Annotated in this window: 47 protein-coding genes (1 of these 47 running past the window's edge); 31 read left to right on the top strand and 16 right to left on the bottom strand. The window is 67.4% G+C overall.

The window, feature by feature from the left end; genetic code table 11:
* Together IE191_RS07390 and bchF are read right to left on the bottom strand one after the other, a co-directional pair.
* Nucleotides 1-341, bottom strand: partial view of a ferredoxin:protochlorophyllide reductase (ATP-dependent) subunit N gene (locus IE191_RS07390; RefSeq protein WP_191323725.1) — the 5' portion only. The gene continues 946 nt to the left of window position 1, outside the view; only the first 341 of its 1287 coding nucleotides appear in the window; its start codon is at nucleotides 339-341; the stop codon falls past the left edge of the window.
* Entirely contained in the window at nucleotides 338-898 is a 561-nt protein-coding gene (gene bchF / locus IE191_RS07385; protein WP_191323724.1) for a 2-vinyl bacteriochlorophyllide hydratase, read from the bottom strand. The genes IE191_RS07390 and bchF overlap by 4 nt, the downstream gene beginning before the upstream one ends.
* Nucleotides 899-1109: 211 nt before the next feature.
* Here bchF and IE191_RS07380 point away from each other — a divergent pair, with 211 nt between their 5' ends.
* The 7 genes from IE191_RS07380 (at nucleotide 1110) to IE191_RS21020 (ending at nucleotide 7813) form a co-directional block, all read left to right on the top strand.
* Nucleotides 1110-2039 carry a cobalamin B12-binding domain-containing protein gene (locus IE191_RS07380; protein WP_191323723.1) on the top strand — a complete coding sequence of 310 codons (930 nt, stop codon included), beginning with the start codon at nucleotides 1110-1112 and terminating at the stop codon, nucleotides 2037-2039.
* A gap of 12 nt (nucleotides 2040-2051) precedes the next feature.
* The gene (ppsR, locus tag IE191_RS07375; RefSeq protein ID WP_191323722.1) at nucleotides 2052-3467 is read left to right on the top strand and encodes a transcriptional regulator PpsR; all 1416 of its coding nucleotides are present in this window, start codon (nucleotides 2052-2054) and stop codon (nucleotides 3465-3467) included.
* An 85-nt stretch (nucleotides 3468-3552) separates the two neighbouring features.
* Nucleotides 3553-4428 carry a chlorophyll synthase ChlG gene (gene chlG / locus IE191_RS07370; RefSeq protein ID WP_229815171.1) on the top strand — a complete coding sequence of 292 codons (876 nt, stop codon included), beginning with the start codon at nucleotides 3553-3555 and terminating at the stop codon, nucleotides 4426-4428.
* Complete coding sequence (locus IE191_RS07365; RefSeq protein WP_308432886.1) at nucleotides 4425-5744, top strand: BCD family MFS transporter; 1320 nt, start codon at nucleotides 4425-4427, stop codon at nucleotides 5742-5744. The genes chlG and IE191_RS07365 overlap by 4 nt, the downstream gene beginning before the upstream one ends.
* Nucleotides 5741-6967, top strand: coding sequence for a geranylgeranyl diphosphate reductase (locus IE191_RS07360; protein WP_191323720.1), 1227 nt, complete (start codon nucleotides 5741-5743; stop codon nucleotides 6965-6967). Before IE191_RS07365 ends, IE191_RS07360 begins: the two co-directional genes overlap by 4 nt.
* Nucleotides 6964-7458, top strand: coding sequence for a TspO/MBR family protein (locus IE191_RS07355; RefSeq protein ID WP_191323719.1), 495 nt, complete (start codon nucleotides 6964-6966; stop codon nucleotides 7456-7458). Before IE191_RS07360 ends, IE191_RS07355 begins: the two co-directional genes overlap by 4 nt.
* A gap of 4 nt (nucleotides 7459-7462) precedes the next feature.
* Nucleotides 7463-7813: a hypothetical protein gene (locus IE191_RS21020; protein WP_229815170.1), complete on the top strand. Its 351-nt coding sequence runs from the start codon at nucleotides 7463-7465 to the stop codon at nucleotides 7811-7813.
* On the opposite strand, the gene IE191_RS07345 is transcribed toward IE191_RS21020, so the two are convergent.
* Nucleotides 7770-10769, bottom strand: a complete 3000-nt coding sequence (locus IE191_RS07345) for a TonB-dependent receptor plug domain-containing protein (protein WP_229815169.1) — start codon at nucleotides 10767-10769, stop codon at nucleotides 7770-7772. The genes IE191_RS21020 and IE191_RS07345 overlap by 44 nt on opposite strands.
* Nucleotides 10770-11088: 319 nt before the next feature.
* Between IE191_RS07345 and IE191_RS07340 the strand changes: the two genes are divergently transcribed.
* Nucleotides 11089-11583: a gluconokinase gene (locus tag IE191_RS07340; protein ID WP_191323804.1), complete on the top strand. Its 495-nt coding sequence runs from the start codon at nucleotides 11089-11091 to the stop codon at nucleotides 11581-11583.
* 209 nt (nucleotides 11584-11792) lie between these two features.
* Here the strand turns inward: IE191_RS07340 and IE191_RS07335 are convergent, their stop codons facing one another.
* The 3 genes from IE191_RS07335 to IE191_RS07325 all read right to left on the bottom strand — a co-directional run bounded on the left by IE191_RS07335 (nucleotide 11793) and on the right by IE191_RS07325 (nucleotide 16968).
* On the bottom strand, nucleotides 11793-14819 hold the full coding sequence (locus tag IE191_RS07335; RefSeq protein WP_191323803.1) for a glycosyl hydrolase family 28-related protein: 3027 nt from the start codon (nucleotides 14817-14819) through the stop codon (nucleotides 11793-11795).
* A 113-nt stretch (nucleotides 14820-14932) separates the two neighbouring features.
* Nucleotides 14933-15610 (bottom strand): FadR/GntR family transcriptional regulator, encoded by a 678-nt coding sequence (locus IE191_RS07330; protein WP_191323717.1) that lies wholly within the window; start codon nucleotides 15608-15610, stop codon nucleotides 14933-14935.
* Between the two features lie 14 nt (nucleotides 15611-15624).
* Nucleotides 15625-16968 (bottom strand): GntP family permease, encoded by a 1344-nt coding sequence (locus IE191_RS07325; RefSeq protein WP_191323716.1) that lies wholly within the window; start codon nucleotides 16966-16968, stop codon nucleotides 15625-15627.
* A gap of 373 nt (nucleotides 16969-17341) precedes the next feature.
* Between IE191_RS07325 and IE191_RS07320 the strand changes: the two genes are divergently transcribed.
* Complete coding sequence (locus IE191_RS07320) at nucleotides 17342-17527, top strand: response regulator transcription factor (protein ID WP_229815180.1); 186 nt, start codon at nucleotides 17342-17344, stop codon at nucleotides 17525-17527.
* Nucleotides 17528-17543: 16 nt separating this feature from the next.
* On the opposite strand, the gene IE191_RS07315 is transcribed toward IE191_RS07320, so the two are convergent.
* Nucleotides 17544-18161, bottom strand: coding sequence for a TetR/AcrR family transcriptional regulator (locus IE191_RS07315; protein WP_229815168.1), 618 nt, complete (start codon nucleotides 18159-18161; stop codon nucleotides 17544-17546).
* Between the two features lie 91 nt (nucleotides 18162-18252).
* On the opposite strand from IE191_RS07315, the gene IE191_RS07310 reads away from it, so the two are divergent.
* The 6 genes from IE191_RS07310 (at nucleotide 18253) to IE191_RS07285 (ending at nucleotide 24399) form a co-directional block, all read left to right on the top strand.
* The gene (locus IE191_RS07310) at nucleotides 18253-19386 is read left to right on the top strand and encodes an acyl-CoA dehydrogenase family protein (protein ID WP_191323714.1); all 1134 of its coding nucleotides are present in this window, start codon (nucleotides 18253-18255) and stop codon (nucleotides 19384-19386) included.
* A gap of 108 nt (nucleotides 19387-19494) precedes the next feature.
* Entirely contained in the window at nucleotides 19495-20262 is a 768-nt protein-coding gene (locus IE191_RS07305; RefSeq protein ID WP_191323713.1) for an SDR family NAD(P)-dependent oxidoreductase, read from the top strand.
* A 39-nt stretch (nucleotides 20263-20301) separates the two neighbouring features.
* The gene (locus IE191_RS07300) at nucleotides 20302-21492 is read left to right on the top strand and encodes an acyl-CoA dehydrogenase family protein (protein WP_373299261.1); all 1191 of its coding nucleotides are present in this window, start codon (nucleotides 20302-20304) and stop codon (nucleotides 21490-21492) included.
* A complete protein-coding gene (locus tag IE191_RS07295) occupies nucleotides 21482-22561 on the top strand; it encodes a phosphotransferase (protein WP_191323711.1) in 1080 nt (359 codons plus the stop codon). The genes IE191_RS07300 and IE191_RS07295 overlap by 11 nt, the downstream gene beginning before the upstream one ends.
* Nucleotides 22558-23340, top strand: coding sequence for an enoyl-CoA hydratase/isomerase family protein (locus IE191_RS07290; RefSeq protein ID WP_191323710.1), 783 nt, complete (start codon nucleotides 22558-22560; stop codon nucleotides 23338-23340). Before IE191_RS07295 ends, IE191_RS07290 begins: the two co-directional genes overlap by 4 nt.
* Before the next feature lie 81 nt (nucleotides 23341-23421).
* On the top strand, nucleotides 23422-24399 hold the full coding sequence (locus IE191_RS07285; protein WP_191323709.1) for an NAD(P)H-dependent flavin oxidoreductase: 978 nt from the start codon (nucleotides 23422-23424) through the stop codon (nucleotides 24397-24399).
* Here the strand turns inward: IE191_RS07285 and IE191_RS07280 are convergent.
* Nucleotides 24396-24950 (bottom strand): DUF3237 domain-containing protein, encoded by a 555-nt coding sequence (locus IE191_RS07280; RefSeq protein WP_229815167.1) that lies wholly within the window; start codon nucleotides 24948-24950, stop codon nucleotides 24396-24398. The genes IE191_RS07285 and IE191_RS07280 overlap by 4 nt on opposite strands.
* A gap of 179 nt (nucleotides 24951-25129) precedes the next feature.
* Between IE191_RS07280 and IE191_RS07275 the strand changes: the two genes are divergently transcribed.
* From IE191_RS07275 to IE191_RS07225, 11 genes are all read left to right on the top strand, one after another.
* A complete protein-coding gene (locus IE191_RS07275; RefSeq protein WP_191323708.1) occupies nucleotides 25130-26059 on the top strand; it encodes a helix-turn-helix domain-containing protein in 930 nt (309 codons plus the stop codon).
* A gap of 113 nt (nucleotides 26060-26172) precedes the next feature.
* Nucleotides 26173-26805 (top strand): SatD family protein, encoded by a 633-nt coding sequence (locus IE191_RS07270; protein ID WP_191323707.1) that lies wholly within the window; start codon nucleotides 26173-26175, stop codon nucleotides 26803-26805.
* The gene (locus IE191_RS07265) at nucleotides 26802-27296 is read left to right on the top strand and encodes a hypothetical protein (protein ID WP_191323706.1); all 495 of its coding nucleotides are present in this window, start codon (nucleotides 26802-26804) and stop codon (nucleotides 27294-27296) included. Before IE191_RS07270 ends, IE191_RS07265 begins: the two co-directional genes overlap by 4 nt.
* 125 nt (nucleotides 27297-27421) lie before the next feature.
* On the top strand, nucleotides 27422-30040 hold the full coding sequence (locus IE191_RS07260) for a TonB-dependent receptor (RefSeq protein ID WP_191323705.1): 2619 nt from the start codon (nucleotides 27422-27424) through the stop codon (nucleotides 30038-30040).
* A 104-nt stretch (nucleotides 30041-30144) separates the two neighbouring features.
* Nucleotides 30145-31254: an NAD(P)-dependent alcohol dehydrogenase gene (locus tag IE191_RS07255; protein ID WP_191323704.1), complete on the top strand. Its 1110-nt coding sequence runs from the start codon at nucleotides 30145-30147 to the stop codon at nucleotides 31252-31254.
* A gap of 59 nt (nucleotides 31255-31313) precedes the next feature.
* Nucleotides 31314-32729, top strand: coding sequence for an aldehyde dehydrogenase family protein (locus IE191_RS07250; RefSeq protein ID WP_191323703.1), 1416 nt, complete (start codon nucleotides 31314-31316; stop codon nucleotides 32727-32729).
* A gap of 359 nt (nucleotides 32730-33088) precedes the next feature.
* Nucleotides 33089-34414 (top strand): arylsulfotransferase family protein, encoded by a 1326-nt coding sequence (locus IE191_RS07245; RefSeq protein WP_191323702.1) that lies wholly within the window; start codon nucleotides 33089-33091, stop codon nucleotides 34412-34414.
* The gene (locus tag IE191_RS07240) at nucleotides 34411-34632 is read left to right on the top strand and encodes a hypothetical protein (RefSeq protein ID WP_229815166.1); all 222 of its coding nucleotides are present in this window, start codon (nucleotides 34411-34413) and stop codon (nucleotides 34630-34632) included. Before IE191_RS07245 ends, IE191_RS07240 begins: the two co-directional genes overlap by 4 nt.
* Nucleotides 34629-35042 (top strand): hypothetical protein, encoded by a 414-nt coding sequence (locus tag IE191_RS07235; protein WP_191323700.1) that lies wholly within the window; start codon nucleotides 34629-34631, stop codon nucleotides 35040-35042. Before IE191_RS07240 ends, IE191_RS07235 begins: the two co-directional genes overlap by 4 nt.
* Nucleotides 34990-36057, top strand: a complete 1068-nt coding sequence (locus IE191_RS07230; RefSeq protein WP_191323699.1) for a sulfotransferase — start codon at nucleotides 34990-34992, stop codon at nucleotides 36055-36057. The genes IE191_RS07235 and IE191_RS07230 overlap by 53 nt, the downstream gene beginning before the upstream one ends.
* Before the next feature lie 117 nt (nucleotides 36058-36174).
* The gene (locus IE191_RS07225; RefSeq protein ID WP_191323698.1) at nucleotides 36175-38622 is read left to right on the top strand and encodes an MHYT domain-containing protein; all 2448 of its coding nucleotides are present in this window, start codon (nucleotides 36175-36177) and stop codon (nucleotides 38620-38622) included.
* A gap of 17 nt (nucleotides 38623-38639) precedes the next feature.
* Here the strand turns inward: IE191_RS07225 and IE191_RS07220 are convergent, their stop codons facing one another.
* The 4 genes from IE191_RS07220 to IE191_RS07205 all read right to left on the bottom strand — a co-directional run bounded on the left by IE191_RS07220 (nucleotide 38640) and on the right by IE191_RS07205 (nucleotide 44549).
* A complete protein-coding gene (locus tag IE191_RS07220) occupies nucleotides 38640-39467 on the bottom strand; it encodes a shikimate dehydrogenase (protein ID WP_191323697.1) in 828 nt (275 codons plus the stop codon).
* 72 nt (nucleotides 39468-39539) lie between these two features.
* Nucleotides 39540-42488: a TonB-dependent receptor domain-containing protein gene (locus IE191_RS07215; protein ID WP_229815165.1), complete on the bottom strand. Its 2949-nt coding sequence runs from the start codon at nucleotides 42486-42488 to the stop codon at nucleotides 39540-39542.
* 76 nt (nucleotides 42489-42564) lie between these two features.
* Nucleotides 42565-43791, bottom strand: coding sequence for an MFS transporter (locus IE191_RS07210; protein WP_191323695.1), 1227 nt, complete (start codon nucleotides 43789-43791; stop codon nucleotides 42565-42567).
* 74 nt (nucleotides 43792-43865) lie between these two features.
* On the bottom strand, nucleotides 43866-44549 hold the full coding sequence (locus IE191_RS07205; protein ID WP_229815164.1) for a TetR/AcrR family transcriptional regulator: 684 nt from the start codon (nucleotides 44547-44549) through the stop codon (nucleotides 43866-43868).
* 281 nt (nucleotides 44550-44830) lie between these two features.
* Here IE191_RS07205 and IE191_RS07200 point away from each other — a divergent pair, with 281 nt between their 5' ends.
* From IE191_RS07200 to IE191_RS07180, 5 genes are all read left to right on the top strand, one after another.
* On the top strand, nucleotides 44831-46714 hold the full coding sequence (locus tag IE191_RS07200; protein WP_191323693.1) for a bifunctional sugar phosphate isomerase/epimerase/4-hydroxyphenylpyruvate dioxygenase family protein: 1884 nt from the start codon (nucleotides 44831-44833) through the stop codon (nucleotides 46712-46714).
* 55 nt (nucleotides 46715-46769) lie between these two features.
* Complete coding sequence (locus IE191_RS07195; RefSeq protein ID WP_191323692.1) at nucleotides 46770-47750, top strand: alpha/beta hydrolase; 981 nt, start codon at nucleotides 46770-46772, stop codon at nucleotides 47748-47750.
* Nucleotides 47747-49321: a carboxylesterase/lipase family protein gene (locus IE191_RS07190; RefSeq protein WP_191323691.1), complete on the top strand. Its 1575-nt coding sequence runs from the start codon at nucleotides 47747-47749 to the stop codon at nucleotides 49319-49321. The genes IE191_RS07195 and IE191_RS07190 overlap by 4 nt, the downstream gene beginning before the upstream one ends.
* Nucleotides 49321-50406, top strand: coding sequence for an SMP-30/gluconolactonase/LRE family protein (locus tag IE191_RS07185; protein WP_229815163.1), 1086 nt, complete (start codon nucleotides 49321-49323; stop codon nucleotides 50404-50406). Before IE191_RS07190 ends, IE191_RS07185 begins: the two co-directional genes overlap by 1 nt.
* Nucleotides 50407-50654: 248 nt before the next feature.
* Nucleotides 50655-51914, top strand: a complete 1260-nt coding sequence (locus IE191_RS07180; RefSeq protein WP_191323690.1) for an alginate export family protein — start codon at nucleotides 50655-50657, stop codon at nucleotides 51912-51914.
* Here IE191_RS07180 and IE191_RS07175 read toward each other — a convergent pair.
* The 4 genes from IE191_RS07175 to nirB are packed head-to-tail and all read right to left on the bottom strand — an operon-like array spanning nucleotide 51902 to nucleotide 57378.
* The gene (locus IE191_RS07175; protein WP_229815162.1) at nucleotides 51902-53692 is read right to left on the bottom strand and encodes a bifunctional diguanylate cyclase/phosphodiesterase; all 1791 of its coding nucleotides are present in this window, start codon (nucleotides 53690-53692) and stop codon (nucleotides 51902-51904) included. The genes IE191_RS07180 and IE191_RS07175 overlap by 13 nt on opposite strands.
* A gap of 1 nt (nucleotide 53693) precedes the next feature.
* Complete coding sequence (gene cobA, locus IE191_RS07170; RefSeq protein ID WP_191323688.1) at nucleotides 53694-54551, bottom strand: uroporphyrinogen-III C-methyltransferase; 858 nt, start codon at nucleotides 54549-54551, stop codon at nucleotides 53694-53696.
* Nucleotides 54548-54901: a nitrite reductase small subunit NirD gene (nirD, locus tag IE191_RS07165; protein ID WP_191323687.1), complete on the bottom strand. Its 354-nt coding sequence runs from the start codon at nucleotides 54899-54901 to the stop codon at nucleotides 54548-54550. The genes cobA and nirD overlap by 4 nt, the downstream gene beginning before the upstream one ends.
* Nucleotides 54898-57378, bottom strand: a complete 2481-nt coding sequence (gene nirB / locus IE191_RS07160; RefSeq protein ID WP_191323686.1) for a nitrite reductase large subunit NirB — start codon at nucleotides 57376-57378, stop codon at nucleotides 54898-54900. The genes nirD and nirB overlap by 4 nt, the downstream gene beginning before the upstream one ends.
* Nucleotides 57379-57671: the final 293 nt, after the last annotated feature.

Here is a 57671-nt window from a genome sequence, read left to right as displayed (position 1 = left end):
CCGACCAGGAACAGCGTGCGGATTTCCGGGCGGCGTTCGAGCAGTTGCAGCGCAATGCGGTCCAGCTCGTCGTTGCAATCGGCCATGCCGGCCAGATCGCGTTCCTCGATGATGGCCGTGGCAAAGCGCGGCTCGGCAAAGATCATCACCCCGGCGGCCGATTGCAGCAGATGGGCACACGTGCGCGAGCCGACCACCAGGAAGAAGGCATCCTGCATCTTGCGGTGCAGCCAGACGATCCCGGTCAGCCCGCAGAACACCGTGCGCTGGCCGCGCTCGCGCAGCACGGCCGGAACGGCGGATCCGGTGGCTGACGGGGCGAGGCTCAGGTCGCCGCTCATGCCGCCACCGCCCATGACGGCGTGGGCAGGGCGTTGTCCGGATTCTGCGCTTCGAGCCGCGCGGCGCGCAGCTTGAGCAGGAATTGCCCGGCATTGATCACATAGGTGGCATAGCCGGCCAGCGCGATTGCCATGCGCTGCTCGAACGTGCCGATCCCGCCCAGCAGCATCGCCAGGTAGGCGGTGTGCAGCGCGATCACCAGCATCGAGACCACGTCTTCCCAGAAGAACGCGGGGGCAAACAGCCAGCGGCCGAACACCACCTTTTCCCAGATCGAGCCGGTGATCATGATGGCATAGAGCGTGAGTGTCTTGGCCACGACCGAAAGATCGGCCAGGCCTGTGCCGCGATGGGTCAGCAGGCTGTGGATCACCAGGGCCAGGCTGGTGAGGAACACGGCGAACTGGAACGGCGCGAGCAGGCCCTGAACCAGGGTCCACCGAGTCGAGTCGCGGCGGTGGCGTTCCTGCGCGGTGTAGAGCGGGCGCCGGGATGGCTTGCGCGCTCCAGCACTCTGGCGGCGCGTGGTGCCGGAACTGATCGCATCCCCTCTCATGTGTCGATGCTCACCGTTGTTGTTGCGGGGAGACTACGCCTCACTGCGCGCAAGTGTCAATCTAACTTGACGACAATAGATAGTGACACTTTGCCGTTTGTCAGATCGCGGAAAAGGGCGTAGGCTCATGGTCCCGGACACAAGCGCCCTGATCGGTGCGGCCGTGCGGGCAAGGCGCGATCGGCGCCGTCCCAGACCGGAGGGGTCTGCCATGGCAACTGTTTTTGGTGCAGGCGCGGCCAAGCGCGCCGGCCGGGGGGAAGGGACCACCCGGACCAAGGATGGACGTGGAGCCGCATCCGGAACGCCGGCCGCGGGGAAGCGGGATTCGATACGCGCCTGTCCTCCCACCGCTGTCGACGCGCTGATCAGCGAGCAGATCATTCCCCGGCTGCTGATGGCCCAGGCCCACGGCCTGATGCCGCGCGATATGGTCGCGGGAACGCAAGCGGTCGATCCGGCCGAAGCCGCGAAGTTTGCCTCGCTGCCGCTGGAACTGGAAGCGGACGAACTGCTGGTCCTGGTGGAAGGCATTCTGGCCCGGGGCGTCAGCGTCGAATCCGTGTTCATCGATCTCTTGGCGCCATCGGCCCGCCGCCTGGGCCAGCATTGGGAAGACGACGACTGCGATTTCGTGGACGTGACGATGGGCCTGTGGCGCTTGCAGGAAGTGATGCGCGAAGTGACCTTGCGCTTCCCGCCGCCGCGCGCCGCCCCGGCCCGCCCACGGGCCGCGCTGTTTGCCCCGCTGCCCGGCGACGCGCACAGTTTCGGCGCGCTGATGGTGGAGGAAGTGTTTGCCCGCGCCGGGTGGCAAACCGAGGTGATGATCGAGCCGGAACGCAAGGAATTGCTGCAACATATTGCCGATCACAGCCTCGATCTGGTCGGCTTGACCATCAGTTGCGATTGTCCTAACGCAAAGCTTGCGAGCCTGATTTCCGCCATGCGCAGTGTATCGCGATCGCCCGATCTGAAGATTCTCATTGGTGGAAGAATGGTGAACGCCAATCCCGCACTCGTGGCCAGCCTCGTGGCGGAGGTCGGCGCCGATGGCAGCGCGCCCGACGCTTGCGGCGCGCTCGATCTGGCCGAGCGCCTGGTGCCGGTCCAGGCGCTGGTCGCCCGGTTCGGCGCGTAGTTTGGCGCGGCCATGCCTACCCGACGCAACAGCATAGAAGGCAAGCTGCCTTTCACCACCGCGTCTGCACATCTGGCCGGGCTGGGCGGGGATGACGCGGCGCGTCTCGCCATGGTTGCAGGCGATATCACGCTGGTGCTCGATGCGGCTGGCCGCATTGTCGACGTGGCGGCCAATCCGCGCGAATTTCCCGAAGCCGGTGGCTGGACCGGGCGCGAATGGCTCGACACCGTGACGGTCGAAAGCCGGCCCAAGGTGATGGAAATGCTCAGCGCGATGCGCAAGGGCGTGACGCAGCACTGGCGCCAGGTGAACCTGATATCGGGCGAAGGCGATATTCCGGTGCGCTTCGTCACGGTCAGCCTAGGCGCGACCGGATGCCTCGCCATCGGCCGCGACATGCGTGACGAGGCCGCGCTGCAACAGCGCATGCTTCAGGCGCAGCAGTCGCTGGAGCGCGATTATATCCGCCTGCGCCAATTGGAAGCGCGCTATCGCCTGCTGTTCGAGCAGACGGTGGAGCCGGTGCTGATCGTCGATGCCGACAGCTTCCGCATTCGCGAGGCCAACCAGGCCGCGCACCAGGTGTTCCGCAGCCGCGCCGGTGCGCTGCTGGGCGGCAAGCTGACGGCGTTGTTTGCCAATCCCGTGCGCGAGCAGGTGATTGCGTTCCTGGGATCGGCGATGGTTTCGCAAGGTCTTGCCCCGCTTGACGTTGCACTGGCGCAAGGTGGCGAGACGGTCCGCCTTTCCGCCAATGGCTTTCGCGAGCGGGGCGGGCAATTTCTGCTGGTGCGCCTGTTGCAGACGGCAGATGCCGGACGGCCCGATGCCGGGGTGACCGCCCGCGTGATCGAGTCGATGCCCGATGCTTTCGTGCTGACCGATGCGGCGATGATCATTCGCGAGGCCAATGCCGCCTTTGTCGAACTGGTCGGCGCGGCCAGTGCCGAGCAGTTGCGCGGCCAGTCGCTGGGCGACCATGTCGGCCGGCCGGGCATCGACCTGGACTTGATCGAGAGCCAACTGGCCAAGCACGACAGCGCGCGCAACGTGATGACCGTGGTCGGCGCGCGCGATGGTTTCGAGGGCGAGCCGGTGGAGCTTTCCGCCGTGCGCGCCTCGGGCGATCCGGTATGCTTTGGCTTCGTCATCCGCCCGGTCGGCCGCCGCCTGCGCGATCTGCCGCCCACCAGCGACTCGCCGCGATCGGTGGAGCAGTTGACCGAACTGGTCGGCCGCATGTCGCTGCGCGACATCGTGCGCGAGAGCACCGACCTGATCGAGCGCCTGTGCATCGAGGCGGCGCTGGAATACACCGCCAACAACCGCGCCTCGGCCGCCGAAATCCTCGGCTTGAGCCGCCAGAGCCTCTATTCCAAGCTGCATCGCTATGGCTTGGGCAACATGGCTGACGCAGAAGATTGACACTTGAATCTGTCAATTTGATTTGACGCTTGGCCGGGCTTGGGCGTAGTCTCGCACCATGGCTCGCTCGGTTGCCTTTCCTGCGATGGCGCCTTTTCCGGCGCTGCTGGACGTTGTCACCCTGCTCAAGCCGATCACCTGGTTTCCGCCGATGTGGGCGATGCTCTGTGGGGTCGTATCCTCGGGCGTGGCGGTCTCTTCGCGCTGGTCGTTCCTGATCGCCGGGATAGCGCTGGCCGGGCCGCTGGTCTGCGGCACGAGCCAGGCGGTCAATGACTGGTTCGATCGCCATGTCGATGCCATCAACGAGCCGCACCGCCCGATCCCGTCTGGCCGCATTGCCGGGCGCTGGGGCCTGGCCATCGCGATTGGCTGGAGCGTTGTGTCGCTCGCCGTTGCCGCGCTGACCGGGCCATGGGTGCTGGCGGCAACGGCGCTGGGCCTCGCCGGGGCCTGGGCCTATAGCGCGCCGCCGTTCCGCTTCAAGACGAGCGGCTGGGTCGGCCCGGCGGTGGTCGGCTTCAGTTATGAAGGGTTGAGCTGGTTCACCGGAGCGGCGGTCATGGCCGGGGCGCTGCCCTCCGGGCGCGTGCTGGCGCTGCTGTGTCTTTATAGCCTGGGCGCGCATGGCATCATGACGCTCAACGATTTCAAGGCGGTGACCGGCGACCGGGTGATGGGCCTGCGTTCCTTGCCGGTCGTGCTGGGAGAGCGCCGGGCGGCGCTGCTGGCCAGCGTGGTCATGGCCGTGCCGCAGATGGTCGTCGTCGTGCTGCTGTCGCGCTGGGGGATGGTGCTGCCGGCGGTGGCAGTCGCCGTGATGCTCGCCGCGCAGCTTGCCCTGATGCCGCGCCTGGTCGCCGATCCGGCGCGCCGGGCGCCCTGGTACAACGCCACCGGCGTCTCGCTTTACGTGCTTGGCATGATGGCCGCCGCGCTCGGCCTGGGAGGATACTTGTGAGACAGCACGCCTTTGGCTGGTGGTCGATCCTGCGGCTGGGCATGGTCCAGGCGGCGATCGGGGCGATCACGATGCTCGCCACGTCCCTGCTCAACCGCCTGATGGTGCTGGAATATGGCCTGGCCGCCGGGATTCCCGCCGGCCTGGTCGCCTGGCACTATGGCGTGCAGCTCTCGCGCCCGCTGTGGGGCCATGGGTCAGACATCGGGCGGCGGCGCAGCCCATGGATCCTGGCGGGCATGGCCACGCTGGGGCTGGGGGCGTTGCTGGCGGTGCATGGCGTGACCATGCTGGGCCATGCGCGGGTCCAGGGGCTGGCGCTGTGTGTCTTTGCCTTTACCCTGATCGGTGCCGGCGTGGGCGCGGCAGGCACCTCGGTTCTGGCCTTGCTGGCCACCGGCGTGGCGCCGCAAAGGCGCGCGGCAGCGGCGGCGACGACGTGGATCATGATGGTTTTCGGCATCGTGGTGGCGGCCGGCACGGCAGGCGCGTTGCTCGATCCTTATTCCGAAGCGCGCTTGCAGACCGTGGCGATGGGCATGGTCGGCGCGGCCTGTGCGGTCACCTTGCTGGCCACGTTCCGTCTGGAAGGGCGCGGGCCATTGCTGGCGCAGGCCCCGGTGGCGGTGGTGCCGGCACTGTCCTTGCGCGAGGCGCTGGGCGAGATCTTTGCCGATGACGAGGCGCGGCGCTTCACCCTGTTCGTGTTCGTCTCAATGCTGTCCTACAGCATGCAGGACCTGATCCTGGAGCCGTTCACCGGCCTGGTCTTTGCGATGACGCCGGGGCAATCGACGAGTTTGTCGGGCCTTCAGAACGGGGGCGTGCTGGTCGGGATGATTGCCTGCGGCGTGGGCGGCAGTGCGTTTCGCGGGCGCCTGCCGATCGAATTGCGCACCTGGACGATGATCGGCTGCCTGGGTTCCGCCGTGGCGCTGGCGGGATTGGCGATGGCCGCCTGTGTCGGGCCGGGCTGGCCGATTGCCGCCAATATCGCGCTGCTGGGCCTGTGCAACGGCGCCTTTGCGGTGTCGGCGATCGGATCGATGATGGGCCTGGCGGGCGCAGGGCGCGCCAATGGCGAAGGCGTGCGCATGGGCGTGTGGGGCACGGCGCAGGCCATCGCCTTTGGCCTGGGCGGGCTGATCGGTGCGCTGGGCGTGGACGTGGCGCGTGGCGCCTTCGGCCAGCCGGGCATGGCCTTTGGCCTGATCTTTGCCGCCGAAGCCGCGCTGTTCCTCTATTCCGCGCTGCTCGCGTTGCGCACGCGCCGGCCCTCGCTGGCCGGCACTCCTCTGACGGCGGTAAAGCTATGAGCGGAAACGCTGCCTATGATGTCGTGGTGATCGGCGGCGGTCCTTGCGGAGCCACCGCCGCGTGGGATCTGGCGCGGGCGGGATGCTCCGTGCTGCTGCTCGATCGCGGCGGGCGGATCAAGCCCTGTGGCGGCGCGGTGCCGCCGCGCCTGCTCGAAGAGTTCGACGTGCCGCAGACCTTGCTGGTGGCGCGGGCGCGCGCGGCGCGCATGGTCGCGCCCTCGCGCCGGGCGGTGGACATGCCGGTGGGCGATATCGGCTATGTCGGCATGGTCGATCGCGAAGTGTTCGACGAATGGCTGCGCGTCCGCGCCGAGGCGGCAGGGGCAGAGCGCCGCACCGGCACGTATGACAGCATCGTGCGCGACGCGGCCGGCACCGCGATCGTGCGCTATCGCGCCGAACGTGGCGGTGACCTGCGCGAGGTGCGCGCTCGGCTGGTGGTCGGCGCGGATGGCGCGCGGTCTGCCGTGGCGCGCGCGCATGTGCCGGGGGGCGAGCGCAACCCTTGCGTCTTTGCCTATCACGAAGTGATCCGCGCCCCGGCCACCACGGCGCAAGGGTTCGACGGCGCGCGCTGCGACGTGCTCTACCAGGGCCGCGTCTCGCCCGATTTCTATGGCTGGGTCTTTCCCCATGGCGAGACGGCCAGCGTCGGCGTCGGTTCGGCGCAGAAGGGCTTTTCCCTGCGCGGGGCGGTGCAGATGATGCGCGAGGATCTGGGCCTGACGCGGTGCGAGACGATCCGCTGCGAAGGCGCGCCGATCCCGCTCAAGCCCTTGAAGCGCTGGGACAATGGCCGTGACGTCTTGCTGGCGGGCGACGCCGCCGGGGTGGTGGCGCCGGCTTCGGGCGAAGGCATCTATTACGCCATGGCCGGTGGGCGGATTGCGGCGCAGACGGCGCAGGCGTTCCTGGCCAGCGGCAATCCTGCGGTGCTGCGCCAGGCGCGGCGCGATTTCCTGCGCGCGCATGGCCGCGTGTTTTGGATCCTGGGGATGATGCAGTATTTCTGGTATTCCAGCGACAAGCGCCGCGAACGCTTCGTGGCGATGTGCGCGGATCGCGATGTCCAGCAACTGACGTGGCAGGCCTATATGAACAAGCGGCTGGTGCGGCGCCAGCCGATGGCCCACTTGCGCATTTTCCTCAAGGATTGCGCCCACCTGCTTGGGCTATCGCGTCCTGCGCCGCAGGGCGATCTGGAAAGGGCCGTGCCATGAACCGCAAGTGGACCATGCCGGTGGGCGCCATGCCGGTGGGCATCGCCGTGATCGCGGCGCTGGTCGTTGCGCTGCTGGGCGGCACGATCACCGATCTGGGGCCATGGTATCAATCGCTGCACAAGCCGGCGATGACGCCGCCGCGCCCGGTGTTCCCGATTGCCTGGACGGTGATCTTCGCGCTGGCGGCCACGGCTGGAGTCACCGCCTGGCGCAACGCGCGCGACGTGCGCACCTCGGACACGGTGATCGGCCTGTTCGCGCTCAACGGCTTTCTCAACATTCTGTGGAGCCTGCTGTTCTTCCGGCTGCAACGGCCGGACTGGGCGCTGATCGAACTGATCCTGCTGTGGTGCTCGATCGCGCTGCTGATCGGCTATTGCGCGCGCATCTCGCGCCTCGCGGCGGCCTTGCTGCTGCCCTATATCGCCTGGGTGAGCGTGGCGGGGCTGCTCAACTGGCAGGTCGTGCAGCTCAACGGGCCGTTCTGACGCGATGGACGCCTATTTCGCCAGCGGCCATGCGGCAGACGGGATGCTGGTCGCGCTGCTGCTGGAAGCGGCATGGCTGCTGGCGCGTGGGCGCCCGCCGGGTCTGGTCTGCGTGATGCTGGGGCCGGGCGCGCTGATGGTGCTGGGCCTGCGCGGCGCGCTGACCGGGGCAGCTTGGCCATGGATCGCGCTGCCGCTGGCGCTGTCCCTGCCGTTGCATCTGGCCGATCCCCGCCTGTGGCAACGCGGCGAGCGGACAAAAAAGACCGCCGGCCCCCTGGGAGTGGGACCGGCGGCGAGGGAGGGTCTGGTCAAAAACTGGCGCGCACGCCGATGCGATACATCCGGCCGATGACGTCGTAGAGCAGCGGGTTCACGTCGATCCCGGTGTTGGTCTGCGGCGATGCGGCGGGATCGTGGTTGAACAGGTTGTCCACTTTGGCATAGGCGGTGATCGCCTTGGTCACGTTATAAGTGGCGCCCACATCGAAATAGAGCGCGCCGGGCATGCGGTTGTTGTCGATCGTGGGGTGGAGCGTCGCCTGCTGCGCGGTCTGCACCGGGCAATCGGTCTGGCATTCGATGTATTCGTTGCTGATCTTGCCCGCGCTGAACCAGCGCTGGGTGAACGTCAGGCTGAACGTATCGGTATCCCAGCTTTCGGTGGCGAGCACTTTCCACTTCGGCGTGGCCCCGGCATTGACCCCGGCGCCCTGGGTGGGGATCGTGTTGGGCAGGCCGATATCGGTGATGTAGTTGCGCACATTGGTGGCCAGCGCGCGCAAGGTCAGGTTGCCGGGCAGCTTGAGGCTGTCGAGCCGGAACTGGTAGCTCGCCTCGATATCGAAGCCATCGGTGAAGATCGAGGCGAGATTGAACGCCTGGACGTTGACATAGGGCGTGGCGGCATTGAGATCGAAGGCGCTGCACAGTTGCGTCACCCCGCCATAGCAGTAGTTCACTTCCTGCTGCGCGCTGAGCGAAGACACCACGCCTTTCACCTTGATGCGATAGTAATCGACCGAGAGGTTGAGGCCCGGCGCCCAGCCGGGGCGGGACAGCACGATGCCGGCCTCGGTATTGCGCGCGATTTCCGGCTTGAGCCCGGTGTTCCCGATCGTGTTCTGCTGCACGGTGACGGGCTGGTTGTTGTTGAACGGGTTGGTCAGCCCCGGCACGGTGACGGTGATCGGCGCGGCATAGAGCTCGCTCAGATTGGGCGCCCGCACATCGCGCGAGGTCACCGCGCGCAGGCGGATGCCGTCCACCGGCGTCTGCCAGGTGCCGCCGATCTTCCACGTATAGACCGTGCCCGAGGTGCTGTAGTGCGTGGCGCGGCCAGCCAGGTTCAGGTTGGCCTTGCCCGCGCCGGGCGTGTCGACCAGCGGCAGGTTCGCTTCGAGGAAACCTTCGTAGACCGAATACTTGCCGCTGCCGTCGTGATAGTTGCCCGCGTACCAGTTGTTGCCGGCGGTGTTGAGCAGCGGATCGGCCGGGTAATCGGCGGTGTTGGGATTGCTGGCGGTGACCCCGTTGCCATAGGGATCGCCCTTCACCCGGTAGAATTCGTGGCGCCATTCGCCGCCGAAGGCCAGCGATACCGGGCCGGCCCAGGTGGAAAACGGCTGGTTGTTGAAGGCGATGCTGGCCACGTCCTGGGTCTGGCGGGTGTGCTGGTGGGGCCCGTGGGCCGGGGTGATATAGGCCAGCGTCGCCGCGCTGGGCGTGGCGCCGCCGATGATGTTGAGCGGCACGCAGCCGCTGGCGCGCGCGGCCGGATCGGCGCAGGCGATGGTGCCATCGTCCAGGCGCACCGCCTGGATCGCCGCGTTGTAGCGGGCGTTGAGCGTGATGTTGCTCACCGTGATGTCGGTGATGTTCTCGCCATGCTCGACATAGGCGTCATAGTGCAGGTCGCTGCCTAGGAACGGGATCTTGCCCTTGGCCCCGGCGACAAAGCGATATTGCTCGCGCACCGGATTGACGTTGATGAACTTGGGCAGCACCGCGTTGCTCACGCCGTACTTGAAGCTGGTGATGCCGTTGGCCGCGCACAGATCCTGGATCGAGGTGGGCACGAACGGGTTGGAGCATTGCAGGGTGATCGAGTTGGCCTTGGCCGCGCCGGGATTGGGCGTGTTGTTCGACGTGACGCGCGCCACGTTGACCGTGGCATAGACTTCGTTGTCGGGATCGATATCGAAGCCGATGCGGCCATAGCCGTTGGTGCGGGTGATTTCCGATTGCAGGCTGGTGCCGTTGCCGACGTTGCCCGAAAGATCGCCACCCACGCAGAAGCCGTTGTTGCAGCCGGTGACGGTGCCGGCGGCGTTCTTGTCGGGCACGCCGTTGGAGCCATAGACGAAGTTGAACGGCTTGCCACTCTGGTCAAAGGCGATGCCCTGGAGCGGGCCGGCGGTGATCAGGCCATACTTGGTGTATTGATAGGCCTGCGCATGCTTGCTGTTGCGGTATTGCGGCGTGCCATCGGTGTGCAGCCCGGTGTTGATCAGGGTTTCGGTTTCGTACCAGTCGCGTCCGTTGGGGCCGGGGCCTTCGCCGAAACCATAGGCGGGGATGCCGTTCTCATGGCTGTATTCGCCGCTGACCACCACGTGCAGGCGGCCATCCATGAAGGATTTCCCGGCTGCGGCCTGGAACGTGTAGTTGTAATCGTCGCCATAAGTGGTGATGCCGTTCTGCGCGTTGGCCTTGAAGCCTTCAAAGTGGGTGTTGGTGACGAAATTGACCACGCCGCCCACCGCGTCCGAGCCATAGGACGCCGAGGCGCCGCCGGTGACCACGTCCACCCGATCGACCAGCAATTGCGGGAACAGGCTGATATCGGGCACGCCGGTGACATTGGCGCCGACCACGCGCTGCCCGTCGAGCAGGGTGAGCGTACGGATCGGCCCGAGGCCGCGCAGGCTGAACGAGCTGAGCCCTTGGGTGCCGCTGGAGGTGCTGTTGGTGCCATAGGTGGCGCCGGTGCTGCCCTGGAGCGAGGGCAACTGGGCGATCGTGGTAAAGATGTTGGGCTGCGCGCTCTTGGCGATCACGGCGGCGCTGAGCACCTGGGTGGGGGTGGGCGCGCTGAAGCCGCTGGAGGTGATGCGCGAACCGGTGACGACGATTTCGCCGGTGCTGGGCGTGGGCGCCGCGGCCGGGGCAGGGGTTTCGGGCAAGGCGGCCGGCGCGGCCTCTTGCGCCAGCACCGGGCAGGCCCAGGCCAGCGCCACGAGCGCGGTGCCTTTGGCCAGAGCCGTGCGCAGCGGCCTGCTGCTCGACGGGGCGGTTGGCGTGGTGGTCATCGAAATCTCCCCCATGGATGGTCGCGTGGCCGGTGATGTTGTCCCGGCCCGGTTTGGTATCGCTAACAATTCTGTGCGTGGTCCCGGCGTTGGCAGCCGGGTTTCCGCGTGGCTTGGGCATAGGGCCGTGCGGCGCCTGGCGCAGCCGCGACCATGGTCCTAATTGGGCGGCCGTAGGGGGCGCGGCTAAGGACGCTGTTGACATGGCTGTCATGCAACCCGCGCGGCGCGCGCCGTGCGGAGACGGCAAAGCAGGAAGGACAGGAACGTGTCGGGCAAGATTGCAGGCCGCAGCGTGGCGCCGCTGGCCATCGTGGTGATGGGCGTGAGCGGCAGCGGCAAATCGACACTGGGTGCGGCGCTGGCGGCGCGGCTGGGCTGCCCGTTCCTGGAAGGCGATGCATTCCATTCGGCAGCGAATGTCGCCAAGATGCGCCAGGGCGTGGCTCTGACCGATGCGGACCGCTGGCCCTGGCTCGATCACCTGGGCGCGGCGATGGGCCAGGCGGTGCGGCAGGGCGGCGTGGTGGTGGCGGCCTGTTCCGCGCTCAAGCGCGCCTATCGCGAGCGGCTGGCCGCCGCCACGGCCGAGCCGATCGCCTTTGCCCTGCTCGACGCGCCGCTGGCCGAACTGGCGCGGCGGATGGGCAATCGTCCGGGGCACTACATGCCGCCAAGCCTGCTCGACAGCCAGTTGGACACGCTGGAGCGACCGGGCGCGGACGAGCCGGCGGTTACGCTCGATTCCACGCAGGACCAGGATTGGCTGGCCGATGCGATCCTGGCCTGGATCGCCCAGCGCTTGGCGGCCTAAAGTGCGATGACAAAAAGTGGGAACCGGTTTTTGTCAAAAATCGCACGGCCACAAATACCTAGAGCGTGATGACGTTTCATTGAAACGCCATCACGCTCTAGGCTGGTCCCGGCGTTGCGGGGGGCCCCGGATCAAGTCCGGGGCGACGAAAAGGGAATGGATTGTATTCCCTTGAATTCACCCCGGACATGATCCGGGCTTCCGCTGCGTTACGGCCGCGCCGAATAGAGGGCGTGGTGGGTAAGGATGTAGAGCGTGCGCCTATCCTTGCCGCCGAACAGCAGTTGCAGGGGGCGTTCGGGCACGTCGATGCGGTCGATCGGGCGGCCCGCCGTGTCGTAGACGAAGACCTGGCCATTGGCGATGTAGACGCGCCCGTCCGGCCCTGCTGCCACGCTTTCCCCTCCGCGATCGGCAAAGGGTTGCAGGTCCGTCACCGCGCCACCGGCGGCGAGGCGGGCGGAGTAGGTCCTGTCTTCGGACTCGTTGCTCAGGAACACGCGCCCGCCGGCCTTGGCGGTGACCAGGCCATAGGCATCGAGCGTGTCGGAAAAGCGCCAGCCGAGATGATCGGCCGGGCCTTGCTGGAACACGCGATAGGCGGGAATGGCGAGGGTGCCGTCGGGCGAGACATATTCCTGCGCCTTGGGCAGCGCCACGTCGCGCGCGAACATCGCGGCCAGGGTGGTGAAGCGGTAGGTTGCCGGATCGAGCTGGCTGCGAAACTCGCCGTTGACCCAGAGGTTGCCGGGCAAGGCGGTGAGCCGGTCGGCCACCGGCGTGGTTGGCACGGCGGTCGGCGGGATCACTGTCAGCGTCTGTGCCGATGTGCCGGGCTTGAACGCATAGACCGTGCCGTTGCGCCCCAGCGAAGACAGCACGATCAGGTTGCCCGCGCGGTCCATCGCCAGGTTGACCGGATCGAGCGGCGCGTCGCGTTCGGTGGTCAGCCCTTCGGCCTCGCTCCAGCCGTGGATGCGCTGCCGGAAATGATCGATGAAATAGAGCTTGCCCTGCGCATCGACCACGCCGCCGCTGGCGGAAAAGAAGCCATCGGCGAGCTTGGCCACCGGTACTGTGGCCGCTGCCGGTGCAACGGGATTGGCGGGCACGTCGAGCACGGCGAATTCGCGCTCGCGCACTTCCAGGCCGTGCGTCACGTCGAGCAGCGCGTTTTCAAACGGAAACTTGCTGGCGCGCAGGAACGTGGCGCAGCCACCTTCATCGCAGGTGGCAAAGCCGCTTTCCGCGTTCACGTGAACATTGCGCAGGCGGATATCGCCCGAACGCTCGATCCGCACGGCGGCCCGCGCCGGCTGGCGCGAGCGGGTCACGCGATAGGCGTGGAGATTGGCGATCAGGATATTGCGGGATTCGCGGATATCGAACGAGACGGCGTCCGGGCTTTCGCCGGCTTCCTCCTCGGTCTGTGGCGCCAGGAATTCCCAGTTGGCCACGCGGGTGAGGCCGAATTCGGTGCGGACATGGTGCTCGGCCGAAATTTGGTAGACATGGCCGGGCGTCTGCGTGTCGGACACGACCATGCCGGCCTGGGCATAAGTATTGGGCGTCCAGATATTGGCGAAGGTGCCGCCGCCGCCCGCGTTGACCCACAGGCTGGGGTATTGGCCACCCCAGCGCCGACGCGGGTCTTTGTCGGCAGTGTGGGTGTCGTTGTAGGGATCGAAGCGGGTGCCATCGGCCGCCAGCGTGCCGTGGCCGCCCTGGAACTTCACGTCCTCGACCAGCGAATCCGCGCCCGATTGCCACGATAGCGCGGTGGCGCGTGGGTTGATGCCGCCAGTGAACAAGCCCAGACCGGTGACAATGGCGTCTCCCCCGGGTGGCGCCAGGACCAGCGCGCGCGGGGCGCCGACGCCCTGGAACGCGGGTGTGCCATCGGGCAGCACGATCTGGGTGAGATCGGGGTGCAGCCCGATCAGCACGCTGTCGGGCCGCAGCGTCAGCGTATCGCTGACGACATAGCGGCCGATCGGGAAATAGAGCACGCGGTGCGTGGCGATCGCGCGTTGCAGGGCGGCGGTATCGTCGGTGTGGCCATCGCCGCTGACGCCCAGGGCGCGCACGTTGGCCCATTGCGCCGGCGCGGGCAGGGGGCGGATCGCCGGGGCACCGGGCCGGGGCAGGGCGGCGAGCGCGGCCTGGTCCATGCGCATTTCATACGTGCCGGGCAGGCCCAGGCCGGGCAGGGTGAGGCCGTAGCTGAAGCTTTTCACCCGGTAGATCGGCGCGGCGCCGGCCACGGTCTTGCCGCTTTCGCGAAAGCGGGCGAAGACCGGGGTGCGGCTGGCCACGGCATTGTCGAAGCCGATCTGGGTATAGGTGTTGCCTGCGTTGGCGATGACCACGCCAGCCTGGCTGACGTTTTCAAAGCGCACGTCCTTGCCCCACAGCCAGTCGCCATAGCCCTCGTCGATGGTGATCCCTACCGGCACGTTGCGCAGCGCCACGTTGACCAGAGTTAGCCCGGCCTCATGCTCGCGAATGGCGGCTTCGCGCTGGCCATCGAACGTGGCGTCGAGCAGGGTGAACGGCCAGGCGGGAGAGGTCTTTTCGCTGAGGATGCCATAGCGGCCGCCGTGGAAATGCACGTCCTGCGCCATGTTGCCCACTTGATAGGCACCGGCGAGGCCCGAACCGACCTGAAAATCCATGTGCCGCAGATAGGCATGCTGCGCGGCGTGGAAGCGCACGCCCACTGCCGCCGGATTGCCCGCGCCGATGGCAATGTCGATATTGGCCATGGCCGAATAGAACGCGTCGGAATTGGCGTCGGCGATATCGGGATTGAACGGTACCGCGTCGGGCGGGGGGAACGGCACTTTGCCGTCTCCGGCCGTGGCGCTGCCCTTGGGGCCGCGCCCGGTGAAGATCACCATGGTCGCCACGCCCTGCTGGAAGCCCGGCGTGGCATCGCCCAGCACGAGCACCGGCCGCGTCTTGCCCGTGCCGATCAGGCGCAGGCCGGGCCAGAGGAACAGCGAGCGGCTGATGCGATAGCGCCCGCTGGGCAGGAACACCACGCCTTCGCCGCGCGCCCCGGCCTGGTCCAGCGCCTGCTGGATCGCGACGGTATCGTCGGCCTTGCCATCGCCCACCGCGCGCACGGTGACCGCCTGGGCATCGCCGGGCGCCTGGTCGAACACCGAGGGGCCGTTGGCCTGCGCCGCGGTTGGGGCGAGCGCGATGGCCGCCACAATACTTGATCCGATCATCCAGGCCTGCCGTGGCATTGCGTTCTTCTCCTCACCCGATCGGGCCGGGATAGCCGCTGCTGCCCGCTGGGGCAGGCGCGACCATGGTCTTAACTTTTCGGGATTTGCGGCGCTCAGGGCATCAGCCGCTTGCGCCCCTGCCACAGGTGCCAGCGCATGGCGAGCGCGGCGGCATCGCCATCCTGGGCGCGGATTGCGTCGACGACCAGTTCGTGCTCCTCGATCATGGCGTTGATCGCGGCGGGCGGGCGGGAGCGCGAGATATCCACCCCGGCGCGCAGGATGCGGTCGATCTCGTCATGCATGTGATCGAAGCTGGAAACGAAGATCGGGTTGGCGGTCGCTTCAAAGATCGCGCGGTGCAGCACCATGTCTTCCACGTGGGCCGGGCCGCTTGCTTGCAGGGCGGAGCGCAGCGCGTCCATCGCCCGCTCGATCACCAGCAGCTGTTCGGCCGAGCGGCGCTGCGCGGCGAGGCGCGCGGCTTCTGCCTCGAGCACGAGGCGCACTTCATAGCTGCCCATGGTGGCGGCCAGGTTCTGCATCGGCATGTGGCTGCCCAGCCGCTCGGACGGGCGCCGCTTGACGAACGAGCCAGCGCCGCGCCGTGCTTCGGTAAATCCGTCGGAGGCGAGGCGGACCAGCGCCTCGCGCACCACGGTGCGCGACATGCCGAACATTTCCGCCAGGCGCGTTTCGGAGGGCAGGCGATCGCCGATCTGGAGATCGTCGGTGTTGATCAGTTCGACGATCCCGGCATAGGCTCGATCGGCCAGGCGTTCCTCGTGCATGGTCCTCCCCTTCTTCAGACGATCCAGCCGGCGGCCAGCACCAGCACCAGGCCTACCACCGAAATCAGCGTTTCCAGCACCGACCAGGTGCGGAACGTGTCAGGCGTGCTGGTGCCGAGATAGCTGCGCACCAGCCAGAACCCCGGATCGTTGACGTGGGAGAAGAACACCGAGCCGGCGCCGATGGCAAGCACGGTCAATTCCGGCGAGGCGCCGGTGGCGGCGACCACGCCGGGCATGATCCCGGCGGCAGTGATCGTGGCCACCGTGGCCGATCCGGTGGCCAGGCGGATACACACGGCCACGGCCCAGGCCATCGGCAATGCGGGAATGCCCCCATGGGTGGCGAGATGGGCCAGGAAATCGGCCAGGCCTGCCGAAACCAGTACTTGCTTGAGCGCGCCGCCCGCGCCGATCGCCAGGATGATCGCGCCGGCCGGCGCCATCGCTTCCTTCCAGATCGCGCCCTGGATTGCCGGGGCGCTGAACCCCCGGCCGAACAGCAGTGGCAGCGCGACGAGGTTGGCGAGAACCAGCGCGAGCACCGGGTTGCTGGCCAGGCCGAGCCAGGCGAGATGCGGGGCCAGGGCGGGCGGCGCCACGGCGGCAACCTGCCCTGCCGCGATCAGCACCACCGGCAGCAGCACGCAGAGCAGCGCACGGCCCATGCCAGGCGCCGCGACGAGCGGCGCGGCGGGCGTCATCACCGGGGCATCGGGCCGTACCCGGCGCGCGATCCACAGCGCGAACAGCGGGCCAGAGACGATCGCCGTGGGCACGCCGATCAACAGGCCATAGAGCATGGTGCGCGGCAGGCTGGCATGCAGCGCGTCCACCGCCAGCAGCGGGCCGGGATGGGGCGGCACCAGGGCATGCAGCGTGGAGAGGCCAGCCAGCGCCGGCAGCAGCAGGCGCAGCCGCGTGGTGCCGGCATCGTCCGTGCCGGTCATTGCCGCAGCGGCCGCCGCCGCGATCGGCAGGAGCAGCACGACCCCGGTTTCAAAAAACAGCGGCAGGCCGATCAGCAGCGCCACCGCCATGCTCAGCCACGGGGCCATGGCCGGCGACCCATGGCGCAGCGCGCCGCGCGCCAGTGCGCCCGCTCCGTCCGACAATTGCAGCATGGCGCCGAGCGACAGTCCCAGCGCGACGACGAGGCCGGTGCCGCCGAGCACATCGCCTGCGCCCTTCTGCACGGCCTTGGCGGTTTCGGCCATGGGCATGCCAACCGCGATGCCCACGGCAAAGGCGCCGCAGAGCAGGGCGAGAAAGGGATGGAAGCGCCCGCGCACGATCAGGGCGATGGCCAGGCCAATGCCGAGCAGGGCGGCCAGGATCAGGCGCAGATCCTCGCTCATCGCGCTGTGACCGTCCGAATCGACGTGCTTGGCCCGGGCGTTCCTTGCCCCGATCGGTGATGGCCCATCCTGCTCTCCTCCCGCGCCACGGCGCTGGCTGCCTGTCCTTGTTCTGCGGAAATCTGTATAACAGGTGTCTGTCAATTTCAGCAAAAAATCGTGTATTGACGGAATAACTCCGCGATAATATCAAAAAGCTGTCTAACCGATCCTGGATTCCGCAAGAGCGGTCCGGTCATGGCAGACGCGCGGCCGATGCCGCAACGGTAGGCGATAGGGAGAGACAACGGTGAGCGACTTTGCCCCTGCCAGTGGCCCGGATCAGCCGGCGCAGAGCCTCGCGCAGAGCACCTCTGGGGCGCCTGCCGTCCGCCTGACGCCCACCCAGTTCAAAGTGATGCAGGGCGTGCGTTCCGGCCAGCTCAACAAGCAGATCGCCTATGACCTGGGCATCGCGGAAAAGACCGTGAAAGCGCACATGACCGCGCTGATGCGCAAGCTCAACGTGCGCAATCGCACCCAGGTGGCGATTGCCGCCCAATCGATCCTGGCCCAGTAACGCGCGGCGGCAGCGTTCAGCGGGGCAGGAAGCCTTGCGCCAGCATCGCCACCAGTTGTTCGGCAATCTGCGCCGGTTGCAACGCGCCCTTGGGATCATGCCAGCGGCCCGGCCAGTTGAGCGCGCCGGCCAGGGCAAAGCCGAGCAGCTTGGTATCGGTCGGCGCCAGCGAGCCATCGGCCACGCCTTCCTCGATCAATTCGCGCATGGCCGTGTCGATCTTGCGCTTGAGCGCCTGGAACTGCGCGCGGCTTTCCGGCCCCAGCGCTTCTGACCCGGTGCGCACCACGCAGCGCCCGAAATCATCCATGTTGACCTGGGCATAGCGGGTGAGGAACGCGATCAGGCGCTGCGCCCCATTGCCCGCGCTGCGCCGCGATTCCTCGGCCGCCTCCAGCAATTGCGACAGGCCGATGGTCACGCATTCGAGCAGCACCTGATCCTTGTTGCCGAGGTAGTGATAGATCGTCGGCTTGGAGATCCCCAGGCTTGCCGCCACGTCATCGAGCGAGGTCTGGTGAAAGCCGCGCTCGTTGAACATCTGCACCGCCGCGCGCAGCACCGCCTCGCGCTTGGCGGCGCGCGCCTTGCTGCGCTGTTGCGGGGATTGGAACGGGGAATCGGCAGGCGCCAAGATTTCTCTCCGGTGGATGGCGCGGACGTGTTGACATGATACCGGCCAGAAGGCAATCTACTCGTGAGTAAACAATAGTCCGGTCAGTTTCATGATTCTCGACGAAACCCAGATTGCCGTGCGCGACATGGTCCATGCCTTTGCCCAGGAACAACTGCGCCCCCGCACGCAGGCGTTCGAGGCGGCGGGCGGCTATCCGCCCGAACTCTTTGCGCAGATGGCGCAGCTCGGCCTGATGGGCATGACCGCGCCGGAAAGCGAAGGTGGTGCCGGGCTGGACGCGGTTTCCTACGCGCTCGCGCTGATCGAGATCGCTGCCGGGGACGGTGCTCTTTCGACCATCGTGTCGATCCACAACAGCCTGATCGTGGCCGGCATCCTGGCCTATGGCAGTGCCGAGCAGCGGGCGCGGTTCCTGCCCGATCTGGTGGCGGGCCGCGCCACCGGCGCCTTTGCCCTGACCGAGGCGGACGCCGGATCGGACGCTTCGGCCCTGCGCACGCGGGCCGAGCGGGCCGATGGCGGCTGGCGGCTCAACGGCGCCAAGCAGTTCATTTCCAACGGGCGCATTGCCAAAGTGGCGATCGTCTTTGCCGTCAGCGATCCGGCGGCCGGCAAGAAAGGCATCACCGCGTTCCTCGTGCCCACCGACAGCCCCGGCTATGTGGTGGACAAGGTGGAGCACAAGCTGGGGCAGAGCGCTTCGGATACTTGCGCGATCCGCTTTGACGACGTGTTCGTGCCCGATGCCATGGTGCTGGGCGCGCCGGGGCAGGGTTATCGCATCGCGCTGTCCAACCTGGAGGCCGGGCGCATCGGCATTGCCGCACAGTGCATCGGCATGGCCGACGCGGCTCTGGCCATTGCCATCGGCTATGCCAAGGAGCGGCGGAGCTTTGGCCAGCCGATCATCGCGCACCAGGCCGTGGGCCATCGCCTGGCCGATCTTGCCACCCGGCTGGAAGCAGCGCGGCATCTGGTGCTGCATGCCGCTGCCGTGAAGCAGACCGGCGCGCCCTGCCTCAAGGAAGCGTCGATGGCCAAGCTCTTCGCCTCCGAAACCGCCGAGGCGGTGGTCTCGGGCGCGATCCAGACGCTGGGCGGCTATGGCTATCTGGAGGAATATGGCGTCGCCAAGATCTATCGCGATGTGCGGGTGTGCCAGATCTATGAAGGCACGTCCGACATCCAGCGCATGGTGATCGCGCGCGGTCTTGTGGAATAGGTCGGGCGGAGTGAGCGCCGCCATGACCCTCGCGTTTCGGCGAGGGCAAAGACCGGGCAAAGCCGGCTAAGACATCACGAAATTCGATCAAGTTCGGGAGTAGGGCAGATGGATATCAAGGGCGTTGCAGCAATCGTGACCGGTGGGGCCTCGGGCCTGGGCGCGGCCACGGCAGAACTGCTGGCCGCGCGCGGGGCCAAGGTCACACTGTTCGATCTCAATGCCGAGCTTGGCACGGCCAAGGCGGCGGAGATCGGCGGCCTGTTCAAGGCGGTCAACGTCACCGACGAAGAGGCCGTCGCCAATGCCATCCAGGAAGCCGAAGGCCTGCATGGCAAGGCGCGCATCCTGGTCAATTGCGCGGGCATCGGGCCGCCGGCCAAGGTGCTGAGCCGCGAAGGCCAGCCGCTGCCGCTGGTCGATTTCGCCCGGATCATCAACATCAACCTGCTCGGCACGTTCAACGTGCTGTCGAAGTTTGCCGCGCGCATCTTTGATGCCGAGCCGCTCGATGCCGATGGTGCGCGCGGGGTAATCATCAACACCGCCAGCGTTGCCGCGTTCGATGGCCAGATCGGCCAGCCCGCCTATGCCGCCAGCAAGGGCGGGGTGGTGGCCATGGCGCTGCCGATCGCGCGCGAGCTGGCCCGCTTCGGCATTCGCGTGAACACCATCGCGCCGGGCATTTTCTGGACGCCGCTGCTCGCCAGCCTGCCGCAGGAGGCGCAGGATTCGCTGGGCCAGCAGGTGCCGTTCCCCAGCCGCCTCGGCCAGCCCAGCGAATATGCCAAGCTGGTGGAATCGATCGTCACCAACCCCATGCTCAATGGCGAAGTGATCCGTCTGGACGGCGCGATCCGCATGGCCCCGCGCTGAACGCGCGGCCTATCGCACACGACAACAAGGGAGAGGATGATGAGCGGGATCGGGATGGCGGCACTGGACCTGGCGCGAAAGGTGGAAGCCTTCGTGCGCGAGGTGGTGGCGCCCTATGAACAGGATCCGCGCCGGGATCACCACGGCGCGCCGACCGACGAGCTGGTTTACGAACTGCGCGAAAAGGCGCGGGCCGCCGGGGTTCTGACGCCGCATATCCTGCCCGATGGGGGCCACCTGACCCAGCGCGAGACGGCGATCGTGCTCGCGGCCAGTGGTCTTTCGCCGCTGGGCCCGCTGGCCTGCAACACCGCGGCGCCCGATGAAGGCAACATGTATCTGCTGGGCAAGGTGGGCGATGCCGCGCTGCGCGAGCGGTTCCTCAAGCCGATGGTCGAAGGCCGCGCGCGATCGGCCTTCTTCATGACCGAGCCGGCCGAACTGCAAGGCGCCGGATCTGACCCGTCGATGATGATCACCACGTGCCGCAAGGACGGCAACCACTGGGTGGTCAACGGCACCAAGTGCTTCATCACCGGAGCCGATGGCGCGCAGGTGGGCATCGTCATGGCGCGATCGGAAGAGGCGGACAGCGCGGGCGGGGCCTGCATGTTCCTGGTCGACCTGCCCGATCCGGCGATCCGCATCGACCATGTGCCCAACACCATCGACAACTCGATGCCCGGCGGCCACGCCACGGTGACGATCACCAACTTGCGCGTGCCGGCCGACCAGATGCTGGGCGAGGCGGGCGAAGGTTTCAAGTATGCGCAAGTGCGCCTTTCGCCCGCGCGCCTGTCGCACTGCATGCGTTGGCTGGGGGCCTGCCAGCGCGCCAACGAGATCGCCAGCGACTATGCCAACCGCCGCATGGCGTTCGGCAAGCCGCTGATCGACCACGAAGGCGTGGGCTTCATGCTGGCGGAAAACCTGATCGACCTGAAGCAGGCGGAACTGATGATCGACTGGTGCGCCAGCGTGCTCGACACCGGCAGCCTGGGCACTGCGGAAAGCAGCATGGCCAAGGTGGCCGTGTCCGAAGCGCTGATGCGTGTGGCTGATCGCTGCGTGCAGGTGATGGGCGGCACCGGGGTGACCGACAAGACCATCGTGGAGCAGGTGTTCCGCGAAATCCGCGCGTTCCGCATCTATGACGGCCCCACCGAAGTGCACAAGTGGAGCCTGGCCAAGAAGATCAAGCGCGATTGGAAGCAGGCTCATGCCCACTGACAAGCTTGACGCGCAAGCCATTGCCCAGGCCAATGCCGGGGCAGGCGCGGTGCGCACCGCGCTGGACGAAGCGGCGCTGGCCAACTGGCTGGCGGCCCATGTCGCGGGCTTTGCCGGCCCGCTGTCCATCGCCCAGTTCAATGGTGGCCAGTCCAACCCGACCTATCGCCTGGAAACGCCGGGCGCGCGCTATGTCCTGCGGCGCAAGCCGCCGGGCACCGTGATCAAAGGCGCGCACGACGTGCTGCGCGAGGCGCGGGTGCAGCAGGCGCTCGCCGGCAGCCAGGTGCCGGTGGCGCGCATCCTGGGGGTGTGCGACGATGACGCGGTGATCGGCAGCGCGTTCTACGTGATGGAACTGGTGGAAGGCCGGGTGTTCTGGGACACCGCCTTTGGTGAAGTGCCCCAGGCTGATCGCGCTGCCTATTTCGACGAGATGAACCGCGTGATCGCCGCGCTTCATGCCGTCGACCCGGCGGCCGTTGGCCTCTCCGACTATGGCCGGCCCGGCAACTATTTCGCGCGGCAGATCGGGCGGTGGAGCCGGCAATACCTGGAAGACGAGCTCGCCGGGCGCGACGCGGACATGGATGCGCTGGTCGCCTGGCTTCCCACGGCCATTCCGGACGACGACACGACCACGCTGGTCCACGGCGATTTCCGCTGTGACAACATGATCTTCCATCCCACCGAGCCGCGCGTGCTGGCGGTGCTGGATTGGGAACTGTCGACGCTGGGGCACCCCTTGGCCGATTTTGCCTATCACGCCATGCTTTATCGCATGCCGGGCGATATCGTTGCCGGGCTGGGCGGGGCAGACCCGCTGCCGCTGGGCCTGCCGAGCGAGGCGGATTATATCGCCCGCTATTGCGCGCGCACCGGACGCGATGGCATTGCCAATTGGGATTTCTACATCGCGTTCCAGTTCTTCCGGCTGGCCGCGATCTTTCACGGGATCAAGGGCCGCGTGCTGCGCGGCACGGCGGCCAATGCCCAGGCAAGCGAGCGCGCGAAAGCCTTTCCGCGCCTGGCCCGGCTTGGCCGCGAAGCGATGGAGGCCTGCGCATGAGCGACGATCTGGTGCTGTTGGAACGCCGCGACGCGGTGGCGATCCTCACGCTCAACCGCCCGGCGGCGGGCAATACGCTGGACATGCCCACCGCGCAGCGGCTGGAAGAGCAGGTGGCGGCCGTCGCCGGCGATCCGGCGGTGCGCTGCGTGGTGCTGACCGGCATGGGCAAGCTGTTCTGCGGCGGGGGTGACGTAGGGTCGTTCGGCCGTGCGAGCGAAGGACCGGCGGCGTTTCTGTTCGCCCTGGCCGGGTCGGTCCACCGCTCCGTGCTGGCGCTGGCGCGCATGGACAAGCCGCTGGTCACGCTGGTCAATGGCCCGGCCGCCGGGGCGGGGCTGAGCCTCGCGATCCTGGGCGACGTGGCGCTGGCCGCGCCGGGGGCGCATTTCACTGCCGCCTATGGCATGGTCGGCCTCACGCCCGATGGTGGGATGAGCTGGTCGCTGCCACGCCTGGTCGGCATGCGCCGCGCGCAGGAGATCATCCTGACCAACCGCCGCATCGCCGCGCAGGAGGCCGAGCAGATCGGCCTGGTGACCCGCGTGGTCGAGGCCGAGGCGCTGCTGGAAGAAGGGCTCGCCGTGGCGCAGCGCCTGGCGCAAGGCCCGGTCGCCGCGATTGCCGGCGCCCGCGCGCTGCTGGCGCAGAGCCCGCAAAACGACCTGGCCACCCAGCTCGACCTGGAAGTGGTGCGCATTTCCCAGGCCGGGGCCGGGGCGGAAGCGGCCGAAGGCATTGCCGCCTTTGCCGAGCGACGGCCGCCGCGCTTCGCGTAAACAAGACTGCGTTCGATCAAGCCCGGCACGCCCCGTTTGCGGGCGGTGCCTGGTCGTGCCACCAACAATCGAGGTGCCGTGATGGCGATCAAGACCCGAATTACCGAACTGCTCGGCATTGCCCACCCGATCGTGCAGGGGGGCATGATGTGGGTGGGACGCGCCGAACTGGCGAGCGCGGTGTCCAACGCCGGGGGCCTTGGCATCCTCACCGCGCTGACGCAGCCCACGCCCGATGACTTGCGCCGCGAGATCGACCGCTGCCGGACGATGACCGACAAGCCGTTCGGCGTGAACCTGACGATCCTGCCCTCGGTCAGCCCGCCGCCCTATGCCGACTATCGCCGCGCGATCATCGATAGCGGGGTGACCATCGTGGAAACCGCCGGGCACAACCCGCGCGAGCATATCGAGGATTTCAAGAGGCACGGCATTACCGTGCTGCACAAGTGCACCGCTGTGCGCCATGCCGTGTCGGCCCAGAAGATGGGCGTGGACGTGATCAGCATCGATGGCTTCGAATGCGCCGGCCATCCCGGCGAGGACGATATTCCCGGCCTGGTGCTGATCCCGGCGGCCGCCGACAAGGTGACGATCCCGATGATCGCCAGCGGCGGCATCGGCGATGGGCGCGGCCTGGCCGCCGCGCTGGCGCTGGGGGCCGAAGGGGTCAACATGGGCACCCGGTTCTGCGCCACGGTGGAAGCGCCGATCCACGATGCGATCAAGCAGTTGCTGGTTTCCAATACCGAGCGCGACACGCGGCTGATCTTCCGCCGCTTCCACAACACGGGCCGCGTCGCCGCGACGCCGGTGTCAGACAAGGTGGTGGAAATCTCGGCCCGGCCCGAGGCGGTGTTCGAGGATATCCGCCCGCTGGTGTCGGGCGCCAAGGGGCGCGAAGCGCTGGAAACCGGCAATGTGGAGGCAGGCCTGGTCTGGGCCGGCCAGATCCAGGGCCTGATCCACGATATCCCGACCTGCGCCGAGCTGCTGCGCCGCATGGTGGCCGATGCCGAGAGCATCATTCGCGGCCGTCTGGGCGGTTTCCTGGCCTAGCGCACTATGTAGAAATCGATCTCGACATGATCGGGCAGGCGGATGCCGCGTGCCACGAACACCGCGCGGTTCATCCAGTCGAGTGGTCCGGCGCGCGCGGCGAGATGCGGGGTGGTGCGGAAGTAATAGGCGTCTGGCGATACGGCCTGGCCGCGCGCGATCTGCTCGGTCACCTCGGGGCTGGCGACGCGCACGCCGGGATTGGCGACATCTACCACCATGCCATCGTCGGCTTGGAGGAAATAGCGCGCTTCCACCTGGGTCAGCCCGCCGGGCAGGATCGTCTGCCAATCGCCGCCGCCGGGTAGCACTTTGCCGTGGAACAGCGGCCCATCGACGCTGCCGCCGGTGATGGCGATGAAGCGCTTGCGGCCGCCGGCGACCTCGCCCTGTTCCACTGGCGGGGCCAGCGTGACCTTGGCGGTAAAGGCATATTCCAGGCTGGGCGCGGGCGCGGCAGGGCTGGCCTTGGCCGATGCCGGCGCCATGGCGACGACCAGGCCGAGGGCGGCTGCCAGCGCCGATGCGCGCCAGGTGCTTGCAGTTATCACGTGTCTCTCTCCCGTTATTCTCTTGCCGGCAGACTGTTCCGCATTGCGTCCGCGCGGGCAAGCCTGCCCCACCCGATCGGGCATGTCATTGCATTTGTATGTATTGCTGACTAATTCAGCGAAGGAGACTGGGCGCAAGACCGAGTCCGCATGATGGCAGAGGGTGGTGGACAAGGCCCATGATCGAGCATTTTTCGACACGCAGCCTGACCGGGGCAGACAAGCTTAGCTATTGGCGCGGCTTGATGGCCAAGACCTATGCCGGGCTTTCCACCGATCCGCTGTCCCCGCATTTCGAAGCCACCGTCTCGCGCTGGAAGATGGGCGGCATTGCCATGACCCGGCCGCGCGCCACGCCGGTTTCGGTGGAGCGCCGCCTGGTCGAGGCCGGGCACAGTGGCGGGCCGCGGCTGAAGCTGCACGTGATCCGCCAGGGCGAGGGCCGGGCGATCCATCGCCGCCGCGAAATACCCGTTCGCGCCGGGGACATGGTGCTCTGTGCCAGCGAGGAAGTCTATCGCTTTGACCTGGCAAGCGACCACGAATTGGTGGTGGCCGAATTCGATCGCGCCGTGCTGGGCGCGGCGCCGCACTGGCTGGATGATGCCGTGGCGACGCGCATCCCGCGCGAGGCGCCGTCCACCCGGCTGCTTCATGATTTCCTGCTGTCGCTGTGGCGCGAATGCGAGGCCAGCCCGCTGGGCCTGCCCGACGATGGTTATGACGCGGTGTTCTGTTCGCTGCTGCTGGCCAGCCTGCGCCCCACCGACCATATGGCGCTGCCCAGCCGCCACGGTCTGCTGGAACGCGCACGCGCGATCGTCGCCGCGCGCCTGGCCGACGCGACCCTGTCCCCCGCCACGATCGCGGCCGAAATGGGCGTGTCGCTGCGCCGCCTGCAAGCCGCCGCCGCCGCGCAAGGGGTAACGCTGGGCGGCTATATCAACGAACGCCGCCTGGCGCTCGCCGCGCAGAAGCTGACGCTGGAGCCGCAGCGCAGCATCACCCAGATCGCCTTCGACTGCGGCTTTTCCGACAGCTCCTATTTCAGTCGCCGTTTCCAGGAACACTTTGGCCAGACCCCGCGCCAGTATCGCGCGATGCATTGAGGGGCGGGTGTAACCGCAAGAGGGTCAGAACCGGACATTGACCTTTCAGAGGGTAAAAGTTACCCATTGACCCCATGGCAAGGCAAGAGAGCGACGTACCACCCGCAGTCTTGATGGGCGACATTGTCAATAGCAGTGACGCGCCCTCGGCCAATGGCCTGCATCGGACGTTCAATATGGCGGTTGAAGAGGCCAACCGTCGGCACGCGAAGGACATCCTTTCCCGGCTGACCATCACCTTGGGCGATGAATTCCAGGGGGTGACGCGCGGCCTGCGGCAGGCGGCGAATATCGCCCGGGAATTGCGGTTGCAACTGATGCTGGCCGATGTCGACTGTCGCTTCGTGGTAGGGACCGTCGACATCCAGACGCCCATCAATGCCGAGCGCGCCTGGAACATGATGGGGCCTGGCCTAGCCGAAGCGCGGACCAAACTGAGCGAGAAGCGTCTCGAAAGTCTTTATGCCTTCTCCTTGCCGCGCGAGCCCGCGACGCAAGCCTTGCTCGATGCCGTCGGTGCCGGGCTCACCGCTACCGAGCGCCGCTGGACGAAAATCCAGTTGCACGACATTGCCCACACGCTGCTCGGCAAATCTGCCCAGGACATCGCGCAAATCCGCAATGTCACGGCACATAGCGTCTACAAGGTACGGGCTGCCGGGGATTTCGACAGCTACATCCTGCAATGGAACAGGCTGCTGGAGGCGCTGGACATCATGGATGAGGGGGGCGTTGCGGCGCGATGATGCAGATCGTTCATGCTGGGGCCTATTGCGGGATCGCGCTGCTCGCGCTGACTTGGCTGGGCAACATCGCCTGCCGTCTGTTGTTCTGGGCTACGGGATCGCAACAGGCGATTCTGGGGCCTGCGGGCCTTCCGCATGCGGGCAAGGTTATCGGCGCGCTGGAGCGGTTGCTGGTTGGGGCAGGGGTGATCGTCCAAAGCTGGGAAATTATTGCGGCGGTCGTCGCACTCAAGACTATCGCCCGGTTCAAAGAACTCGATAACCAGATCAAGGCAGAATACTTTCTGATCGGGTCGCTGTTCAGTCTGGCCTGGGCGGTTGCGGTGTCGGGTGGGTGGCTGGCCTACGATCATCGCTTTGGCGCTGATTTGCGGTACAAGGGTGCGCAGTTGGTCGGTTTCAAGGACCGTCAGTCTCCGCCGCAGTCGTTACGGGTTCAACCTTCGCAGATGCCAGGCCACACCGCACCAACCGTGCCTGCGCCGAAATAGGCGTCACTGCCGCATCGCTGGCGCAGCCCGCGCGATTGTCCATGCTTTTCGCGCGATCGTCCAAGATGGCGGCGGGGCGGGGGTTGTAGTTCCCTTGGCGATAACAAATCGCAAGGGAGTGCAGGATGCCGAAATCGTTTGCCCGTTCCAGCCTGATCGCGCTCGCCGCCGGGCTGGTGGCCATGGCGCCGGGCCAGGCGCTGGCGCAGGATGCCGCGCCGCCGGCCGATGGGGCCGCTGCGCAGCCGCAGGGCGGGATCCAGGAAATCGTCGTCACCGCGCAAAAGCGCGCGCAGAACGTGCAGACCGTGCCGATCGCGATTTCCGCGTTCACCGCGTCGTCGCTCAAGGAGCGGGCGGTGACCAGCGTTTCGTCGCTTTCCGCGCTGGCGCCCAATGTCAACCTCGATGGCGGCACGCCGTTCTCGGGCTCTTCGGCGGTGCTTTCGGCCACGATCCGCGGCATCGGTTCGGATGACTTTGCCTTCAACATCGATCCGGGCGTGGGCATCTACCTGGATGGCGTCTATCTGGCGCGCACCGTGGGGGCGAACCAGGACTTGCCCGACGTGGAGCGCGTCGAAGTGCTCAAGGGGCCGCAGGGCACGCTGTTTGGCCGCAACACCATCGGCGGGGCGATCTCGATCGTCACGCACGAGCCGGGCAAGGAATTCAAGGGCTCGATCGATGCCACGACCGGCAGCTACAACCTGGTCAAGGTGCGCGGCACGGTGGACGTGCCGCTGGCGAATTCGCTCTATTCCTCGGTGACCTTTGCCGTCACCAACCGCGAGGGGTTCCTGAAGCGCATTCCCTATCCCGATGCGCGCGCGGCCAATTCCGACACTTATCTGAATTTCAACCAGGCCGACTATGCCACGTCGAGCCGCGAAGGCGGCGACAACACCGCCTCGCTGCGCGGCAAGCTGAAATGGGATAACGGCGGCGCGATCACCGCCACGCTGACCGGCGACTGGACGCGGCAGGACAGCTCCTCGCAGGCGAGCAAGCTGCTCGCCGCGCTCAACCTGCCCGGCCCCTTTGCCGGCACGGACAATCTGCCGGGCACGGCGCTGTCGGCCTCGGGCAACACCGGCTTCCTGTTTTCCGGCCTCTACAACTTCTGCATCAGTTCCACCGCGCAGCAGATCGCGGCGCGCAACGCGCAGGCGCTGTGCGGGGCGCGGGGGACGCAATATGGCCGCCGCCTTGCGCCGCTGGCCAGCGTCAACGTGGATGGCGACCCGACCAACGATCGCCTGCCGTGGGATTCGCGCTTCGTCACGGCCGATCCCGACACCAGCTATGCCACCGGGCCGAGCTTCAACAAGCTGACCACCTGGGGCCTGGGCGCCACCGTGCAGGCGCAAGTGAGCGATGACCTGACGATCAAGTCCATCACCGCCTATCGCGACACGCGCTGGCGCGCCGGGCTGGATGGCGACGGTTCGCCGCTGTCGTTCCTGGAGCTGTCGTTCCAGCAGAACCAGTGGCAGTTCAGTCAGGAAGTACAGATTTTGGGCAAGGCGCTGGACAAGAAGCTGAACTACGTGCTGGGCGGCTATTACTTCAAGGAGCAAGGCAGCCTGCACGACTATGTGACGTTCGACGAAGGGCTGGTGCAGGTTGACGGCCCGAACCGGTTCAAGACCGAGAACTATGCCTTCTTCGGCCAGGTGGACTATCGCCCGATCGACCTGATCGGCGTGACCTTGGGTGGACGATATACCCATGAAGCCAAGCAGTTCGAGGGCGGGCAGCAGGAGCTGAACGGGTTCAACTACAAGCTGTTCGGATGCAGCGACGCCAATGGCAACGTGACGCCCGACGGGCCCTTCCCGCTGGCGCCGGTAAGCTGCCAGACCGGGATCGGCTATCCCAATCCGGCCAATCCGGTGCAGGTCTATGTGCCCGGCGTGAACCGCAAGTCGTTCAACAACTTCTCGCCCAAGGTGGGGGTGCAGCTCTACCCGGCCGAGCGGGTGATGGTCTATGGTTCGTGGTCCAAGGGCTACAAGACCGGCGGTTGGACCACGCGCCTGACCAACCCGCAGGGCAACGTCGCCCCCGGCTTTGGCCCGGAAAAGGCGACAACCTGGGAAGTGGGGGTGAAATCCACGCTGCTCGATCTCAAGCTGCAATTGAACCTGGCGGCGTTCACCACCGATTACGAAGGCGTGCAGCTCAACATCCAGATCGGCACCTCGCCCACCATCGCCAATGCCGGGCGGGCGCGGATCAAGGGCGTGGAAGCCGAAATGGTGCTGGCGCCGGTCTCCGGCCTGACGATCAACGGCTCGGTCGGCTATATCGACGCGCACTATACCGAAATCGATCCGGCCGCGCTGGTCAACGCCAGCCCGATTGCCGGCATCCAGGCGGGCATCTTTGTCGGCGCGCCGCTGCCCAAGACGGCCAACTGGAAGATCAACCTCTCGCCGCGCTACCAGTTCAACCTGGCGAACGGCGGCAACGTGGTGGCGCTGGCCGACTGGACGCATACCACGCCGGTGTGGAATGACATTGCCCGCACCCTGCTGCTGCGCCGGCCGACCAACGACATGATCAACGCCAGCCTGACCTACAACACCCCTGGCGACCGCTGGTCGCTGACCGTGGGTGGGACCAACCTGACCGACACTCGCTACCTTGTCAGCGGCAACACCAACTTGTCGGCCGGAGCGATCTTCGGCAGCTACAACCGTCCGCGCGAATGGTACCTGCGCGCCGGCTTCAAGTTCTGATCCACCTGCCTTCCGATCCACCCACTGGCGCCGGGCCGACCCCTCCACCACATCCCCCGGTCCGGCGCTTCCTTTGTCTTCCCGCTTGCCAAGGATATCCTGCCATGCCCACTGCCGCCCGCGCCGCCGTCTTTCGCCAGCCCGGCGCGCCGCCGGTGATCGAGCCGGTGGTGCTGGACGATCCGCGCGCGGATGAACTGGTGGTGCGGCTGGTCGGCGTGGGGGTGTGCCACACCGACATGGTGCTGCGCGACGGGCACCTGCCGCTGCCGTTTCCGGTGGTGCTGGGCCATGAAGGATCGGGCGTGGTCGAGCAGGTGGGCGCGGGCGTCATCGGCCTGGCGCCGGGCGATCATGTCGTGCTCAGCTTCGATTCCTGCGGGCATTGCCCGTCATGCGACGATCATGCGCCGGCCTATTGCCACGACTGGTTCGCTTACAACTTCGGCGGCGGGCGCAGCGATGGCACGACGGCACTGGCCGCGCCCGATGGGACGGCGATCCACAGCCACGTGTTCGGCCAATCCTCGTTCGCCACGCATGCCGTGGTCCATGCCCGCAATGCGGTGAAAGTCGATGCCGATCTGCCGCTGGACCTGCTCGGACCGCTGGGATGCGGCATCCAGACCGGGGCTGGGGCCGTGCTCAACGAACTGCGCCCGCGCGCCGGAGCCAGCATTGCGGTGATCGGCACCGGGGCGGTGGGGCTTTCGGCGATCATGGCCTGCGGCATTGCCGGGGCAGGGGTGGTCGCAGCGGTGGATATCAATCCGGCGCGCGTCGCCCTGGCGCAGGAACTGGGCGCGACCCATGGCTTTGACGCGCGCGCCGCCAGCCTGGCCGACCATGCCCGCGCCGCCGGCCTGCCGCAGGGCTTTGACTGCGTGATCGACACCACTGGCCGGCCAGACGTGGTCAATGCCGCCATGGCGGCGCTTGCGCCGCGCGGCCAGATGGCGCTGGTCGGCGCCTATGGCCCCGGCGACATTGCCGCCGATGCCACGTTCCTGATGAGCGGCGGGCGCGTGATCCGTGGCGTGGTGGAAGGCGGCGCCGATCCGCAGGTGTTCATTCCCGAACTGCTGGCGCACTATCGGGCCGGGCGCTTCCCGTTCGACAAGCTGGTGCGCTTCTTCGCATTTGACGAGATTGCCGAGGCGATTGCCCAGGGCGAGGCCGGCCACGTGGTCAAGCCCGTCTTGCGGATCGCCTGAACGCATTCCACATTAGCCTGATTGGCCACAATAGCCCCATTGGCAAAGGAAATTCCCCTATGGACAAGCAATTCCGCCTATTGATCGATGGCCAGCTGGTGCCCGGCGTGGCCACCTTCGACGTGATCAACCCCGCGACCGAAACCGTGCTGACCCAGGCTCCGCGCGCCGACGCGGCACAGCTCGACGCCGCAGTGGCCGCCGCCAAGCGGGCCTTTCCCGCCTGGGCCGCGCGCAGCCAGGATGACCGCGCCGCGCTGATCGACCAGTTGGCCGAAGCGGTGATGGCCCGGATCGACGAATTCGCCCAGTTGCTCACCGCCGAGCAGGGCAAGCCGCTGGACCAGGCCAAAGGCGAGATGTTCGCCACCTATTACGTGCTCAAGGCCTTTGCCGGCATGCGCGTGACCGACAAGGTGCTGCGCGAGGACGGCGACAACACCGTGATCGAGCATCGCACCCCGCTGGGCGTCTGCGCCGCGATCACGCCGTGGAATTTCCCGGTCGTGCTACTGGCCAACAAGCTGGGGCCGTGCCTGCTGACCGGCAACACCATGGTCGCCAAGCCTGCGCCGACCACGCCGCTGACCACGCTGCTGCTGGGCGAAGTGATGGCCGATATCCTGCCGGCGGGCGTCGTCAACGTGATTGCCGATGTCAACGATCTGGGCGCAGCGCTTTCGACCCATCCCGATGTGGCCAAGGTGGCGTTCACCGGTTCGACCGCGACGGGCAAGAAAGTCATGGCCTCGGCCGCCGGCAGCGTGAAGCGCGTGACGCTGGAGCTGGGCGGCAACGATGCCGCCATCGTGCTGGACGACATGCCGGCCAAGCTCGCCGCCGAAAAGGTCTACCAGGGCGCGATGGTCAATGCCGGCCAGGTCTGCGTGGCGATCAAGCGCGCCTATGTGCACGAAACCGTCTATGACGAATTCATCGCGGAAATCACCCGCCTGGCCCAGGAAGCGGTGGTGGACGAAGGCACGCGCCAGGGCGTGACCATCGGCCCGGTGCAGAACAAGATGCAGTTCGAGAAGGTCTCCGCCCTGCTGGCCGATGCGCGAGAGCGCGGCACGGTGCTGGCCGGGGGGGCGCCGCTCGATCGTCCGGGCTATTTCATCGCCCCCACGATCGTTGCCGATCTGGACGATGATGCCCCGCTGGTGCGCGAGGAGCAGTTCGGCCCGGTGCTGCCGGTGCTCAAGTTTGCCGACGTGGACGACGTGATCGCGCGCGCCAACGACAGCGACTATGGCCTGGGCGGTACGGTGTGGGGCAAGGACGTGGCCCGCGCGATGGACGTGGCGCGGCGTATCGATACCGGCACGGTCTGGGTCAACCAGCACCTGGCGATCGACCCGGCCATTCCGTTCCGTGGCGTGCGCCAGTCGGGGCTGGGTGGCGAGCTGGGCGAAGCCGGGCTGCTGGAATATACCCAGGCGCACATCATCAATGCGGTGAGCCTGCCGGCCTGACGCCGGGCAGCACGGTTGCAGGATCAACGAGACGGCGTGGCCCGGCGGGCTGCGCCGTCTTGTGATTCCTGGCGCCGGATCATGGCCGAATTTGTAACAAGTTGTATGGCCAGGTGCGCGGCGGTTTCTCGCGCGATCACGTCAAGATGCTAAAATAAAAGGGAAAATATCGGTAGGGTCGCCTTGTCTCAGCCGGATTTGTTGCAATCAGTCAGCAAACGTTTCGGCTGCGTATCGCGGCGAAATCGCGGTGATACAACTGCCGGATAGAGACCCCGGCCATGAACCCTCCGGTGTTGCCCTCCAACTCCACCCCACCAGAATCAACTTCACTGCCGCTCTCGCGCTGGGAGCGGCTGATGGCGCGTCCGGTGCCGCTCTGGGCGCTTGGCCTGGTCATGACGTTGGGTGCGCTGCTGCTGCTCGGCTTTGGATTCGTGCTGCTGGAGCCACGCCGCCATGGGGCGCTTGGCGATGCGGCGGTGTGGGTGGCGACGATCCCGGATACGGTCGGCCGCGCCGTGGGGGAACTGCTGCCCTACCATCCCACCATCGGCCAGCCCTATGATCCGCTGCCCGGTGGATTGTGGCGCCGCCCCGGCTTCGTCGATCCCGGCTATATCCTGCTGACCGTGTTCGACACGGCGCGCGGGCGCTGGGTGGTGCAATTGCTGCGCCTCCGCGATGGGCATGTGGTGCGCACCTATGCGCCCGATATCGCCGCGATCCATGCCCGCTCCACATTCCATTCCGCGCTGGTCGACCTGGCGCGCGACAAGACCAACCGCCGCTTCATGCCGATGCATTCGATGCTGATGCCCGATGGCGGTCTGATCGTGCACGATACCTCGCCGCTCACGCGCATCGATGCCTGCGGCCGGGCGGAATGGATGATCGACGGCATCTTCCACCATTCGCTGGAGCGCGCGCCCGATGGCACGCTGTGGGCGGCCTATCGCCTGCCGCGCAGCACCCGCACCGGCCTTGGTCCGGAGTTTGCCGACGAAGGCCTGATGCACCTGACGCCGGAGGGCAAAGTGCTGAGCCGCACGGCGGTGATCGACCTGCTCGATGCCAATGGCATGGGGCATTTGTGGCGCGCCCGACCCTATTCGGACGATCCGATCCACCTCAACGATATCCAGCCCGTGCCCGGCGACGGCCCCTATTGGCGCGCGGGCGACTTGTTGATCAGCTTGCGCAACCTGTCGCTGCTGCTGCTCTATCGCCCTGCCACGGGCAAGGTGGTGTGGAGCCGGGGCCTGCCCTGGCGGTTCCAGCATGATGTCAGCGTGCTCGACGATCATCGCATCTCGGTGTTCGACAACCACTGGCGCTTTGCCTGGGACCAGCCCGAGCAGGCCGAGCCGGACGGCAACAACCGCATGCTGGTCTATGATTTCGCCACCGACACGGTGAGCGAGCCGCTCGCCCGTGCGTTTCACGATCTGGCCATCCACACCCGTGCCCAGGGCCGCGCCACGCCGCTGCCGGGGGGCGATACCCTGGTCGAGGAAACCGAACTGGGCCGGGTGATGCGCCTCGCGCCCGATGGCACCGTGCGCTGGAGCTACATCAGCGCTGACGCCGATCGCAACCGGTTCGAGTTGCGCTGGACCCGATACATCGATCCCCTTGCCGACAAGATCGGCATCCAAGCCGCGGAGAATGCCCGATGCGAATGACCGTCTTCCCCTTCGCCGCTATCCTGTTGCTGGCCGCCACGGCCGTTCCGGCGCAGGCCTATGTCGGGCCGGGCCTGGGCCTGGGCGCGGCATCCACCGCGCTGGGCGTGGTTGGGGCCATTGTCCTCGGCCTGCTGGCTTTCGTGTGGTATCCGGTCAAGCGCCTGCTGCGGATGATGCGCAAGGCGGCGCCGGGCAGCGGAAAGCGCGGGCGGTGATCGCGGCTGCGCTGGTTCTGGCAGGCGCCCTGCTGGCCACGCTGCATCTGGTCCGGCGCTGGGGGGTGCTGGGCCGTTTCGCCGCACTGGGAATGACGGGCCGCCGCGCGGTGCGCGTCATGGCCCGGCGCGGGGCTTCGGATCGCTGGAAAGAGCGGGCGGCGCGGCTGCTGGCGGCGCGGCTGCTGGGGCGCTCGCTGCTGGCCGGGGGCGGCCTTGCCGTTGCGGCCATGCCGATCGGCCTCGCGCTTGGCGTGGGTCCGGCGCTCGGCGTGCCGACCACGGCGGCGTTGCTCGATCCGGCCGCGCGTCTTGCCATTCTTGCCATGGGAATTGCCTTTGCTTTCGCCCGATACCTTGTCGGCCGCGCCGCCGGTGCCGGCCGGCGCGCACGCCTATCGCCCGCTTGACCGGCTGCTGCACCGGATCGCCCTGGGCAGCCGGGCGGCGCTGGAACTGAGCTTCGATCTGGAGCGGGCACGCCACGGTCGCGCCGCTGCGGCCCTGCCGCTCCGCCCGCCGGTCTTCGTGGCCGGGCTGGCGCGCGCCGGCACCACGGTGCTGACGCAGCGGCTGGAGGCGGCCGACCACTTTGCCAGCCTGCATTATGCCGACATGCCGTTTCCCCTGGCGCCCAACACCTGGGCCAGCCTGGTGGCGCGCCGCCGCCGCGCCGTGGCGCGCACCCCGCGCGGCCATGGCGACGGGCTGGAGCACGATCTCGACAGCGCTGAGGCGATCGAGGAAGTGTTCTGGCGGATGCAGTGCTGCCCCGACTATCTTTCGCAGGAAAGCCTGTGCGCCCATGCCCCCGATGCGGCCGCGCTGGCCGCGTTCGGCCAGTTCATGGCGCTGGTCTGCCTGGCGCGTGGACAGGGGCGCTACTTGTCCAAGAACAATGCCAACGTGCTGCGGCTGGGTTCGCTGGCCACTCTGCCCGGCGCCGTGCTGGTCCATCCGTTCCGGGCTCCGCTGGAACAGGCAGCGAGCCTGCTGGCGCAGCACCGTCGCGCCATCCGGCTGGCCGGCCAGGACCGCTTCCGTGCCGACTACATGCGCTGGCTGGGTCATCACGAGTTCGGCCTGCATCGCCGTCCGTTCCGGTTGAACGCCGGGCCGCCGGTTTCGGGCGATCCCGATACGCTGGCCTATTGGCTGCGCACCTGGAGCGCGGTCTATCGCCATGTCCTCGACCAGCCTGCCGAAGTCGCGGCGCTGCAGTGCTTTGTCGATTACGATCGCCTGGCGCAGGGTGAGCCTGGCCTGCGGGTGGCGCTGGCCCGGCGGCTTGGGCTGGCCGGGGCGCTCGATGGCGCCGGCCTGCGCCCGCCGCTGCCCCACGCCTTGGCGCGCGGCCCCGTGCCGACGGCCGATCGCAACGAAGCCGAGGCGATCCACGCCCGCCTGCAAGCCCGTGCCGCTTAACATATGATCACCTGACGGCACTATTCCTGACCTGGCGCGTTGCTCGTGCCAGCCAAGGTCGTGGGTATGCTCCATGAGGGCATTGCCCGCGCCTTGGTTCTATGGGAGCAGGGGGGCATGATCACGACCGGAATGCATGAGGCCAATCTGGTCGTTCTCTCGATTCTGATCGCGGTCTTTGCCTCGTTCACGGCGCTGAGCTTGGCGGGCCGGGTGCGTGCCGGGCAGGGCGCCGCGCGGCGGGTGTGGCTGGTGGCGGCGGCCGTGGCGCTGGGCGGTGGCATCTGGGCGATGCATTTCGTGGCCATGCTGGCCTTTCGCCTGCCGGGCATGGACATGGGCTATGACCTGGGGCTGACGCTGCTGTCCCTGGCCATCGCCATCGCCTTTACCGGGGCGGGATTTGCCACGCTGGACAGCACCGCGCAATCGCGCGGTCGGCTGGCTGCGGCCGGGCTGTGCATGGGCCTGGGCGTGGTGGCCATGCACTACGTCGGCATGGCTGCGATGCGCATGAATGCGGCGATGCATTATGATCCGGTCTGGCTGGCGATCTCGGTGGTGATCGCCATCGGCGCGGCGACGGCAGCGCTGTGGTTCGCCGGGCGTGACCAGGCCCTGGGCATGCGGCTGGGGGCAGCCGGGCTGATGGGGCTGGCGATTGCCGGCATGCACTATGCCGGGATGCGGGCGGCGATCTTTACGATGGACCATCGCCACGGTGCCGACATGGCTGCCAGCGGTGTGGGGCAGACCGTGCTCGCCGTGCTGATTGCCGCGATCACGCTGCTGATCCTGGCCATTGCCCTGGGCGCGGCCTGGCTGGAGCGGGTGTTTCACAAGATCGCCCGGCGCGAGGCCCGGATCGCCCTGCGCCTCAAGATCGCCGACGTGCTGCGCGATTACGATACCGACGCCGCGCTGCACCAGATTGCCGCGCTGATGGGCCAGCATTTCGCGGTCGGCCGCGCGGGCTTTGGCCAGTTGCTGGCCGAGGAAGACATGTTCGAGTGCAATGTCTGTTGGACGGACGGCAGTGCACCCACTTTGCTGGGGCGATTCCCGGCTGCCGATTTCGGCGCAGCACTCATGGCCAGGCTTGAGCGTGGGGAAACCGTGGTGGCGGGCGATCTGTTGGAAAGCGATCCGCGCGTCGATGCGCGCGGACTGGCAACATCCCGACGGCTTGAGACCCGCGCGATCCTGGTTGTGCCATTCCTGCGCGATGGGCGCTTGCGCATGACCCTGTTCCTCAACGACCGGGCGCCGCGCCAGTGGCACGCCGATGACATCGCATTCCTGGAGGAAATCGCCGAACGCACCCGCCTGGTCAGCGAACGCGCCGCCATCGCCGCGCAGTTGCGCGAATTGAACGCCACGCTGGAAGCGCGGGTGGAGGCGCGCACCAGCGAGTTGCGCGCGGCGCAGGAAGCCCTGGTGCAGAGCCAGAAGATGGAGGCGATGGGCCAACTGGTTGCGGGCCTTTCTCACGATTTCAACAATGTGCTGGGCGCGATCCTGGCCTCGTTCGATCTGATCGCGCGGCGCAGCGGCGATGCCGCGCGGGTGGAGCGCCTGGCCGGGGAAGGCCGCCAGGCGGCCCAGCGCGCAGCCAACCTGATCGCGCAACTGCTGGCGTTCTCGCGCACGCAGCGACTGGCCACCCAGGCGCTCGATCCGGCGCTGGTGATCGAGCGCCTGCGGCCGATGCTGATCCGAACGCTTGGGCCGCTGATCGGGCTGGAATGCCGCCTTGCCACAGTGGATGCCGAGGACTGGGCGGCGCTGGCCGATCCCACGCAACTGGAAATGGCCGTGCTCAACCTGGCGGTGAACGGGCGCGATGCCATGCCGGCCGGCGGCCAACTGACCATCGCGCTGGAGGCGCATGTCGCGCAGGGCGAGGCGGATCTTGCCGATGGGCGCTATGTCGTGGTCTGCGTCACCGATACCGGCGCCGGGATGGATGAAGACACCCTGCGCCGCGCGATGGAGCCGTTCTTCACCACCAAGCCGGTGGGCAAGGGCACCGGGCTTGGCCTGGCGCAGATCTATGGCAGCATGCGCCAGATCGGCGGCGCGGTGCGCATAACCAGCGCGCCGGGCAAGGGCACCAGCGTGCGATTGTTCCTGCCGCGCACCGCCGGCGCCCAGCATGACGAGGATGCACTGCCCGCGCCCGCCGGTGCCGGCAGCGGCGCGGCGCACGTGCTGCTGGTGGACGACGATCCCGACTTGCGCCGCGCGCTCGCCGCCGCGCTGACGGATCTTGGTCACGACGTGCAGGCCGTGGGCGATGGCCCGGCGGCCCTCGCGTTGCTGGAAACCGTGACGCGTGAAGGGCACACCCTGCCCGAGGTGGCCGTGCTCGATTATGCGATGCCCGGCATGACCGGCGCGGAACTCGCCGCCGAACTCGGCCGCCGCCATCCCGCGCTGCGCATCGTGTTCATGAGCGGGTTTGCCGATCTGGCCGCGATCGAGGCCGTGGCCGGCCCGGAGGCGATCGTGCTGCGCAAGCCGTTTGCCACGGATCGCCTGGCCGAGGCCATTGCCCGCGCCTAGGGTTAGCCCCAAAGCCCTTAGCCAAGGCTGCGCTTCATGCGTTCCGCGTCAGGCTTGTGCCCGGTGATGATCTCGAACGCGAGCGCGGCCTGGCCCACGACCATGCCGATGCCGTTGATGGCCCGGCAGCCCTTGCTTCGTGCGACCCGAAGCAGCTCGGTTTCCAGCGGGAAATAGATGATGTCGGCCAGCCAGTGGTGCGGGGCGATAGCGTCTGGCGGGATCGGCGTGCCCGGCTTGGCGGCCATGCCGATCGGCGTGGCGTTGACGATGCCCTGGGCCGGTGCGGTATCGAGCCGGTCGTGCGGCGTGGCCGTAACCTGCGCGTCGGGATAACGTTCGGCGAGTTCGCCTGCCAGGGCCTGGGCGCGGGCGGAGTCGGGATCGACCAGTTCCAGCCGCGCCACGCCCAGTGAAAGCAGCGCGTTGGCCACGGCCGATCCCGCACCCCCCGCCCCGAGTTGAATGACATGATCGAGCCGCGCGCCGGGCAGGCCGGCAAGCAGGCTGTCGCGAAAGCCGGGCATGTCGGTGTTGTGGCCGATCAGGCGGCCGTCGCGGATGGCGACGGTGTTGACCGCGCCGGCGGCCTGGGCGCTGGGCGCGAGGTCGTCCATCAACGGCATGATCGCCTGCTTGAACGGATAGGTGACGTTGAACCCGGCAAAGCCCTGGTCCTTGAGGCTTGCGACCGTGGCCGCCAGGTCTGCATCGTCCAGCCCACGCTGGGTGAAATCGAACAGTTCGTACGTCAGCTCCAGGCCGAGGGCGCGGCCTTCCTCTTCATGCAGGCGCGGAGAGCTGGATGCCAGGATGGCGCGACCAAGTAGCCCGGAGCGGATCATCAGTACCTTTGTCTTTGCATAAAAGGCTCCGACGCCCGCCTCGCAGGGAAGCGGGCGCCGGGGCAGGGTGGATCAGAAGGTAACCCGCGCACCGATATAGAACGAGCGACCGATGGGATCATAGAGCGCCACGTCCGTGCCGTTCTGCGAGCTGGCGACATAGGGCAGCTTGGCATTGAGCAGGTTGGTCACCCCGCCGCGCAGCTCGAACATCTTGCCGACCTTCACGTTGCCGAACAGGTCATAGAGATTGTAGGCGGCGACACCGACTTGGGCATTGCTGGGCGTGAGCACCGCGCTGGCGTCCTTCATCGCGCTCTGGAAGCGCCAGCGCAGGCCGATGCCCATGGCGTCGGAGCGGTAGCCCAGCGTGGTCAGCGCTTTCCAGCGCGGCGTGGCGCGCGGTGGCACCGAGCTGGGGCCGGCTGCGCCGTTGCTGATGTTGGTATAGTCCAGCTCTGCCCCGCCGGGCAGGAGCTGCACCTTGTAGGCATGGAGCCAGCCAACCGTGGTGGTGGCGTAGATCTTGCCGGTGTTGCCGATGAACCGTGCCGGCGTGGCCCAGTTGACCTGCATCTCCACGCCATCGGTCTTGAGCGCACCAAGATTGAGGTAAGGCGTCACCACGTTGACCAACTGGCCGTTGCTGTCACGCTGGATCAGCGCGCAATAGGGGTTGGTGTTGGAGTAGGTGGAATTGCTGCCATCCAGGTTGTAGCACTTGGACAGCACGGTGAGGCCCGGCACGGTGGAAATCACGTTCTTGATCGAGATGTTGTAGTAATCGACCGAGAACGAGAAATCGCCGAAGAACCCACCGCCGCGCGGCGCGTTGAACACAATGCCGGCGTTGAACGTGTCGGCGCGTTCCGGGCGCAGGCCCAGATTGCCCGAAACGAGCTGGCCCGTGGCCGTGGTCGGGAAGGTGTAGCTGCCGATCGCGGCCTGCGGCACACCCTGCGCGACGCAGAGCGCGGCGACTTGCGCGCCATTGGTGCCCGAACGCGCGGTGGAGCGATAGTCGCATGGGTCGCCCAGCGAGCCCGGCGGCGTGCCGATCACCAACTGCGTGCCCTGCTGCGGCGAGAACAGTTCGCCGATATTGGGCGCGCGCACCGCACGCTGATAGCTGCCGCGCAGCATGATCGTCTCGGTCGGGCGCCAGCGCGCGTCGGCCTCGTAGCTTGTCACCGTACCCGTGGTGGAATAGTCGGACACGCGCGCCGCCGCGCCGATGCCCAACTCGCGCATGAATGGCTTGTCGGCGACCAGCGGAATGTCGATCTGGCCGGCCAGTTCCTTGACCGAGATGCGGCCCGTCGCAGGCTGCGAGGCCGTGACGGCTTCCAGGTTCTGGGTCTGGAGATCGCTGTCGGGCCGATAGTTGTAGGTGTTCTTGCGATAGCTGGCGACGAGCGCGATCTGCGCCGGGCCGGCGCCGAGATCGAACAGCTTGCCGTTGACCTGGCCCTGGAACTGGGTCTGGCCCAGGCGCTCGGTGCTGACCGCGTCCTTGGTCATATAGGCGGCGCAGGCGGCCGAGATGCTGCGCGCATTGGCATCGCCAAACGGATTGAAGCCGCCCTGGCAGATCGAGGCCCCGCCATCGGCGGCGCTGAGCAGGGTCTGCACCCGGCTCTTGACCACCGCGTTGTGCATCGTCTGGTTGTGGACCGACTGGTCATAGGAACCATAGAGGTCGAAGGTCCAGCCCGGCGCGATGTTGCCTTTCAGGCCAGCCATGTACTGCTGGACAGTATAGTCTTCGTCCCAGCTCTTGTAGGGCAGGCCGACATAGCGCCCGTTCCACAGGAAATTGGCCGTGGGATTGGGGCGCGAGGCCAGGATCGTGCGCAGGTCCTGCGGGATGAAGGGGTTGGTCACCGGGATGGTGGTGAGCTGGCCGAACTGGGTCAGCGTGCCGCCGCTGGCGGTGTGGACGTTGAGATCGACGAACAGGAACTGGCCATAGAGCGTCAGGTCGGGCGTCAGGTCATAGTCCGCCTTGACGAAGGCGGTCTTGCGCTTGAGGCCGTTCAGGAAATCGGTCTGCTGGCCCACCGGCATGCGCACGTTGCCGTTGACGATGGCATAGCCGCCGGTGTTGGTCTGGCCCTTGTAGTTGACCGCGCCGGTCTGCACGAACAGCGTGCCGTCGTTGTTGAAGCCCAGGTTGAGCAGCGGATTGATCGTGCTGGTCACGCCATAGCTGCCGAACACCGACTGCACCACGGCCGCGTTGGGCGCATTGGTGGCGTTGGGCACGAAGGTGCCGGTGCCGATGTAGGACGAGGGCGTCTTGTCGGAAAAGAAGCTGCGCTTGCTGCCGTTCAGCGGATCCTGGTCGGTATAGCTGAAGGCCGCGATCACATGGCCGCGATCCTGGGCAAAGCTGCTGCCGAACGCGATCGAGCCGGAGAACTTGAAGGCATCGCCCTTTTCGCTGATCGTGTTCTGCACATCGGCCTTGACGCCGTCGAAGCTGCGCAGGGTCTTGAAGTTGACCACGCCGGACATGGCGTCGGAGCCATAGACCGCCGAAGCGCCGCCGGTGATCACGTCGACGCCGCCGATGATCGATTCCGGGATGATGTTGGTATCGACCGTGCCGGAAATGTCGGACAGCGGCAGGCGCTTGCCATCGAGCAGCACGAGGTTGCGGTTGGGGCCAAGACCATGGAGGTTGACCGAGGCGCGCCCGCCGGTGCCCTGGCCGCCGGTGCCGGAGTTGCCCGATGCGGTGAAGCCGGGAAGCTGGTTGAGCGCGTCTTGCAGGTTGACGTTGCCGCTGGCCTTGATCGCTTCGTTGCTGACCGAGACGATCGGGCTGACGGCGGTGTTGTTGGGCCGCTGGATCAGCGAGCCGGTCACCACGATTTCCTTGACGTCCGGCTGGGCCGGTTCGGCTGCCGGCGGACTGTCCGCCTGGGGCGCTGCTTGCGCCAATGCCGGGGTTGCAAGAGCCACGGCCACGCTCAGCGCAGACGCGGACAGCACGAGACGGGTGCCTTCCAAACGCATGGTCATCCTCCCTGGCGAACGTTTGCCGTTTCGCCTTCCGACGACTCATTTATGTTACGAACTAGTTCCTGTCAAATTATTCCGAAACACGCCGAGATAGTCTGTCGACCGCGAACGCGGCGGCAGCGCAGGCCAGCAGCGGCACGCAATAGGCGGCAAACAGCAGCGGCAACGGAGCCTTGGCGGCCATCAGCCAGCCGCCGAGCATTGGCCCGATCACCGCGCCGGCGCGGCCCAGGCCAATCGCCCAGCCCACCCCGGTGGCGCGCATGCGCGCCGGATAGACCGAGGCGGCCAGCGGCCACACGCCGTTGTAGCCGCCCTGCAACAGCACCCCGATGGCAAAGGCCAGGGCCAGCGTGGCCGCCACCGGCATCGCCACCGATCCGAACACCAGCATGGCAATCCCGGCGCCCACCAGCATGCCCGGCACCAGCCGGCCGAGCGGCACGCGCACGGCTAGCACGCTCATCCCCGCCGTGCCGATGAAGGCGCCGAAGTTGTAGAGCGCGCCGGCATAGATGCCGTCGGTCTCCGAAAGGCCCGCCTGGATCGAAAGCTTGGTGATCCAGCTCACGATGAAATAGAGCACCATCAGCCCGCAGAACACCGCCGCCCACAGCGCCAGGGTGCGGGCGCGAAACGTGGGAGACAGCAGATCACCGATGCGGCCCGCCTCGCTCGCCCCGCTCGGCGTGGCAACGCCTAGCGGCAGGATGGCCATCGCGGCGGGAAACAGCACCACGGTCAGGCCCCCGGCGGCAAGCAGCAGGCGGTGCCAGCCCCACACTGGCAGGAGATGGGCGGTCAGGATCGCGGTGAACACGGCGGCAAAGGGATAGCCGGCCTGGACAATGCCCACGGCCAGGTTGCGTTGCGCGGCCGGGGCGGATTCGGCGGCCAAGGCGGCCATCGCGGCCAGCACCGTGCCGATGCCCATGCCGACGACCACGCGCAGGCCATAGAGCATCGGCACCGAGGTGGCGAAGCCGCTGGCCACCATGCCGGCCGACATCAGGGCAAGGGCGGCCAGGATGATGCGGCGGCGCCCCAGCCGGTCGGCCAGCGGCGCGATGCCCATGCCGCCGATCGCCATGCCGACCAGGCCGGCGCCGAACAGCAGGCCCATGGTATCGGCGCCGATGCCCCAGTCTGCCTGAAGCCGGGGGGCGATGAACGACAGGATCGTCACGTCGATGCCATCGGCCATGTTGATGGCAAAGCACAGGGCCACGATGGCCAGGCCCGTGCGGGTCCATTGCGCCGGGCTCGTGCCGGCGCTTGCTGTAATGGGGGTGGCCATGCCTTGTCTCTCTCCCGCCTGCGCCGGGTGCTTGCGGGAAAGGCCGGCGCGGCGGCAAGCGTCGCGCCCGGCGTTCAGTCCCGGCGTGTCACCCAGGCAATGATGATGTCTGCCACCTGGCTTGCCCGGCGGGCCAGCGCGCTGTCGCTGGTCATGTCCACGCCGAAATTGTGGGCAAAGGTGAACTGGTTGGAAACGTTGTAGAACGCCAGCGCCGTCATGTTGAGATGCAGATCCACCGGATCGATCCCGGGGCGGAAACTGCCTTCGGCCTCGCCCCGCGCGAGCAGGCGGCGCAGGATTTCGATCACGCTGTGGTTGCGATCGGGCAGGTCGGCAATCTGCTTGAGATGCTGGGCGCGGTGGATGTTCTCGTTCATCACCAGGCGCACCAGTTCGGGATGACGCGCATGATAGTGCACGTCATGCTCGATCAGGCGGCGCAGCGCTTCCGGGGCAGTGCCGCTGGTGATGTCCACTTGCGCCTCGCTGTCGCGCACCTGGCGATAGGCGCGTTCCAGCACGGCGCGGTAGAGTTCTTCCTTGCCGTCGAAATAGTAATAGATCTTGCGCTTGGTGGCCTTGCCCGCGATCTCGTCGATGCGCGCCCCGGCCAGCCCCTTTTCCACGAATTCCTGGGTGGCGATGTCCACGATCTGGTTGATCGCGGCCTCGCGCGTTTCGGCGCGCGACCGGCGCGGCGCCTTGGCCGGCGCCGCTCCGGGCGTTGCATCAGGTTCGGAAGCGTCTTCGGGCACGGAATTCGCTTTGGGCAAGGGACTCTCCTGGGCAATCGGGCGCAAGCGGGGCTGGCCCCGCATCGCTGCGGGCGCTGCCTTTGCTGCGCCGTCTGCCCTTCCTTGCCGCACCTGTCCCTCGTTGCAAGGCTTTGGCCCGCGCTTGTGCCGGCCTGCCCTGTCCTTGCGTGTCGAATTAATGTAACGAACTAGTCCCTAACAATTTTGCTTTTGTCAAGCATCGGCCCGTGATAGGCCTCCCTCCGGGGCAGGAAACCAAAGGCAACAATCGGCAGACGGCCATGACCAATCCCGCGTTCAAGACCTCCATCGCCACTGTCTCGATCTCGGGCACGCTCGACGCCAAGCTGCGCGCGATCGCCGATGCCGGGTACGACGGGGCGGAGATTTTCGAGAACGACCTGCTCTCCACGCATCTCTCTGCGCGCGAAATTGCCGCGATGATGCAAGACCTTGGCCTGGCCTGCACGATGTTCCAGCCGTTCCGCGACCTCGACGGCCTGCCCGAGCCGCAGCGCGCCCGCGCGTTCGACCGGCTTGAGCGCAAGTTCGACGTGATGCAGGAACTGGGCACCGATCTGTTGCTGGTCTGCTCCAGTTGCTCGCCGCTCGCCGATTGCGATCGCGAACGCACGATTGCCGACCTCACCGAAGCGGCCGAGCGGGCCGCCGCGCGCGGCCTGCGCCTGGGCTATGAAGCGCTGGCCTGGGGCCGCCATGTCCACGATCACCGCGAAGCCTGGGGCATCGTGCGCGATGCCGATCATCCCGCGCTGGGGCTGGTGCTCGATTCGTTTCACTCGCTTTCGCGCAAGATTCCCTCGTCCAGCATCGGCGATATCCGCGCCGACAAGCTGTTCATCGTGCAGGTGGCCGATGCCCCGATGCTCGACATGGACCACTTGGGCTGGAGCCGCCATTTTCGCTCCATGCCCGGGCAGGGCGATTTCCCGCTGGACGATTGGGCCGGCGCGATCCGCAAGATCGGCTATCAGGGCTATTGGAGCCTGGAAATCTTCAACGACCGCTTCCGCGCCGGATCGGCCAGCGGCGTGGCGCTCGATGGCTATCGCGCCCTGCGCCTGATGGAGGGCGGGATCACGCGGCCTTCTCCCTCGGCCGCCGCGCTGCCGCCGCGCGTGAAGACCAGCGGAGTGGAATTCATCGAATTCGCCGCCAGCCACGAAGAGGCCGAAAACCTCGCCGCCATGCTCCGCCCGCTGGGCTTTCGCCCCACCGCGCGCCATCGCAGCAAGGATGTCACGCGCTGGACACAAGGTGTGGAAGACCCGGTCAACATCGTCATCAACTGCGAGCCCGAAGGCCTGGCGCACAGTTTCGACGTGGTCCACGGCGCCTCGGTCTGCGCGCTCGGGCTGGCGGTGGACGATGTGCCCGGCGCCCTGGCGCGGGCCGATTTCCTGCGCGTGCCGCGCTTCCAGCAGGCGCTGGCGCCCGACGAATGGCCGATTCCCAGCGTGCGCGGGGTGGGCGGCAGCCTGATCTACTTCGTCGATGCGGCCACCCGCGCAGCGATGTGGGCGCACGAGTTTCCCCATGCCCTGGAAAATCCCGCGCCCGGCCCCCGCCTGCGCATCGACCACGTGGCGCAGACCATGCAATACGAGGAGTTCCTGAGCTGGCTGCTGTTCTACGTCGCGCTGTTCGACGTGGAGAAGACCCCGCAACTCGACATTGCCGATCCCATGGGCCTGATCCAGAGCCAGGCGGTGGAAAACGCCGATCGCTCGGTGCGCTTCACGCTCAACGGCTCGCTCGCCGCGCAATCGCTGACCTCGCGCTTCATCCAGAACTATTTCGGGGCCGGGGTGCAGCATATCGCCTTTGCCACCGACGATATCATGGCCGTGGCCGATGCCGCCCATGCCCAAGGGCTGCCGCGCCTGGAAATCCCGCGCAACTACTTCGACGATCTGGAAGCGCGCTGGGGCCTGGAGCCCGACCTGATCGATGCAATGGCCGCGCGCGACATTCTCTATGACCGCGACGGCGAGGCCGAATACCTCCAGTTCTACAGCCGCGCCTTTGCCCGCCGCGTGTTCTTCGAAGTGGTCGAGCGGCGGGGCTATGCCGGATATGGCGCGATCAACGCCCCGATCCGCCTGGCCGCGCAAGCGCGCCACAAGCCCGACTTTCCCGACTGAACCGCCGGGGCATCCCGGCCGTCAACAATCATAACAAGCCATGGAGAGAGACCTGATGTTCGCACGCCTGACCGCTGCGCTGAGCCTGGCTGCGCTGGCCGCAACGCCGCTGCACGCCCGTGATTTTCCCACCGAGGCCAAGCCGGTGCTGGCCGATCGCTTTCCCCAGGTGCCGGTGGCCTTTCCCGGCGGGGTGAAGGCCTGGCGCGACGTGACCTATCAGCAGTTGCCTGGCTATCGCCCGCAGGCGCTGGATATCTATGTGCCGGCGGGCAAGGGGCCGCATCCGCTGGTGCTCTATATCCACGGCGGTGGCTGGATGGCCGGCCACACCCGCCATTCCGGCGCCTTTGCCGATTGGCCCAATGTTCTGGCCGCGCTGGCCGCCGAAGGCTTTACCGTGGCGAGCCTGGAATATCGCCTGTCGGGCGAAGCGCGCTTTCCCGCACAGGTGCAGGATGCCAATGCCGCGCTGCGCTTCTTGCGCGGGCATGCCACGCAATATGCCATCGATCCGGCGCGGGTTGCGCTGTGGGGTGGTTCGGCCGGCGGACACCTGACGGCCCTGACCGCGCTCACCTGCCGCAACACCACGCTCGATCCCGCTGCGGGCGCGGATACCTGCGTGCAGGGCGCGGTGACGTGGTACGGCGTCTATGACTTTGCCGGGATGAACGCCACGCCCGATGGCAATTCGGCCGGCGCCCGGCTGCTGGGCTGTGACGGGCCATGCAGCGCCGACAAGATCCGCAGCGTCAGCCCGGTGACCTATATCGACGCCAAGGACCCGCCGTTCCTGCTGATCCATGGCGAGGAAGACAAGACCGTGCCGGTGGCGCAATCGCATCTGGGCGAGGCCGCGCTCAAGGCCGCCGGCGTTCCGGTGCAGGCGATCTATATCCCCCATGTCGATCACAGCTTCATCGGGCGCAGCGCGGCGGAAACCCACGCGGCCTCGATGCAGGCGCTCAACGCCACGTTCGATTTCTTCCACCGCGTGCTCAAGGTTCCGGCACCGGCCGGCAAGGGCAAATGATCGGGCGTCTGCTGGCCGCGCTGGCGCTCGGGCTGGGGGCAGGGCTTGCCGCCCCGGCGCAAGCCGAACCGATCGCCGTCGATGGCGGGCAGGTGGAGGGCACCACCCTGCCATCGGGGGTGGTTGCCTGGCTGGGCGTGCCCTTTGCCGCGCCGCCGCTGCGCGACTTGCGCTGGAAACCACCACAGCCCGTCGTGCCTTGGCAGGGCACGCTCCATGCCGATCGCTTTGCGCCCGAATGCCTGCAACCGCTGCGTGGATCGTTGCAGAACCACTATTTCGGCAACGAAGCGACCAGCGAGGACTGCCTCTACCTCAACATCTGGGCGCCGGCCAAGGCGGCCAAGGCCCCAGTGGTGGTGTGGATCTATGGCGGCGGGTTCAACATCGGCTCGGCCTCCATGGCCAACTATTCGGGCGAGCCGCTGGCGCGCGAAGGGGTGGTGCGGGTCAACATCGCCTATCGCGTCGGCGCGCTCGGCTTCCTCGCCCATCCCGCGCTTTCGGCCGAAAGCGGCCATGGCTCGGGCAATTATGGTCTGATGGACCAGATCGCCGCGCTGCAATGGGTCAAGCGCAACATCGCGCGGTTCGGCGGCGATCCCGACAACGTGACGATCGTGGGCCAGTCGGCCGGCGCGATGTCGGTCGCGTTGCTGCAACTGAGCCCGATGGCGCGCGGCCTGTTCGCCCGCGCCGTGGCGATGAGCGGCAGTCCGTTTGGCGGCATGCTCGGCCCGGCGCCGCTGGTGCAGGGCGAAGCGCAGGGGCTGGCCCTGCAAAAGGAACTGGGCGCAGCCTCGCTGGCCGAGATGCGCAGCCTGCCCGGCGACCGCATCGTGGCCGCCACCACGCCACGCGCGCCGATCGTGCGCGATGGCCAGGTGGTCACCGGCAGCGCGGAAGAGGTCTTTGCCGCCCACGCGCAGAACGATGTGCCGGTGTTGATCGGTTATACCCGCGATGAAAGCTTCCGCCCGCTGGGGCCGGTGACCACGCCGCAGGAGCTGAAAGCGGCCGTCACTGCGCGCTTTGGCGCGGCGGCCGATGCCATCCTGGCGGCCTATGCCGGCAGCGATCCGGCGCGCGCGGCGGCAGACATTGCCCGCGATGCCACGGTGGGGCGGCAGATGGCCGATTGGGCGGCGGCGCAGCGCCGCTTCGGCACACAGCCGGTCTATGCCTATCTCTTCGCGCGTCGCCAGCCCTATGTGCCCGGCGTGGTCTTTTCCGATCACGATCCGGCCACGGTGGGAGCCTACCACACCGGCGACGTGCCCTATTGGCTGCGCACCCGCCCGGCGCTGAACATGTTCCGCCAGACCCGCGCGTGGCAGCCGGTGGACCAGGCGCTGGAAGACACCATGGCCGGTGCCCTGCTCGCCTTTGCCCGCAGCGGCGTGCCGCAAAGCGCGCCGATCGGGCCATGGCCTGCGCTCGATTCCCGGCGCCCGCGCCTGGTCCTGCTGGGCGAGCAGCCTGCGGTGATTCCCTGGCCGCACTGGGCCGACATGGCAAAGTTCGGCTCGGCCAGTGCCGAAGCGCCGCGCAGCGCGCGGCCGCGCGACTGATGGCGCGGCGGCCACTGCGCGCGGTGATGGCCATGCTGCTGCTGGGCGTGGCTGGCGCCACCCATGGGCAAGGCGCCGGGCCAGGGCCTGATTGCACCGCCGACAGCGAATTGTCCTACGTCTGCGGTTCCAACAAACCCGAAGACCTGCTGCGCCTGCCCGGCACGCCGTTCCTGGTGTCGAGCGGGTTTGCGCCGGGCGAGGGGCTGAAGCTGGTGGATACCGACGCCCGCCGGGCGCAGCCGTGGTTCACCGGTGCGGCCGAGCAGGTCTTGCCCGATCGAGCGGGCTGGCCGCAATGCCCCAGCCCGCTCGATCCCGCGCTGTTCAACGCGCGTGGCCTATCGCTGTCGCGGCTGGCAGGCGACCGCTGGCGCCTGCTGGTGGTCAACCACGGCGGCCGGGAATCGATCGAGGTCTTCGATGTGGACTTGGCGTCGGCCCGACCGCGCCTGGTATGGCGTGGGTGCCTGCCGATGCCGGCGGGCCAGGTGGCCAATGCCGTGGCGCGCTTTGCCGATGGTACAGTGCTGGCCACCGTGCTGACCGCGCCGGGCACCACCATCGGCGATTTCATGAACGGGCACCCGACCGGCGCGGTCTGGCAATGGCGGCCGGGTGAGGCGGGCTTTCGCGAAATGCCGGGCACGCGCCTGCCGGGCAACAACGGGCTGGAAGTCGATCCCGACCAGCGCCATTTCTACGTCGTCGCCTTTGGCTGGCACGCCGTGATGGTGTTCGACCGTGCCGATGGGCGCGGCCCGTTGCGCCGCATCGTGGCGCCCGATTTCATGCCCGACAACGTGCACTGGAGCGAAGGACGCCTGCTGGCCGCCGGCATGCGGCTGGACGAGCCGGCCTGTGGCGGCCTGCGCCGGGTGAGCGGTCGGGTGGCCGATCCCATGCTGTGCCATCGCGGCTGGGTGGTAGGCGCGGTCGATCTCGCTGCCGGCCGCATCGCGACGGTGGCCTATGGCCATCCCCAGCCGGGCTTCAGCGGCCTGTCCAGCGCGGTGCAGGTGGGCCAGCGGCTGTGGCTCGGCTCGTTCCAGGCCGATCGCCTGGCGGTGATCGACCTGCCGTGATGCCCTGGCCGTAAAAACCGCTTGCTGCACTGCACCGCAATCGCATAGCTTAGCCATCGAGCCGGCTGGCCGGCGCCCAAAGGGGGGCGCCGTTCAGGGCCGCTGGCCGTTCCTGGAAATTGCGTGGCAACGAAGCCGCCCGATCTGATCCGCACCGGATCAAGTCGAGGCGGCTTTTTCGTGTTGCGCGCGCCAGGGCGGCGGGCGGGCGACGGCGGCTCCAACACGGTTCAGGAAGGGAAACGCCGATGAAACTCCGTCTACTGCCCGCCGCGCTGGTGACCGCGCCACTGGCTTTCGCCCAGCCAGTCCTAGCGGCGCCCGGTGCCGCGCCGGGTGATCCGGTGGCGCTGTCCGATACGATCAGCCTCGATCCGCTGCTCGACGCGCGGCTGCGCTGGGAAAATGTCGATACGCCTGCCAAGGGCGCCGATGCCGTAACCTTGCGGCTGCGCAGCGGGGTGGAATTGCGCCATGCGCCCTCGCATCTTTCCGTGCTGGCGGAAATGGAAGGCACGTTGCCGATCGTGAGCCATTACAATGGCCTGTCTTTCGTGCCCGAGCGCGCCCGGCCGGGCTATGCCGTGGTCGCCGATCCGGCCAATGTGGAGCTCAACCGCTTGCAGATCCAATACCGCACCAAGGCGCTTGGCGTCACCGTGGGGCGGCAGGTGATCAACCTGGATGACCAGCGCTGGGTGGGCGCGGTGGCCTGGCGGCAGAACGAGCAGACGTTCGACGCGGCGCGTGCGGAGCTGGCACTCGGCCCGGTCTTTGCCGATGTGACTTATGCCAAAAGCCAGCGCACGCTCTATGGCGCCGATGCACAGGGGCGCACGGCCTATGACGGGCGCTTCTGGTTCCTGGGCGGTGGGCTCAGGCACGGGCCGTTCACCGTGAAAGGCTTTGCCTATCTGCTGGACTATGATCGAGCGGAGCAGGTTCCGGCCCTGGCGCTGACCCTGGCCGATACCCAGACCTATTGCCTGCGTGCCACGGCCGCGCTGCCGCTGGCCAAGGGCGTGAAACTGGCGCTCGCGTCCAGCTATGCCCGGCAAAGGCCCTGGGCGGACAATGCCGCGCATTTCGATGCCGATTACGTGGCGGGCGAGGCCAACCTGTCGGCGCGCGGCTTTACCGTCACCGGCGGCTATGAAAAGCTGGGCAGCGACCACGGCATTGCCCTGCAAACGCCGATGGCCACGCTGCACAAGTTCAACGGCTGGGCCGACCTGTTCCTCACCACGCCTGCTGCCGGCCTGCGCGATCTCTATGCCGGGCTGGCCAAGAGCTTCCCGGTCAAGGCGCTGCCCGGGCTCAACGCCGGGGTTACCTGGCACGATTTCCACAGCGATGCCGGCAACCGCCCACTGGGCCGGGAATGGGATGCCAGCGCAGGCTTCAAGTGGCGCAAGCTGGGCATTCTCGCCAAGTTTGCCGATTACAGTGCGCGCGGGTTTGGCAGCGATACCCGCAAGCTCTGGCTTGAGGCCGATTACGCCTTTTGAGCCAGCGCTGGTGCGGCCTGGGGCAACATGGGCCCGCGCCGCACCAGCGCGGCAATCGCATCGGTGTCCACCGCGCGGGAATAGAGGTAGCCCTGTCCCGCAAGGCAGCCCATCGCCGCGAGCATTTCCGCTTGCTCGACATGCTCGATCCCTTCGGCAATCACCTGGATGCCCAGCTTGGTGGCAATGCCGATCACGCCTTCGACGATGATCTGGCTGGGCCGGTCGGAAACGAGGCGATCGATGAAGGACTTGTCGATCTTGATGAAATCGACCGGCACGGTCATCAGGTGGGTGAGCGAGGCAAAGCCGGTGCCGAAATCGTCGAGCGCGACTTTCAATCCCCGCGCGCGCAATTCCGCGACGGAGCGGCGGATCACCCCGGCATCATCGTCCATGTAGACTGCTTCGGTCACTTCCAGGATGACCATGGCCAGCGGTACACCCTGTTCTTCAAAGGCGTTGGCCACGGCGTTGAAGAAACCGGCGCTGTGCAGATCGGCCGAGCTGACGTTGATCCCCACGCGTCTGAACTGCACGCCCTGGTCCAGCCACGCACGCGCGTCGCGTGCCACCTGGCGGAGCATCTCGCGGGTCAGCGCGCTGGCCGTCTGCGGATCGCTGGTGGCATCGTGAAACGCCTGGGCGGCCAGCATGCGCTGGTCCAGGCGGATGCGGCACAGCGCCTCCAGCCCGCAAACCGTGCCATCGGCCAGGTAAACGATCGGCTGGTAATGCGCCACCAGCCGGTCTTCGCGCAGGGCGGCATCCAGTTCTCGCACGGCAGTGATCCGCCGGGTCATGCGCGTGCCGATGCCCGGCCAGAACCTTACATAGCCCCCGCGCGCCACGTCTTTGGCATGATAGAGCGCAAAGTCCGCATTCTGCTGCACGCGCTCGGGCGTGCCGTCACCGGCAGAAAAGATCGCCATGCCCATCGTGCCGCCGGGGCGCAACACGTGGCCAGGCACGCTGACCGGATGGCGCAGGGTTTCCATCATGCGTTCGGCCAGGGCATCGATGCCGCGCAAGTGCGAATCGTCCTGCACCAGCACGGCGAATTCGTCTCCGCCGATGCGGAAGACGGTGTCGGGTTGGGCCTGGTCTGCCAGGCGTTGGCCCACTTGCACGAGCAGCGCATCGCCGGCGGGATGGCCATAAGTATCGTTGATCGCCTTGAACCCGTCCAGGTCGATCAGGAACAGCGCCCAGTTGCCGGGGTGGCTACAGTCCACTTGCGCCAGCGCCGCGTTGAACGCGCTGCGGTTGGGTAGCCCGGTCAACCCGTCGGTGTTGGCGCGCCGATCGCGCTCTTCCACGCGGCGTTCGCGATCGAGCGCGATGGCGCAGAGCGCAATGGAGCGATCGACCAGCACCCGCTCCAGCGCGGATGGGCCGCGCGGTTCGCGATAATAGAAGGCGAACGCGCCAACCGGCTTGCCTGGTCCGGCCATGATCGGCCGCGACCAGCAGGCGCGAATGCCGAAGGGCAGCACCAGGTCGCGAAACGGAGCCCAGGCCGGATCGCTGGCAATGTCGGCGGAAATCACTTCCACGCCCAGCGCCGTGGCCGTGCCACACGCGCCCACGCCGGGGCCGATGGCCAAGCCATCGAATGCAGTGCGCAGTTCCGGCGGCAGGCTGGGCGCGGCCAGCGGATGCAGGCGCCCTGCGCCATCGACTGTCACCACCGAGCACACCACGCCCGGTGCGCGGCGTTCCACTTCCCGGCACAGGCGCTCGATCGTGGCGGCCAGGGGCGCGCCACGTGCGATCATTTCAAGAATGCGACTCTGGAAATCGCCCATCGCGTGCCGGTCTGCCCATTGCGGTGCCGGGCATCATGCCGGTAGCTTGCTTAACGTTGTGTTGTGCCGCGCCGTTCGGGTTTTCCGCATGGCTTGCGCGGGCCATTGCCGCGCCGATCAGCAATAGCGCGGGCCCGTCGCCCAGCCCGCTGCGCGCGGCCAGGCCGAGCAGATCGAGCCGGGTGCGCAACACGCGCTCATGCAGCAGGCTGGCGTTCTCGACCATCGCCACCGGCGTGTCGCCGGGCAGCCCGGCGGCGATCAATCGATCCGCCAGGTCGGTCGCTGCGGCCTTGCCCATATAGATCGCGAGCGTCGCTTCTGGATCGGCCAGCGTGGCCCAATCCAGGTCCAGCGGCTCTCCGGCGCGGGCATGGGCGGTGATCAGCGTGAGTTTGCGCGCCAGCCCGCGCAGGGTGAGCGAGGCGCCGAGACTGGCGGCCGCGGCGCTGGCGGCGGTCACGCCGGGGCAGATGCGCGCCGGCACGCCGGCGGCGCGGCAGGCATCGAGCTCTTCCGCCGCGCGGCCAAAGATCGCCGGATCGCCGCCTTTCAGGCGCACCACCCGTTCGCCCGCCAGCGCGGCCTGCACGATCAGCGCGTCGATGCTGGCCTGGTCTTTCGAATGGCGGCCCGATCGCTTGCCGACATGGACCAGCCGCGCCGCCGGCGCGGCCAGGGCCAGCACGTCCGGCCCGACCAGCGCATCGTGAAAGATCACGCTGGCCTGCCCGATCAACCGCGCCGCCTTGCGCGTGAGCAGGTCGGCATCGCCCGGGCCGGCCCCGACCAGCCAGACCATGCCCGCAGGGAAATCCGCCGCGCTCATGCCATGGCCCGCGGGGCCGTGGCGCCGATCACGGCGGCGCGCAGCAGATAGAGCCGGCCGGCATCGACCCGCACCGGAATGGTCGGCACGCAGCCCTGGTCGTCGCCCAGGGCTTGCCCGGTCTTCAGGCTGATGTTCCAGCTATGCAGCGGGCAGGTTACCACCGCGCCGTGGACAATGCCCTGGCTCAATGGCCCGTGCTTGTGCGGGCACTTGTTGACCAGCGCATAGAACTGGTTGTCCAGCGTGTGGAACACCGCGATTTCCTCGCCGCCCTGCACTGGCAGGGTGCGGGCATTGCCGGGGCTGATCTGGCCAACCGGTCCGATATCCAGCCATTCGCCGATCATTCTGCGGCCTCCAGAAGCGCGGGGGTGGGGAAGGGGCGGAACTCGCCCAGGTGCTGGTGCAGTTCGGCATCCTCGCCGCCGGCCCGGCGGGCCCAGGGATCGTCTTGCATGAATGTCTGCGCATAGGCAAATCGCGCCGCCAGGCGCTCGACCGCATCGGGCGCGTCGAACAGGCGGGCTTTTACATGGGCCAGCCCGACCCGCTCGATCCACGGCGCCGTGCGTTCGAGGTACCAGGCTTCCTCGCGATAGAGCTGGATGAACGCGGCGCAGACCTGCATTGCTTCGGCTTCGGTCGCCACCTTGCACAGCAGATCGGTGGCGCGCACGTGGATGCCGCCATTGCCGCCCACATGCAGCTCATAGCCCGAGTCCACGCAGACCACGCCGAAATCCTTGATCGTCGCTTCGGCACAGTTGCGCGGGCAGCCGCTGACCGCGATCTTGAACTTGTGCGGCATCCAGCTTCCCCAGGTCATCCGCTCGATCGCGATGCCAAGGCCGGTGGAATCCTGCGTGCCGAAGCGGCACCATTCGCTGCCCACGCAGGTCTTCACCGTGCGCAAGGACTTGCCATAGGCATGGCCCGAAACCATGCCCGCAGCGTTGAGATCGGCCCAGATCTTCGGCAGGTCTTCCTTCTTCACGCCGAAGATGTCGAGCCGTTGCCCGCCAGTGACCTTGACCATGCGGCCATACTTTTCGGTGGCATCGGCAATGGCGCGCAGTTCGTCGGGGTTGGTCATCCCGCCCCACATGCGCGGCACCACGGAATAGGAGCCATCCTTCTGGATGTTGGCGTGGAGCCGCTCGTTGACGAAGCGGCTCTGCTGGTCATCCTTGTATTGGCCGGGCCAGGCGCAGAGCAGGTAATAGTTGAGCGCCGGACGGCACGAGGCGCAGCCATCGGGCGTGCTCCAGTTCAACTCCTGCATGACCTGCGGGATCAGCTTGAATTCGCGCTCCACGATCAGGCGTCGCACGTCGGCATGGGTAAAGCTGGTGCACTTGCACATCGTCTTCGGGCCGGACTGCACATCGTCGCCCAGCGTCAGAGCCAGCAATTGCTCGACCAGCCCGGTGCACGATCCGCACGAGGCAGAGGCCTTGCACTGCGAGCGCACGGCATCGAGGCTGCACGCCCCGCCGGCGATCGTGGCCATGACCGTGCCCTTGGACACGCCGTTGCAGCCACACACTTCCGCGTCATCGGGCAGGGCGGCCACGGTGGCGAGGGGATCGGTTGCCGCCCCGCCGCCCAGCGCATGGGCCTGTCCAAAGATCAGGCGGTCGCGCAGGTCGGCAATATCGGTGCCGCGCCGCAGCAGGTCGAAATACCACGCCCCGTCGGCGGTATCGCCATAGAGCACGGCGCCGATCACGCGCCCGTCCTGCACCACCACGCGCTTGTAGAGCCCGCGCGCGGCATCGCGCATGACGATGTCCTCGCAGTCTGCCCCGCCGGAAAAGTCCCCGGCGGAAAACAGGTCGATCCCCGAAACCTTGAGCTTGGTGGAAGTAACCGAACCGGCAAAGCCCGGACCGGCGAGGCCGCAGGCGGCATCGGCCAGCGCGCGGCACATCTCCCACAGCGGCGCGACCAGGCCATAGCACGCGCCGCGATGTTGCACGCATTCGCCCACGGCCATGATCGCGGGGTCGCTGGTGACCATGTGATCGTCCACCACCACGCCGCGTTCCACCGCCAGCCCGGCGGCCTTGGCCAACGCGGTGGCGGGGCGGATGCCCACGGCCATGACCACCAGGTCGGCAGCGATCTCGCGTCCGTCCTTGAGGCGGACGCCGGCCACATGGCCATTCTCGCCCAGGATTTCGGCGGTGTCCGCCCCGGTCAGGATGGTCTGCCCGCGCCGCTCCAGCTCGGTCTTGAGCAAATAGCCGGCTGCCTCATCAAGCTGGCGCTCCATCAGCGTGGGCATCAGGTGGATCACCGTCACGCCCATGCCGCGCAAGCTGAGGCCATGCGCCGCTTCCAGCCCCAGCAGCCCGCCGCCGATCACCACGGCCTGGCCGCCGCGCTCGGCCGCGCGCAGCATCTTGTCCACATCATCCAGATCGCGGAACGTGACCACGCCGGGCAGATCGGCGCCCGGCACGGGGATGATGAACGGATCGGAACCGGTCGCCAACAGCAGCCGGTCATAAGGCTCCACCCGGCCCGACGCGGCGGTGACCGTCTGCGCCGCGCGGTCGATCGCCACCACCGGATCGCCCGATACCAGTGTGATGGCATTGTCGGCATACCAGCCGGCATCGTTGATCACGATGTCTTCGAATGCCTTCTCGCCGGCCAGCACCGGCGAAAGCATGATCCGGTTGTAGTTCACGCGCGGCTCGGCGCCGAAAATGGTGATCCGGTAGGCGGCAGGATCGCGCGCCAGCACTTCCTCCACCGCGCGGCAACCGGCCATGCCGTTGCCGATCACGACCAGGCGTTGGGTTGGTGTGGCAACCATGGATCACGAACTCCTGCAAACAGGCGGGACAAACGCGAAAAGGCCGCCACAACGCACACCGCAAGGGTGATGGGTCGGGGCGGCTTCGTTGCCACGCGATGGGGAAAGAGAGCCTCGTTCGGCGCCAAGGGCACCCGCCATTGGGCGCCAGCCGAATTTAAGCTAATGGCGTGATGGTATACGCTCCGCGCCGCGCCGCCAAGCGGATTTTTGCAGATGCGAGCAATAGTCGCTCGCCCCCTCCGTCAGTCGCCGCGCGACTGCCACCTCCCCCCCGCTTTGCGGAGGGAGGA

Source organism: Novosphingobium pokkalii, assembly GCF_014652855.1.
In the GTDB taxonomy this organism is placed as follows: domain Bacteria; phylum Pseudomonadota; class Alphaproteobacteria; order Sphingomonadales; family Sphingomonadaceae; genus Novosphingobium; species Novosphingobium pokkalii.
Note: the sequence above shows the minus strand (reverse complement) of the source record. Positions and strands in the feature narration are given on the sequence as shown.

Bases quoted from the DNA above. Each gene is read 5' to 3' on its own strand.
- bchF (WP_191323724.1), bottom strand. From the start codon at position 898: ATGAGAGGGGATGCGATCAGTTCCGGCACCACGCGCCGCCAGAGTGCT.
- IE191_RS07380 (WP_191323723.1), top strand. From the start codon at position 1,110: ATGGCAACTGTTTTTGGTGCAGGCGCGGCCAAGCGCGCCGGCCGGGGG.
- ppsR (WP_191323722.1), top strand. From the start codon at position 2,052: ATGCCTACCCGACGCAACAGCATAGAAGGCAAGCTGCCTTTCACCACC.
- chlG (WP_229815171.1), top strand. From the start codon at position 3,553: ATGGCGCCTTTTCCGGCGCTGCTGGACGTTGTCACCCTGCTCAAGCCG.
- IE191_RS07360 (WP_191323720.1), top strand. From the start codon at position 5,741: ATGAGCGGAAACGCTGCCTATGATGTCGTGGTGATCGGCGGCGGTCCT.
- IE191_RS07355 (WP_191323719.1), top strand. From the start codon at position 6,964: ATGAACCGCAAGTGGACCATGCCGGTGGGCGCCATGCCGGTGGGCATC.
- IE191_RS21020 (WP_229815170.1), top strand. From the start codon at position 7,463: ATGGACGCCTATTTCGCCAGCGGCCATGCGGCAGACGGGATGCTGGTC.
- IE191_RS07345 (WP_229815169.1), bottom strand. From the start codon at position 10,769: ATGACCACCACGCCAACCGCCCCGTCGAGCAGCAGGCCGCTGCGCACG.
- IE191_RS07340 (WP_191323804.1), top strand. From the start codon at position 11,089: ATGGGCGTGAGCGGCAGCGGCAAATCGACACTGGGTGCGGCGCTGGCG.
- IE191_RS07335 (WP_191323803.1), bottom strand. From the start codon at position 14,819: ATGATCGGATCAAGTATTGTGGCGGCCATCGCGCTCGCCCCAACCGCG.
- IE191_RS07330 (WP_191323717.1), bottom strand. From the start codon at position 15,610: ATGCACGAGGAACGCCTGGCCGATCGAGCCTATGCCGGGATCGTCGAA.
- IE191_RS07325 (WP_191323716.1), bottom strand. From the start codon at position 16,968: ATGAGCGAGGATCTGCGCCTGATCCTGGCCGCCCTGCTCGGCATTGGC.
- IE191_RS07310 (WP_191323714.1), top strand. From the start codon at position 18,253: ATGATTCTCGACGAAACCCAGATTGCCGTGCGCGACATGGTCCATGCC.
- IE191_RS07305 (WP_191323713.1), top strand. From the start codon at position 19,495: ATGGATATCAAGGGCGTTGCAGCAATCGTGACCGGTGGGGCCTCGGGC.
- IE191_RS07300 (WP_373299261.1), top strand. From the start codon at position 20,302: ATGAGCGGGATCGGGATGGCGGCACTGGACCTGGCGCGAAAGGTGGAA.
- IE191_RS07295 (WP_191323711.1), top strand. From the start codon at position 21,482: ATGCCCACTGACAAGCTTGACGCGCAAGCCATTGCCCAGGCCAATGCC.
- IE191_RS07290 (WP_191323710.1), top strand. From the start codon at position 22,558: ATGAGCGACGATCTGGTGCTGTTGGAACGCCGCGACGCGGTGGCGATC.
- IE191_RS07285 (WP_191323709.1), top strand. From the start codon at position 23,422: ATGGCGATCAAGACCCGAATTACCGAACTGCTCGGCATTGCCCACCCG.
- IE191_RS07275 (WP_191323708.1), top strand. From the start codon at position 25,130: ATGATCGAGCATTTTTCGACACGCAGCCTGACCGGGGCAGACAAGCTT.
- IE191_RS07270 (WP_191323707.1), top strand. From the start codon at position 26,173: ATGGGCGACATTGTCAATAGCAGTGACGCGCCCTCGGCCAATGGCCTG.
- IE191_RS07265 (WP_191323706.1), top strand. From the start codon at position 26,802: ATGATGCAGATCGTTCATGCTGGGGCCTATTGCGGGATCGCGCTGCTC.
- IE191_RS07260 (WP_191323705.1), top strand. From the start codon at position 27,422: ATGCCGAAATCGTTTGCCCGTTCCAGCCTGATCGCGCTCGCCGCCGGG.
- IE191_RS07255 (WP_191323704.1), top strand. From the start codon at position 30,145: ATGCCCACTGCCGCCCGCGCCGCCGTCTTTCGCCAGCCCGGCGCGCCG.
- IE191_RS07250 (WP_191323703.1), top strand. From the start codon at position 31,314: ATGGACAAGCAATTCCGCCTATTGATCGATGGCCAGCTGGTGCCCGGC.
- IE191_RS07245 (WP_191323702.1), top strand. From the start codon at position 33,089: ATGGCGCGTCCGGTGCCGCTCTGGGCGCTTGGCCTGGTCATGACGTTG.
- IE191_RS07240 (WP_229815166.1), top strand. From the start codon at position 34,411: ATGACCGTCTTCCCCTTCGCCGCTATCCTGTTGCTGGCCGCCACGGCC.
- IE191_RS07225 (WP_191323698.1), top strand. From the start codon at position 36,175: ATGATCACGACCGGAATGCATGAGGCCAATCTGGTCGTTCTCTCGATT.
- IE191_RS07220 (WP_191323697.1), bottom strand. From the start codon at position 39,467: ATGATCCGCTCCGGGCTACTTGGTCGCGCCATCCTGGCATCCAGCTCT.
- IE191_RS07215 (WP_229815165.1), bottom strand. From the start codon at position 42,488: ATGCGTTTGGAAGGCACCCGTCTCGTGCTGTCCGCGTCTGCGCTGAGC.
- IE191_RS07210 (WP_191323695.1), bottom strand. From the start codon at position 43,791: ATGGCCACCCCCATTACAGCAAGCGCCGGCACGAGCCCGGCGCAATGG.
- IE191_RS07200 (WP_191323693.1), top strand. From the start codon at position 44,831: ATGACCAATCCCGCGTTCAAGACCTCCATCGCCACTGTCTCGATCTCG.
- IE191_RS07195 (WP_191323692.1), top strand. From the start codon at position 46,770: ATGTTCGCACGCCTGACCGCTGCGCTGAGCCTGGCTGCGCTGGCCGCA.
- IE191_RS07190 (WP_191323691.1), top strand. From the start codon at position 47,747: ATGATCGGGCGTCTGCTGGCCGCGCTGGCGCTCGGGCTGGGGGCAGGG.
- IE191_RS07185 (WP_229815163.1), top strand. From the start codon at position 49,321: ATGGCGCGGCGGCCACTGCGCGCGGTGATGGCCATGCTGCTGCTGGGC.
- IE191_RS07180 (WP_191323690.1), top strand. From the start codon at position 50,655: ATGAAACTCCGTCTACTGCCCGCCGCGCTGGTGACCGCGCCACTGGCT.
- IE191_RS07175 (WP_229815162.1), bottom strand. From the start codon at position 53,692: ATGATCGCACGTGGCGCGCCCCTGGCCGCCACGATCGAGCGCCTGTGC.
- cobA (WP_191323688.1), bottom strand. From the start codon at position 54,551: ATGAGCGCGGCGGATTTCCCTGCGGGCATGGTCTGGCTGGTCGGGGCC.
- nirD (WP_191323687.1), bottom strand. From the start codon at position 54,901: ATGATCGGCGAATGGCTGGATATCGGACCGGTTGGCCAGATCAGCCCC.
- nirB (WP_191323686.1), bottom strand. From the start codon at position 57,378: ATGGTTGCCACACCAACCCAACGCCTGGTCGTGATCGGCAACGGCATG.